Origin of the sequence: Nonomuraea sp. LP-02 (assembly GCF_036289125.1) — a bacterium.
Lineage (GTDB): Bacteria > Actinomycetota > Actinomycetes > Streptosporangiales > Streptosporangiaceae > Nonomuraea > Nonomuraea bangladeshensis.
Genome location: NZ_JAXCLK010000001.1, coordinates 3,662,491 through 3,719,130, shown reverse-complemented (window position 1 = coordinate 3,719,130; position 56,640 = coordinate 3,662,491). Strand labels below are relative to the sequence as shown.

Annotated in this window: 52 protein-coding genes (2 of these 52 cut by a window edge); 22 read left to right on the top strand and 30 right to left on the bottom strand. The window is 72.8% G+C overall.

The annotated features are described in order from the left end of the window. From SMD20_RS17310 to SMD20_RS17300, 3 genes are all read left to right on the top strand, one after another. A protein-coding gene (locus SMD20_RS17310; protein ID WP_329581926.1) for a S8 family serine peptidase crosses the window boundary here: on the top strand, positions 1-1,654 show its end. 1,688 nt of this gene lie to the left of the window's left edge; the window shows 1,654 of its 3,342 coding nt (coding positions 1,689-3,342); the start codon falls outside the window, past its left edge; its stop codon occupies positions 1,652-1,654. A gap of 130 nt (positions 1,655-1,784) precedes the next feature. After that, the gene (locus tag SMD20_RS17305) at positions 1,785-2,180 is read left to right on the top strand and encodes a hypothetical protein (protein WP_329581923.1); all 396 of its coding nucleotides are present in this window, start codon (positions 1,785-1,787) and stop codon (positions 2,178-2,180) included. A gap of 42 nt (positions 2,181-2,222) precedes the next feature. Further along, positions 2,223-3,224: a LacI family DNA-binding transcriptional regulator gene (locus SMD20_RS17300; RefSeq protein ID WP_329581920.1), complete on the top strand. Its 1,002-nt coding sequence runs from the start codon at positions 2,223-2,225 to the stop codon at positions 3,222-3,224. Here the strand turns inward: SMD20_RS17300 and SMD20_RS17295 are convergent. From SMD20_RS17295 to SMD20_RS17285, 3 genes are read right to left on the bottom strand one after another with little or no spacing between them, the layout of a single operon-like run. Continuing rightward, positions 3,190-3,948 (bottom strand): cupin domain-containing protein, encoded by a 759-nt coding sequence (locus tag SMD20_RS17295; RefSeq protein ID WP_329581917.1) that lies wholly within the window; start codon positions 3,946-3,948, stop codon positions 3,190-3,192. The genes SMD20_RS17300 and SMD20_RS17295 overlap by 35 nt on opposite strands. Continuing rightward, entirely contained in the window at positions 3,945-4,853 is a 909-nt protein-coding gene (locus SMD20_RS17290; protein ID WP_329581914.1) for a PmoA family protein, read from the bottom strand. The genes SMD20_RS17295 and SMD20_RS17290 overlap by 4 nt, the downstream gene beginning before the upstream one ends. Continuing rightward, positions 4,846-6,006, bottom strand: coding sequence for a Gfo/Idh/MocA family protein (locus SMD20_RS17285; RefSeq protein ID WP_329581912.1), 1,161 nt, complete (start codon positions 6,004-6,006; stop codon positions 4,846-4,848). The genes SMD20_RS17290 and SMD20_RS17285 overlap by 8 nt, the downstream gene beginning before the upstream one ends. Positions 6,007-6,152: 146 nt before the next feature. Between SMD20_RS17285 and SMD20_RS17280 the strand changes: the two genes are divergently transcribed. Genes SMD20_RS17280 through SMD20_RS17270 form a run of 3 tightly spaced genes read left to right on the top strand, consistent with a single transcriptional unit; the run spans position 6,153 to position 10,458 of the window. Further along, on the top strand, positions 6,153-6,773 hold the full coding sequence (locus tag SMD20_RS17280; RefSeq protein ID WP_329581909.1) for a TetR/AcrR family transcriptional regulator: 621 nt from the start codon (positions 6,153-6,155) through the stop codon (positions 6,771-6,773). Then, positions 6,773-8,506, top strand: coding sequence for an ABC transporter ATP-binding protein (locus SMD20_RS17275; protein ID WP_329581906.1), 1,734 nt, complete (start codon positions 6,773-6,775; stop codon positions 8,504-8,506). The genes SMD20_RS17280 and SMD20_RS17275 overlap by 1 nt, the downstream gene beginning before the upstream one ends. Next, positions 8,503-10,458, top strand: coding sequence for an ABC transporter ATP-binding protein (locus SMD20_RS17270; RefSeq protein ID WP_329581903.1), 1,956 nt, complete (start codon positions 8,503-8,505; stop codon positions 10,456-10,458). The genes SMD20_RS17275 and SMD20_RS17270 overlap by 4 nt, the downstream gene beginning before the upstream one ends. A gap of 33 nt (positions 10,459-10,491) precedes the next feature. Here the strand turns inward: SMD20_RS17270 and SMD20_RS17265 are convergent, their stop codons facing one another. Beyond that, a complete protein-coding gene (locus SMD20_RS17265) occupies positions 10,492-11,493 on the bottom strand; it encodes a 3-oxoacyl-ACP synthase III family protein (RefSeq protein ID WP_329581900.1) in 1,002 nt (333 codons plus the stop codon). 199 nt (positions 11,494-11,692) lie between these two features. Here SMD20_RS17265 and SMD20_RS17260 point away from each other — a divergent pair, with 199 nt between their 5' ends. Continuing rightward, positions 11,693-11,944 (top strand): acyl carrier protein, encoded by a 252-nt coding sequence (locus SMD20_RS17260; protein WP_329581896.1) that lies wholly within the window; start codon positions 11,693-11,695, stop codon positions 11,942-11,944. After that, positions 11,941-13,215 carry a beta-ketoacyl-[acyl-carrier-protein] synthase family protein gene (locus SMD20_RS17255; RefSeq protein WP_329581894.1) on the top strand — a complete coding sequence of 425 codons (1,275 nt, stop codon included), beginning with the start codon at positions 11,941-11,943 and terminating at the stop codon, positions 13,213-13,215. Before SMD20_RS17260 ends, SMD20_RS17255 begins: the two co-directional genes overlap by 4 nt. Positions 13,216-13,517: 302 nt before the next feature. Here SMD20_RS17255 and SMD20_RS17250 read toward each other — a convergent pair whose 3' ends face one another. Next, on the bottom strand, positions 13,518-14,309 hold the full coding sequence (locus tag SMD20_RS17250) for a hypothetical protein (protein ID WP_329581892.1): 792 nt from the start codon (positions 14,307-14,309) through the stop codon (positions 13,518-13,520). A 96-nt stretch (positions 14,310-14,405) separates the two neighbouring features. Here SMD20_RS17250 and SMD20_RS17245 point away from each other — a divergent pair, with 96 nt between their 5' ends. From SMD20_RS17245 to SMD20_RS17235, 3 genes are read left to right on the top strand one after another with little or no spacing between them, the layout of a single operon-like run. Further along, positions 14,406-16,028: a fatty acid CoA ligase family protein gene (locus SMD20_RS17245; protein ID WP_329581889.1), complete on the top strand. Its 1,623-nt coding sequence runs from the start codon at positions 14,406-14,408 to the stop codon at positions 16,026-16,028. Beyond that, positions 16,025-17,020, top strand: a complete 996-nt coding sequence (locus SMD20_RS17240) for an NAD-dependent epimerase/dehydratase family protein (protein WP_329581887.1) — start codon at positions 16,025-16,027, stop codon at positions 17,018-17,020. Before SMD20_RS17245 ends, SMD20_RS17240 begins: the two co-directional genes overlap by 4 nt. A 2-nt stretch (positions 17,021-17,022) precedes the next feature. Further along, the gene (locus SMD20_RS17235; protein ID WP_329581885.1) at positions 17,023-17,934 is read left to right on the top strand and encodes an alpha/beta fold hydrolase; all 912 of its coding nucleotides are present in this window, start codon (positions 17,023-17,025) and stop codon (positions 17,932-17,934) included. 6 nt (positions 17,935-17,940) lie between these two features. Here the strand turns inward: SMD20_RS17235 and SMD20_RS17230 are convergent, their stop codons facing one another. Then, positions 17,941-18,105 carry a hypothetical protein gene (locus SMD20_RS17230; protein ID WP_329581883.1) on the bottom strand — a complete coding sequence of 55 codons (165 nt, stop codon included), beginning with the start codon at positions 18,103-18,105 and terminating at the stop codon, positions 17,941-17,943. A 116-nt stretch (positions 18,106-18,221) separates the two neighbouring features. Here SMD20_RS17230 and SMD20_RS17225 point away from each other — a divergent pair, with 116 nt between their 5' ends. Beyond that, positions 18,222-19,028, top strand: a complete 807-nt coding sequence (locus SMD20_RS17225; RefSeq protein ID WP_329581881.1) for a glycerophosphodiester phosphodiesterase — start codon at positions 18,222-18,224, stop codon at positions 19,026-19,028. Between the two features lie 3 nt (positions 19,029-19,031). On the opposite strand, the gene SMD20_RS17220 is transcribed toward SMD20_RS17225, so the two are convergent. From SMD20_RS17220 to SMD20_RS17210, 3 genes are all read right to left on the bottom strand, one after another. After that, complete coding sequence (locus SMD20_RS17220) at positions 19,032-19,418, bottom strand: hypothetical protein (protein ID WP_329581879.1); 387 nt, start codon at positions 19,416-19,418, stop codon at positions 19,032-19,034. A 92-nt stretch (positions 19,419-19,510) separates the two neighbouring features. Then, positions 19,511-20,707, bottom strand: a complete 1,197-nt coding sequence (locus tag SMD20_RS17215) for a CaiB/BaiF CoA transferase family protein (protein ID WP_329581876.1) — start codon at positions 20,705-20,707, stop codon at positions 19,511-19,513. Next, entirely contained in the window at positions 20,704-21,336 is a 633-nt protein-coding gene (locus SMD20_RS17210; protein WP_329581873.1) for a GntR family transcriptional regulator, read from the bottom strand. The genes SMD20_RS17215 and SMD20_RS17210 overlap by 4 nt, the downstream gene beginning before the upstream one ends. A gap of 401 nt (positions 21,337-21,737) precedes the next feature. On the opposite strand from SMD20_RS17210, the gene rraA reads away from it, so the two are divergent. Then, positions 21,738-22,208 (top strand): ribonuclease E activity regulator RraA, encoded by a 471-nt coding sequence (gene rraA, locus SMD20_RS17205; RefSeq protein WP_329581870.1) that lies wholly within the window; start codon positions 21,738-21,740, stop codon positions 22,206-22,208. Between the two features lie 13 nt (positions 22,209-22,221). On the opposite strand, the gene SMD20_RS17200 is transcribed toward rraA, so the two are convergent. After that, the gene (locus SMD20_RS17200) at positions 22,222-23,520 is read right to left on the bottom strand and encodes an alpha/beta fold hydrolase (RefSeq protein WP_329581867.1); all 1,299 of its coding nucleotides are present in this window, start codon (positions 23,518-23,520) and stop codon (positions 22,222-22,224) included. 737 nt (positions 23,521-24,257) lie between these two features. Here SMD20_RS17200 and SMD20_RS17195 point away from each other — a divergent pair. From SMD20_RS17195 to ligA, 3 genes are all read left to right on the top strand, one after another. Further along, positions 24,258-24,404: a hypothetical protein gene (locus tag SMD20_RS17195; protein ID WP_329581864.1), complete on the top strand. Its 147-nt coding sequence runs from the start codon at positions 24,258-24,260 to the stop codon at positions 24,402-24,404. A 626-nt stretch (positions 24,405-25,030) separates the two neighbouring features. Further along, positions 25,031-25,414: a hypothetical protein gene (locus tag SMD20_RS17190; RefSeq protein ID WP_329581861.1), complete on the top strand. Its 384-nt coding sequence runs from the start codon at positions 25,031-25,033 to the stop codon at positions 25,412-25,414. A gap of 202 nt (positions 25,415-25,616) precedes the next feature. Then, a complete protein-coding gene (ligA, locus tag SMD20_RS17185; protein WP_329581858.1) occupies positions 25,617-27,722 on the top strand; it encodes an NAD-dependent DNA ligase LigA in 2,106 nt (701 codons plus the stop codon). Positions 27,723-27,847: 125 nt separating this feature from the next. Here the strand turns inward: ligA and SMD20_RS17180 are convergent, their stop codons facing one another. The 17 genes from SMD20_RS17180 to SMD20_RS17100 form a co-directional block, all read right to left on the bottom strand. After that, positions 27,848-28,597 (bottom strand): enoyl-CoA hydratase, encoded by a 750-nt coding sequence (locus SMD20_RS17180; protein ID WP_329581855.1) that lies wholly within the window; start codon positions 28,595-28,597, stop codon positions 27,848-27,850. 10 nt (positions 28,598-28,607) lie between these two features. Continuing rightward, positions 28,608-30,905, bottom strand: a complete 2,298-nt coding sequence (locus tag SMD20_RS17175) for an acyl-CoA dehydrogenase family protein (RefSeq protein WP_329581852.1) — start codon at positions 30,903-30,905, stop codon at positions 28,608-28,610. A gap of 10 nt (positions 30,906-30,915) precedes the next feature. Further along, positions 30,916-31,668, bottom strand: a complete 753-nt coding sequence (locus tag SMD20_RS17170; protein WP_329581850.1) for a hypothetical protein — start codon at positions 31,666-31,668, stop codon at positions 30,916-30,918. Next, positions 31,661-32,482, bottom strand: a complete 822-nt coding sequence (locus tag SMD20_RS17165; RefSeq protein ID WP_329581847.1) for a CoA transferase — start codon at positions 32,480-32,482, stop codon at positions 31,661-31,663. The genes SMD20_RS17170 and SMD20_RS17165 overlap by 8 nt, the downstream gene beginning before the upstream one ends. Next, the gene (locus tag SMD20_RS17160; RefSeq protein WP_329581844.1) at positions 32,479-33,360 is read right to left on the bottom strand and encodes an SDR family oxidoreductase; all 882 of its coding nucleotides are present in this window, start codon (positions 33,358-33,360) and stop codon (positions 32,479-32,481) included. Before SMD20_RS17160 ends, SMD20_RS17165 begins: the two co-directional genes overlap by 4 nt. Continuing rightward, positions 33,357-34,874: a 3-hydroxyacyl-CoA dehydrogenase NAD-binding domain-containing protein gene (locus SMD20_RS17155; RefSeq protein WP_329581841.1), complete on the bottom strand. Its 1,518-nt coding sequence runs from the start codon at positions 34,872-34,874 to the stop codon at positions 33,357-33,359. The genes SMD20_RS17160 and SMD20_RS17155 overlap by 4 nt, the downstream gene beginning before the upstream one ends. Beyond that, positions 34,871-36,049 carry a thiolase family protein gene (locus SMD20_RS17150; protein WP_329581840.1) on the bottom strand — a complete coding sequence of 393 codons (1,179 nt, stop codon included), beginning with the start codon at positions 36,047-36,049 and terminating at the stop codon, positions 34,871-34,873. Before SMD20_RS17150 ends, SMD20_RS17155 begins: the two co-directional genes overlap by 4 nt. A gap of 2 nt (positions 36,050-36,051) precedes the next feature. After that, positions 36,052-37,389, bottom strand: a complete 1,338-nt coding sequence (locus SMD20_RS17145; RefSeq protein WP_329581838.1) for a phenylacetate--CoA ligase family protein — start codon at positions 37,387-37,389, stop codon at positions 36,052-36,054. A 2-nt stretch (positions 37,390-37,391) separates the two neighbouring features. Next, positions 37,392-38,036 carry a TetR/AcrR family transcriptional regulator gene (locus tag SMD20_RS17140; protein ID WP_329581835.1) on the bottom strand — a complete coding sequence of 215 codons (645 nt, stop codon included), beginning with the start codon at positions 38,034-38,036 and terminating at the stop codon, positions 37,392-37,394. Between the two features lie 13 nt (positions 38,037-38,049). Continuing rightward, on the bottom strand, positions 38,050-38,868 hold the full coding sequence (locus tag SMD20_RS17135) for a cyclase family protein (protein WP_329581831.1): 819 nt from the start codon (positions 38,866-38,868) through the stop codon (positions 38,050-38,052). Further along, entirely contained in the window at positions 38,865-40,028 is a 1,164-nt protein-coding gene (locus tag SMD20_RS17130; protein WP_329581828.1) for an acyl-CoA dehydrogenase family protein, read from the bottom strand. The genes SMD20_RS17135 and SMD20_RS17130 overlap by 4 nt, the downstream gene beginning before the upstream one ends. An 88-nt stretch (positions 40,029-40,116) precedes the next feature. Further along, on the bottom strand, positions 40,117-40,536 hold the full coding sequence (locus SMD20_RS17125; protein ID WP_329581825.1) for a GlcG/HbpS family heme-binding protein: 420 nt from the start codon (positions 40,534-40,536) through the stop codon (positions 40,117-40,119). A gap of 27 nt (positions 40,537-40,563) precedes the next feature. Next, on the bottom strand, positions 40,564-41,769 hold the full coding sequence (locus SMD20_RS17120) for a CaiB/BaiF CoA transferase family protein (protein ID WP_329581822.1): 1,206 nt from the start codon (positions 41,767-41,769) through the stop codon (positions 40,564-40,566). 26 nt (positions 41,770-41,795) lie between these two features. After that, positions 41,796-42,773, bottom strand: a complete 978-nt coding sequence (locus tag SMD20_RS17115) for an ABC transporter permease (protein ID WP_329581819.1) — start codon at positions 42,771-42,773, stop codon at positions 41,796-41,798. Positions 42,774-42,775: 2 nt separating this feature from the next. Further along, positions 42,776-43,762 carry an ABC transporter permease gene (locus SMD20_RS17110; RefSeq protein ID WP_329581816.1) on the bottom strand — a complete coding sequence of 329 codons (987 nt, stop codon included), beginning with the start codon at positions 43,760-43,762 and terminating at the stop codon, positions 42,776-42,778. A 10-nt stretch (positions 43,763-43,772) separates the two neighbouring features. Next, positions 43,773-44,897, bottom strand: coding sequence for a sugar ABC transporter substrate-binding protein (locus SMD20_RS17105; RefSeq protein WP_329581814.1), 1,125 nt, complete (start codon positions 44,895-44,897; stop codon positions 43,773-43,775). Positions 44,898-44,959: 62 nt separating this feature from the next. After that, the gene (locus SMD20_RS17100; protein WP_329581812.1) at positions 44,960-45,775 is read right to left on the bottom strand and encodes an ATP-binding cassette domain-containing protein; all 816 of its coding nucleotides are present in this window, start codon (positions 45,773-45,775) and stop codon (positions 44,960-44,962) included. A 271-nt stretch (positions 45,776-46,046) separates the two neighbouring features. Between SMD20_RS17100 and SMD20_RS17095 the strand changes: the two genes are divergently transcribed. The 4 genes from SMD20_RS17095 (at position 46,047) to SMD20_RS17080 (ending at position 49,264) form a co-directional block, all read left to right on the top strand. Continuing rightward, positions 46,047-47,156, top strand: coding sequence for an amidohydrolase family protein (locus tag SMD20_RS17095; RefSeq protein ID WP_329581809.1), 1,110 nt, complete (start codon positions 46,047-46,049; stop codon positions 47,154-47,156). Positions 47,157-47,182: 26 nt separating this feature from the next. Beyond that, positions 47,183-47,596 (top strand): iron-sulfur cluster assembly protein, encoded by a 414-nt coding sequence (locus SMD20_RS17090; protein WP_329581806.1) that lies wholly within the window; start codon positions 47,183-47,185, stop codon positions 47,594-47,596. Between the two features lie 78 nt (positions 47,597-47,674). Then, complete coding sequence (locus SMD20_RS17085) at positions 47,675-48,340, top strand: GntR family transcriptional regulator (protein ID WP_329581802.1); 666 nt, start codon at positions 47,675-47,677, stop codon at positions 48,338-48,340. A gap of 12 nt (positions 48,341-48,352) precedes the next feature. Beyond that, on the top strand, positions 48,353-49,264 hold the full coding sequence (locus SMD20_RS17080) for a hydroxymethylglutaryl-CoA lyase (protein WP_329581799.1): 912 nt from the start codon (positions 48,353-48,355) through the stop codon (positions 49,262-49,264). Positions 49,265-49,318: 54 nt separating this feature from the next. Here the strand turns inward: SMD20_RS17080 and SMD20_RS17075 are convergent, their stop codons facing one another. Both SMD20_RS17075 and SMD20_RS17070 read right to left on the bottom strand, forming a co-directional pair. Then, positions 49,319-50,107 (bottom strand): enoyl-CoA hydratase-related protein, encoded by a 789-nt coding sequence (locus tag SMD20_RS17075; RefSeq protein WP_329581796.1) that lies wholly within the window; start codon positions 50,105-50,107, stop codon positions 49,319-49,321. A 98-nt stretch (positions 50,108-50,205) separates the two neighbouring features. Next, positions 50,206-51,741, bottom strand: coding sequence for an ATP-binding protein (locus SMD20_RS17070; RefSeq protein WP_329581794.1), 1,536 nt, complete (start codon positions 51,739-51,741; stop codon positions 50,206-50,208). A 147-nt stretch (positions 51,742-51,888) separates the two neighbouring features. Here SMD20_RS17070 and SMD20_RS17065 point away from each other — a divergent pair, with 147 nt between their 5' ends. Further along, entirely contained in the window at positions 51,889-52,575 is a 687-nt protein-coding gene (locus SMD20_RS17065; RefSeq protein ID WP_329581791.1) for a hypothetical protein, read from the top strand. A gap of 4 nt (positions 52,576-52,579) precedes the next feature. After that, complete coding sequence (locus tag SMD20_RS17060) at positions 52,580-55,705, top strand: TIR domain-containing protein (RefSeq protein WP_329581789.1); 3,126 nt, start codon at positions 52,580-52,582, stop codon at positions 55,703-55,705. On the opposite strand, the gene SMD20_RS17055 is transcribed toward SMD20_RS17060, so the two are convergent. After that, positions 55,706-56,640: the 3' portion of a TIR domain-containing protein gene (locus SMD20_RS17055; RefSeq protein WP_329581786.1), read on the bottom strand. The gene runs 2,017 nt beyond the window's last position; the window shows 935 of its 2,952 coding nt (coding positions 2,018-2,952); its start codon lies off the right edge, out of view — the gene reads right to left on this strand; its stop codon occupies positions 55,706-55,708.

Here is a 56,640-nt window from a genome sequence, read left to right as displayed (position 1 = left end):
CGACCGGATGACGTACTTCTCCTCGCGCGGTCCCGGCGGCGACTTCCTCAAGCCGGACGTGACCGCGCCGGGCCTGCACATCCTGGCCGGCATGACCCCGACCCCCGAGTCACCGCTCGAAGGGCCGCCCGGCAACTCCTTCCAGGTCATCTCGGGCACCTCGATGTCGGCCCCGCACGTGGCCGGCGCGGCGGCGCTCGTCTTCGCCCTGCATCCGGACTGGACGCCGGGCCAGGTCAAGTCGGCGCTGGAGACCACCGGCAAGACGTCGGTCACCAAGCCGGACGGGACCACCCCGGCCGACCCGTTCGACATGGGCGGCGGGCGCATCGACCTGACCAAGGCCGGCGACCCCGGCCTGACCCTGGACGAGAGCGCCGCGAACTTCGCCGCCTCCGCGACCGACCCCGCCGGCCGCATCGACCTCAACCTGCCGTCGGTGAACGCCCCCGTCATGCCGGGCGTCATCACCGTCAAGCGCACCGTCAAGAACGTCACCGACCGCGCGCTCGTCTTCACCGCCACCGGCCGGACGGTCAACGGCGCGGCCATCGCCGTCGTGCCGCCGCTCGTCACCGTCGCGCCCGGCAAGAGCGCCAAGATCAGCGTGGTGATCACCGCGCCCGACCTGCCCGACGGGCAGTACTTCGGGCAGGTGGACCTCAAGCAGGTCGGCGGCTCGCGCGCGCTGCACCTGCCGGTGGCGTTCTACCGCCAGGAGGGCATCGTCCCGGTCGAGCAGACCTGCGCGCCGGCGACCATCGCCAGGAACACCGGCGAGTCCACCTGCACCGTCACCGTCCAGAACAACAGCCTTGAGGCGGCCGAGGTCACCGCGCTGAGCACGCTCGACGCGCGGCTGCGGCTGAACAGCGTGACCGGGGCCACGAAGGTCGGCACCCAGATCGCCACCGCCAAGGCGACGCTGGCCGCCCGGCAGCCCGACCGGCCGGCGATCGCGCCCGGCTCGGGCCCGGCCGGGTACATCCCGCTCGACATCTTCGGCGTCGCCCCGATCCCGATCGGTGACGAGCAGGCGGTGAACCTGAACGTGCCCGCGTTCGCGTTCGCCGGCCGGACCTACAACAGGATCGGCGTGGTCTCCAACGGCTACACCGTCGCGGGCGGCACGAACGGCTCGGACGACATCGCCTTCCAGCCGCAGACGCTGCCCGACCCGGCGCGGCCGAACGGCGTCCTCGCCCCCTACTGGACCGACCTCGACGGCACCGGCGCGCCCGGCGTCTACGCCACCATCCTCACGGACGGCGTCAACCGGTGGGTGGTCGTCGAGTGGCGGGTCAACCTGTACGGCACCGGCGACCTCAAGGTCTTCCAGCAGTGGATCGGCGTGAACGGCGCCGAGGACATCAGCTACGCCTACGACCCCGGCAACCTGCCCGGGGCGCCGCCCGCAGGGGCGGGGCTGACCGTGGGCGCCGAGAACGCCGACGGCACCGCCGGCAGCCAGATCTCCGGGCCGCCGACCGAGGACCTCGTCGTGACGAGCACGCCGGGCGCGCCCGGCGGGACGCTGACCTACTCGATGAAGATCAAGGGCGTCAGCGCGGGGGCCGGCAAGGTGACCACCGCCACCTCGACGCCGCAGGTCAAGGGCATCACCGTGGAGGTGGACACGATCAACGTCCAGTAGACAGGTCCGGGCCGCGGGCGTCGCCCCGCCCGCGGCCCGTTCCGCACGCATTCCCGCGAGGAGGTTGCGAGGCCTCCCCGCCTGTGTCTGAATGACGACGGAGAGCTTTTCCTGGCGTACGGGAGGAGCGATGGGGCGTGAGCCGCTGAGTCACGGCGAGCGGGCCAGGACGGCCGCCGCCGACGCCCGGCGGGCCGCGGAGGCCCGCGCGCTGATCCAGGACCGTCTGGTCCGGATCCGGGCGGGCGCGTACGAGCCCGGCGAGCAGCCGCTTCCGCTGCCCGGCCACGATCCGGGCGAGGCCGCCCGGCGCGTGTGGTCGGCGGCCCTGCGCAGGTCGGAGGCCATGCTGAAGCTCGCCGCCGCGCACGAGCGCTGCGCGCTGCTGCGGGAGCGGCTGGCGGGCTGCGCCGGCCTGGACGACGGGCCCGACCTCCGGCTCGCCCAGTGGCACCGCCATCTGGCCCGCCGCCTGCGCGTGCTCGCGGGGCTGCGCTCGGCGGCCTACCCGAGGACTCGGCGCTAGGCTGGGCGGGACGGAGCGCGAGGGCGCGGAAGGGGGGTCCCCATGGGCCGGTCCGACACGCCGCGCGTCACGATCCACGAGGTGGCCCGGCGCGCCGGCGTCTCCCACCAGACCGTCTCCCGCTACTTCCGGCACAACGAAGGGCTGAAGCCGGAGACCCGCAGGAAGATCGACGAGGTCGTCCAGGAGCTCAACTACCGGCCCAACCTCGTCGCCCGGTCCATGCGCACCCGCCGCACCAACCGGCTGGCGATCACCCTGCCCGCCTCCGCCTACCTGTGGCCGGTGCGCCTGCTCGGCGCCGCCTCGGCCGCCGCGCACGCCGAGGGCTTCCAGCTGGAGGTGGTGAGCGTCGAGGGCGACGCCAGGGCGAGGGCCGAGCGGGTGCTGGAGCTGGCGGCGTCGGGGCAGGTCGAGGGCATCCTGTCGCTGTCGCCGCTGGACCTCGACCCGGCGCGGGCCCCGGTCCCGGTGGTCGTCACCGGCGACTACGACGACAACCTGCGCGGCGTCAACGAGCTGGCCGACGCCTCCCCGGTCGCCGAGATCATCGACCACCTCGCCGGGCTCGGCCACCGGGTCTTCCTGCACATCGCGGGCGCGCAGAGCTTCGCCTCCGCCCGCAACCGCAAGCGCGTCTACGAGCAGACCATCGAGAGCCGCGGGCTGACCTCGTACGGCGTCGCCGCCGGCGACTGGAGCGCGCGGTCCGGCTACGACGCCGTCCACGCCCTGCCCGACGACTGCGGCGTGACCGCGATCGTGGCCGCCAACGACCACGTCGCCATGGGGGCGGTGCGGGCCGCGCTCGCCCGCGGCTGGCGGGTCCCCGGCGACGTCAGCGTCTTCGGCTGGGACGACGAGGAGCTGGGCCGCTTCGCCACCCCGTCGCTGTCGACGGTGGCGGTGGACCGCGAGGTCCAGGGGCGCGAGGCGGTGGCCAGGCTGGTCGCGGAAGTGCGCGGCGAGCCGGCCCCCGAGCCCGCCGCGCGCTCACTCAACCAGGTCATCATCCGCGAGTCCGCGGGCCCGCCACCGCGCTAGGCCCGTCCGGGACGGGGGTCCACGTCTTGAGCCGGCCGCACATGCCGAAGGCGCGTGGGCCAGGGCGGGGTGCGGTGCGGACCACGGTCGCCTGGCCGAGGTGGGCGGGGTCGCCGTCGGCGAGGGCCGCGAGCTGGGCGCGGGTGCGCTCGGTCTCGGCCGCCACCGTCTCGCTCCACAGCGCCGCCCACGTCTCCACCCGGGGCCGGACGAGGTCGGCGGCGAGCCGGTGCAGGTCCGCCAGCGCCGCGCCGCCCCGCCGCCCGACGTCGTCGAGCAGCCGCCCGAAGCCGGTGATCGCGAGGTCGCGCCGGGCGCGGGCGGCGGCGGCCAGCTCGGCCTCCGTCCCTCCGGCCGGGAGCGTGGCGGCGGCCAGGTACGCCTCGCGGTCGCGCAGCACCTCCTCGGGAAAGGTCAGGACGGCGTCCCCGGCTTCGGGCAGCCCCGCGTTCTGCATGACCACCACCAGCCGCAGCCCCTCCTCGTTGACCAGCCGGTGGACGGTGCCGGGGGAGAACCACAGCACCGAGCCCGGCTCCAGCCGGTCCCTGGCGAAGCCGGCGGCGCTCAGCGTGTGGACCTCGCCGCGGCCCTCGGTCACGACGTACGCCTCGGTGGAGACGGTGTGCAGGTGCGGGGTGCCGCCGTGGCCGCCGTCCGGGCACGCCCAGTCGTAGACGCACAGGTCGCTGATCGCCGTGCCGCCGGGGAAGAGCGGCGTCACAGCGCGAACTCCTCGCCCAGCTCGTCCAGCTCGGCCCGCTCGCACACGTGGTCGACGAAGACGTGCCGGTGCGCGAGTTCGAGCGTGCCGCCGGGGGCCAGCGCGATCTCCTCGTCGAAGGAGGGGGAGGGGCTGATCACGGCGAACGGCTCCCGCCGCACGAACCACTTGATCGGTACGGCCGCGCTGGAGCGCCCGGCGAGGACGAGCACGGTGGCGCCGCCGTCGATCTCGTCGTGCTGCCCGGCGAGCGCCAGCCAGTCGGCCTGCTCGCCCATCATCTCGGGGCCGCCGCGCCCACCGGCGGCGAGGATCGTGCCGCCGGTGAAGGAGCGGGGGCCGCGCCAGCAGAAGCCCGCGTACCCGGCGAGGGGACGGCCGTGCGTGGTGGGGCTGCCGAAGTCCAGGACGGCGCCGCGTACGTTGCGCAGCTCGGTGGCGAAGTCCAGCGCCCAGAGCCCGCGCCCGGGGTCCACCCCGTGGAAGGCCAGCCGCCGCCGCTCGGTGATCCAGTGCTCCCCGGCCGCGGTCACCCAGTGCAGGGTCTCCTCGACCGTGACCCGGTCGCCGTCGGCGGAGACGGCGGTGAAGTCCACGTGGCGCATCTGCCCCAGGTTGTCCTCCCAGTGGTAGTCGCGTTCCGCCGAGTACGTGGGGCCGCCCCAGAAGTTCTGCCCCGACAGGTGGGCCCAGGTCATCTGCAGGCCCTTGTGCCAGCGGTGGTCCCAGGGCCGGTAGGACGACAGGGGAGCGCCGCTCAGGCTGCGCAGGGGATGCAGGTAGGGCTTGGGCGCCTCGGCGTCGGGGGCGTCGGGCCGGTGGACGTAACGGGCGATCTCCACCTCGCCGGCGGTGACGGCGAGGGCCTTGCCCTCGTCGCGGACGCCGAGCTCGCGATCAGTCACGGCTGCTGCTCTCCTCGTGCTCACGGCTCTCCTCATGCTCACGGCGCAGGACGGCGGCGGCGCGGGCCGGGTCGCCGCCGTTGAGCGCGTGGTAGAAGGGGTTCGGCGGGCCGAGCTCGGCCCGGGTCACGGGGCGGCCGGTGAAGGCCGACTGGTACATCCCGGTGATCAGCTCCATCACCCTGCGCCCGTCGGCCCCGGACGCGGGCGGGCGCTCGCCCGCGCGCATGGCGGCGAGCACCTCGCCGAGCTGCGCCCGGTGCGAGCTGGGCACGTCATCCTCCGGCTGCCAGCCGGCGATCCGGTCCTGGTCGGTGACGTGCGGCGCGGGCGTCCAGCGCCAGTGGGAGTTGTCGTAGCCGTACAGGTGCTCGACCTCGACGGTGGCGTCGGTGAAGTCGAAGCGCAGGTAGCTCGTCTCGCGCGGGGACAGGACGCTGTTGACGATCGAGCCGATCGCGCCGTTCGCGAACCTGACGATGGCGAAGGAGACGTCCTCGGTCTCGGTGCGGCGGCCGAGCGTGGCCGCCACGGCGTGCACCTCGTCCCAGTCGCCGAGCAGGTCGAGCAGCAGGTCCATCTGGTGGATGCCGTGGCCCATGGTGGGGCCGCCGCCCTCGGTCGCCCACTTGGCGCGCCAGGGCACCTCGAAGTAGTCGTGCCCGCGGTACCACAGCGTGTTGCACACGGCGACGTGCGGCCGGCCGAGCTCGCCCGTGGCGAGGTGCCGGCGCAGCCGCCGCGCGGCGCTGCCGGAGCGGTGCTGGAAGACGTAGGCCGCGTACGGGCCGCCCTCCTTCTCGCAGGCGGCGATCTCGTCGTACTCGGCGAGCGACAGCGTGGGCGGCTTCTCGCACCAGACCCACGCGCCCGCGCGCAGGCCGGCGATGACCGCCTCCCGGTGCGCGACCGGCGGCGTGGCGACGACGAGGAGGTCCGGGCTCTCGGCGGCCAGCAGGGCGTCCAGGTCGGTGTAGCGGCCGGGGATGCCGTGGGCGTCCGCCAGCTCCCCGGCGCGGGCGGGGTCGAGGTCGCAGACGGCGGTGACGCGGACGGCCTCGCCCGCGGCGGCCAGGGCGGGCAGGTGGACGCCGCTCGCGATGCCGCCGGCTCCGGCGACGGCGACCCGGATCGGGGTCGGCGGTAAAGGCACGGGCACTCCTCACGCGATCAGGTTCGCAACATAAAGTGATCGATCACTTTTCCATGCCCAACGTATTTTCCGAGGCAGCGGCCTGTCAACGCTCATCCCGATAAATGGGTGGAACGAGTGAGCACTCGCTCATTACACTCCCTCCCATGACGAAACGGCGAAGAGTGCCGGCCATGGCGCCGGAAGCCCGTCGTGCCGTGCTCATCGCCGCCACGATTCCCCTGCTGCGCGCGCACGGCACCGCGCTCAGCACCCGGCAGATCGCCGAGGCCGCGGGCGTGGCCGAGGGGACGATCTTCGGTGTCTTCCCCGACAAGGCCTCGCTGCTGCGGGCGGCGCTGATGAGCGCGTTCGACCCGGAGCCCGCGGTGGAGGCGCTGAAGGCCATCGACCCGGCGCTGGACCTGCGCGAACGCCTGTGCAGGGCGGTCACGCTGCTGCGCGAGGGCATGAGCGCCAACGCCCGGCTCATGGCCGCCCCGCGCGAGCTCATGACCGAGGACGCCGAGTTCCACCAGCGGATGTTCGACATGCGCAACCGCATCGCGGCCGGCCTCGCCGCCGTCATGGAGCCCGACCGCGACCGCCTGCGCCGCGCCCCCGAGGCCGCCGCGCACCTGCTGCTCATGCTGGTCGCGGTGCGCGTGCACCACGGCCCCGTCATGGGCGACTTCGGTGACATGGACGACGAGGAGACCGTCTCCATCCTGCTCGACGGGCTGCTCGTGCGGCCCTTACCCACCCCACCCACAGAAAGCGCCCCTTGATGCTGCTCCGCCTCCTGCGGGTCCAGCTCAGGCCGTACGGGAAAGAGATCACGCTCGTCGTCCTCTTCCAGTTCGTGCAGACGCTGGCCACGCTCTATCTCCCCACACTGAACGCCGACATCATCGACGACGGCGTCGTCAAGGGCGACACCGCCTACATCATGCGCGTCGGGCTGGTGATGCTCGGCGTGACGCTCGTCCAGGTCGTCTGCTCGGTCGTCGCCGTCTACTACGGCGCCCGCACCTCCATGGCGCTCGGCCGCGACATGCGGGCCGCGATCTTCCACAGGGTCCAGGCCTTCTCCGTCCAGGAGGTCAACAAGTTCGGGGCGCCGTCCCTGATCACCCGGACCACCAACGACGTGCAGCAGATCCAGCTGCTCGTCCTCATGACGTTCACCATGATGGTGGCGGCGCCGATCATGTGCGTCGGCGGCATCGTGCTGGCGCTCAACCAGGACGTCGCGCTGTCGTCGCTGCTGCTGGTCGCGCTGCCGCTGATGATCGTCATCGTGGCGCTGGTCGTCGCGCGCATGCGGCCGCTGTTCCGTACCATGCAGGATCGCATCGACCGCATCAACCAGGTGCTGCGCGAGCAGATCACCGGCATCCGGGTCATCCGCGCGTTCGTGCGCGACACGCACGAGCACGAGCGCTTCGGCGTCGCCAACGACGAGCTGACGGACGTCTCGCTGCGCGTCGGCCGGCTGATGGCGCTGATGTTCCCCACCGTCATGCTGGTCGTCAACCTCTCCAGCGTCGCCGTCGTCTGGTTCGGCGGCCACCGCATCGCCGGCGGGGACATGGAGGTGGGCGCGCTCACCGCGGTGATCTCCTACCTCATGCAGATCCTCATGTCGGTCATGATGGCGATGTTCATGTTCATGATGATCCCGCGCGCCGAGGTGTGCGCCGAGCGCATCGAGGAGGTGCTCGGCACCGAGCCGACCGTGCGCCCGCCGGCCGAGCCCGTCACGCCGGAGCGCCACATCGGCGAGCTGGAGCTGCGCTCGGTCGACTTCCGCTACCCCGGCGCCGAGGAGCCGGTGCTGTCCGGCGTGAGCTTCACCGCCCGGCCCGGCCGCACCACCGCGATCATCGGCAGCACCGGCAGCGGCAAGACCACCCTGCTCAACCTCATCCCGCGGCTGTTCGACGCGAGCGCCGGCGAGGTGCTGGTCGACGGCGTCGACGTACGCGAGCTCGACCCGGCCGCGCTCTCCCGCGCGGTCGGCCTGGTCCCGCAGACGCCCTACCTGTTCTCCGGCACCGTCGCCTCCAACCTGCGCTACGGCCGTCCGGACGCCACCGACGAGGAGCTGTGGCACGCCCTGGAGATCGCCCAGGCCCGCGACTTCGTCGAGGCCATGCCCGGCGGCCTGGAGGAGCCCATCTCCCAGGGCGGCACGAACGTCTCCGGCGGCCAGCGCCAGCGCCTGGCCATCGCCAGGACCCTCGTGCACCGGCCCGAGATCTACCTGTTCGACGACTCCTTCTCCGCCCTCGACTACGCCACCGACGCCCGGCTGCGGGCCGCGCTCACCGAGGAGATCACCGACGCCACGCTCGTCATCGTCGCCCAGCGCGTCAGCACGATCCGCGACGCCGACCGCATCCTCGTGCTCGACGACGGCCGCCTGGTCGGCTCCGGCACCCACGCCGAGCTGATGGACGACTGCCCGACGTACCGGGAGATCGTGCTGTCCCAGCTCACCGAACAGGAGGCAGCATGACCGCCGCGCAGGCGCCCGCGCGCCGCCCGCAACCCGGGTTCGGCCCCGGCCGCATGATGGCCGGACCCGCCGAGAAGCCCTCCGACTTCCGCGGGACGCTCCGCAACCTGATGCTGCTGCTGCGTCCCGAACGCAGGCTGCTCGCCGTCGTCCTCGCCCTCGGCACGGCCAGCGTCGCGCTGACCGTGGCCGGGCCCAAGATCCTCGGCCGGGCCACCGACCTGATCTTCTCCGGCATCATCGGCGCCCAGCTCCCCGCCGGCGTCACCAAGGAGCAGGCCGTGGCCGGGCTGCGCGCCCGGGGCCAGGACACCTTCGCCGACATGGTCGCGGCCATGCACGTGGTGCCCGGCCAGGGCATCGACTTCGACGCGCTCGCGTACGTGCTGGCCTGGGCGCTCGCGGTCTACGTGCTGGCGGGGCTGCTCGGCGTCGCCCAGTTCCGGCTGACCACGACGGTCGTGCAGCGGGCCGCGTACCGGCTGCGCGAGCGGATCGAGACCAAGCTGTCCCGGCTGCCGCTCAGCTACTTCGACGGCCAGCCGCGCGGCGAGGTGCTCAGCCGCGCCACCAACGACACCGACAACATCGCCCAGTCGCTCCAGCAGACGATGAGCCAGCTCGTCTCGTCGGTGCTGACCGTGATCGCGGTGCTCGCGATGATGTTCTGGATCTCGCCGGTGCTGGCGCTCATCGCGCTGGTCACGGTGCCGGTCTCGGTCTACGTCACCGCGGCGATCGGCAAGCGCTCGCAGCCGCAGTTCGTCAAGCAGTGGTCCTCCACCGGCAAGCTCAACGGCCACATCGAGGAGATGTACGGCGGGCACACGCTGGTCAGCGTGTTCGGCCGGCAGAACGAGGCCGCCGAGACCTTCGACCGGCACAACGACGCCCTGTACGACTCCAGCTTCCGCGCCCAGTTCATCTCCGGCGTCATCCAGCCGGCGATGATGTTCATCGGCAACCTCAACTACCTGCTGGTCGCCGTGGTCGGCGGGCTCAAGGTGGCCTCGGGCTCGATCTCGCTGGGCGACGTGCAGGCGTTCATCCAATACTCGCGCCAGTTCAGCCAGCCGCTCATGCAGGTGGCCGGCATGGCGGCCCTGGTGCAGTCGGGCGTCGCCTCGGCCGAGCGCGTCTTCGAGCTGCTGGAGGCCGCCGAGCAGTCGCCGGAGCCCGCCCAGCCGGCCCGCCCCGAGCAGGTCAGGGGCCGGGTGGCGTTCGAGGACGTGTCCTTCCGCTACGACCCCGAGCGGCCACTGATCGAGAACCTGTCGCTCACCGTCGAACCCGGCCAGACGGTCGCCATCGTGGGCCCCACGGGAGCGGGCAAGACCACGCTGGTCAACCTCATCATGCGCTTCTACGAGGTGACCGGCGGACGCATCACGCTCGACGGCGTCGACATCGCCACGATGTCCCGCGAGGAGCTGCGCGGCAACATCGGCATGGTGCTTCAGGACACCTGGCTGTTCGGCGGCACGATCGCGGAGAACATCGGCTACGGCGGCGAGAAGGCCACCCGCGAGCGCATCGAGGCCGCCGCGCAGGCCGCGCACGTCGACCGCGTCGCGCACACCCTGCCCGACGGCTACGACACCGTGCTCGACGAGGAGGGCGGCACGGTCAGCGCGGGCGAGAAGCAGCTCATCACCATCGCCCGCGCGTTCCTGTCCGACCCGGCGATCCTCATCCTGGACGAGGCCACCAGCTCGGTGGACACCCGGACCGAGGTGCTCATCCAGCGGGCGATGAGCACTCTGCGCGAGGGCCGTACGAGCTTCGTCATCGCCCACCGGCTCTCCACGATCCGCGACGCCAGCCTCATCCTGGTCATGGAGAACGGGCGGATCGTCGAGCAGGGCACGCACGAGTCGCTGCTCGCGGCCGGCGGCGCCTACGCCCGGCTCTACTCCGCCCAGTTCGCCGCGGCCGTGGTGGAGATGGACTGACCGTTGTGTCCGGCCCGCCCCCGGGCGGGCCGGTCACCAGCGCAGGAGCACGGTGCCCGCGCTCACCCCGCCGGCCAGGCCCACCAGGGCGACCAGGTCGCCGCGCCGTACGCGGCCGGCCCTGATCGCCTGGTGGAGCTGCACGGGAAGGCTGGAGGCCACCAGGTTGCCGTGCTCCTCGATCGTCACCTCGACCCGGCCCACCGGAATCCCGGCCAGCTCGCAGAAGGCGTGCAGGGACGGCAGCGACGCCTGGTGGACGCAGATCGCGGCCAGGTCGTCCCAGTCCAGGCCCCGGTCGGTCAGCGGGCGCCGCAGCACGTCCAGGTCGAGCTTGCACATGCCGATGGCGAGCTCCTGGAAGTCGACGGCGAAGACGCCGATCTCCAGCCCGCCCTCCGGCAGCGGCGTGACCGGGACCAGCGCCGAGCGCCAGGCGGGCGAGTACGCGCAGAACCGGTGCCCCAGCACGCCCGGCGTGGTCGCCGCCTGCAGCAGCAGCGCCGTGCCCGAGTCCGAGACGGTGTAGGAGGGGATCGCCGCGGCGAACTCGTCGTCCGGGCCGAGCCGCCAGCGGATGGCCGAAGTGGCCCGCTCGCCGCAGGCGATGAGGACCGTGCGGTACCGGCCCGCCGTGATCAGCGTCTCGGCCAGCTCGATCGCGTTCAGCACGCCGTTGCAGGCGTTGCGCACGTCGAACACCGGGCAGTCCGCGCCCAGCTCGGCGGCCACGATGTGCGCGTTGGCGGGTTCGACGACGTCCGTGCTCACCCCGGCGAAGATGATCAGGTCGAGGGCCGGCGGCGTGTGGCCGGTCTCCTCCAGCAACTTGCGGGCGGCCCGCGCGGCCAGCCCCGCGACCGTCTGGCCGGGCTCCGCCACATGCCGTCGCCGCACGCCCGTGGCGTGCTCGATCAGGCCGCGCGGCACGTGCGCCCCAGGATTGCGGGCCGCGAGCTCCTCCTCCAGCTCGGCACTGGTGAGCGTCCGCTCCGGCAGGTGAACGGCCACCCCGGCCACGTGGGCGTAGCGCATGCCCATTCCCCCCTTGTGTCCCCGTGGACGCCCACCCTAGGGAGCGCGCCTAAGGCCGCCGGGACCGCGCACCGCCGAACGGGCAAACTTGATCAATTCCTTAACGGCGGACCTCGCGTCACAAGTGATCATCTTTCCTGCCATCGGCCAGGCTAGGCGGCACGGCCATCACGCTGACCTGCGCGAAAGGGAGCCCGACGTGAGCGACGAAGAGATCCTGGCGGTGGTGCGCGAACGCTGCGCGCACATCCTGAAGGTCGATCCCATGAGGATCACCGAGGACGCCCTGCTGCGCGAGGACCTGGAGGCCGACAGCCTCGACCTGGCCGAGCTGCACGTCACGCTGGAGGACGAGTGGGGGCCGCTGCCGCGCGAGGCCTTCGCCGACGTACGGACCGTGGGCGACGTGCTGGCCCGCGCCCGCGAGCTGGCACCGGAGCGCCTGGGATGAGCCCGGCGACCGGCGGCGGAGCAGCGGCGAGGCCGCGCGCCCGGGTGGCCGTCACCGGGCTGGGCGTGCGCACCCCGGCCGGCGCGCACCCCAAGGAGCTGTGGGACGCGCTGCTCGCCGGCCGCTCCACCGCGCGCCGCATCACTTCGTTCGACACAGAAGGGCTCGGCGCCACGTTCGCCTGCGAGGTCACCGGCCTGGACGTCGAGGGCTACCTGACGCCCAAGCAGGCCTCCCGCCTGGACCGCGTGGCGCAGCTCGCGGTCTGCGCGGCCGGCGACGCGATGGACGACGCCATGGACGACGCCGGACCGGTGCGCACGCCGCCCGAGCGGCAGGCCGTCGTCACCGGCAGCGGCTTCGGCGGCGCCCTGACCTACGAGGCGGGGCTGCTCTCCGGCCGCCACGCGGGCCGCGGCAACCCCGGCCCGCTGCACGTCCCGATGGTCATGCACAACGCGATGGCGGCCGCGATCAGCATCCGCCACCGGATCCTCGGCCCCAGTCTGTCCGTGGCGACCGCCTGCGCCTCCGGCGCCCACGCCATCGCCGAGGCCGCCCGGCTGGTCCGCGACGGCACCGCCGACCTGGCCGTCGCCGGCGGCTCCGAGGCGTCCATCACGCCGTCCGTGCTGCTGGCCTTCGAACGCTGCCGCGCCCTGTCGCTGCGCAACGACGCGCCGGAACGGGCCAGCCGGCCCTTCGACCGGGACCGCGACGGGTTCGTGCTGGCGGAGGGGGCCGCGTTCGTCGTCCTGGAGAACCTGGAGCACGCCCTCGCCCGCGACGCCCACATCTACGGCGAGCTGTCGGGGCTCGGGTTCTCCTCCGACGCCCACCACATCACCGCGCCGCCCGAGCAGGGCGACGGGGCCGCCCGCTGCATGCGCGCCGCCCTCGCCGACGCCGGGCTGACGCCCGGCGAGATCGCGCACGTCAACGCGCACGGCAGCAGCACCCCGCTCAACGACCTGGCCGAGGCGCGGGCGATCAACCAGGTGTTCGGGACGGTACGGGTGCCGGTGACCTCCACCAAAGGGGTGACCGGGCACGCGATCGGCGCGGCCGGAGCCATCGAGGCCGTGGCCGCCGTCCTCGCGCTGAACGAGTGCGCCGTCCCGCCGACGGCCAACCTGAGCGTCCTCGACCCGCAGTGCGACCTCGACGTCGTCGCCGAGGCCCGGTCCATGCCGGCCGCGCCGGTCATGTCCAACTCCTTCGGCTTCGGCGGCCACAATGCCACGCTGATCTTCTCGCCCGCGCCGTCCTGACCGTACGCCGACAGACCCGGTCGGCCCAGCTCATCAGGTACGTGAGCCAGGACCGGCCGGGTCTGTAAGGCGGCGGGTCCGGACCGGCGGGTGCCGGTCAGATGGCGGTTCCGGGTCCGGGCCGCCGAGGCCGGCGGGTGGAGCGGTGGTCAGCCGAGGCCGCCCACCAGCCGGCCGTGGGAGGTGCCGCCCATGCGGACCAGCAGCGTCGGGCTGCTGGGGCGGGCCGGGCCCCATGTGCGCCGGGCGCGGACCTGTCGGCGCCGGGCACGGGCATCGGCCCCGCCGACGGGGCTTCGGGCCTACACGTCGGCGAGCACGGGCGCGGCAGCCCCGTCCGCGGCCGGCTCAGGCGCGACAGCCTCGTCGGCGGCCGGCGCGGGTGCGGCGGCCTCGTCGGCGGCGGGCTCAGGCGCGGCGGCCTCGTCCACGGCCGGCTCGGGCGCGGCGGCCGGCTCGGGCGCGGCGACCTCTTCAACGGCGGGCTTGGGCGCGGCGGCCTCGTCCACGACGGCCTCGTCGGCGGGCGCGGGTGCGGCGGCCTCGTCGGCGGCCGGCTCAGGCGCGGCGGCCTCGTCCACAGCCGGTGCGGGCGCGGCGGCCTCGTCCACGGCGGGCTCGGGTGCGGCGGCCGGCTCGGGTGCGGCGGCTTCGTCGACGGCCGGTGCGGGCGCGGCGACCTCTTCAACGGCCGGCTCGGGCGCGGCGGCGGGCTCGGGCTCGGGTGCGGGCTCGGGCGCGGCGGCCTCGTCCACGGCGGGCTCGGGCGCGGGGGCGGGCTCGGGCGCGGCGGCCTCGTCCACGGCCGGCTCAGGCGCAGCGGCCGGCTCGGGCGCGGCGGCCTCGTTCACGACCGGCCCGTCCGCGGCGGGCTCGGGTGCGGCGGCGGGCTCGGGTGCGGCGGCCTCGTCGACGGCCGGCTCGGGCGCGGCCGCCGGCTCTGGCGCAGGTGCGGGCTCGGGCATGGGTTCGGCCGCGATCGGAGCCGGCGCAGGTACGTCGGGAGCGGGAGCGGCGTAGGCCGGGATCGACGCGGCGAGCGGCAGCACGGCTGTGGCCGTCCCGGCAGCGATGACGGCGATGAATCGGCGCATGTTCTTACTCCTAGTCACGTTGAGTAACGTATTGCTACGAATAGTTACCGCGCACGGATCGCCCAAAACGCGACACACCGGGAGGGAGTGCTTTTCATGGATGCTGCCCGGCTCTTCGCCGCCGAGGCTGAGCTGACCGGACGCTGGCCGCATGCCCGTCCTGAGGCCGTCGTCTGCCGCATCGACGGACGGCGCGGCAGAGGCTCCGAGACGCTCACGTACCGCGAGCTGGACGACCTGATCGGCCGCACCGCCCTGGCCCTGGGCCGCGCGGGCGTCGGCGCGGGGACGACGACCGCCGTCATGGTGCCGCCGGGCCGGGAGCTGGTCGCGCTGATCCACGCTCTGCTCCGGCTGCGGGCCGTCCCCGTGCTCATCGACCCGGGCCTCGGCGTGCGCGCCATGAGGAGGTGCCTGGCCGAGGCCGCGCCGCAGGCGTTCATCGGCGTGCCCCTCGCCCACCTCGCCCGTGTGCTGCTGGGCTGGGCCCGCGACAGCGTACGGACCACGATCACCGTGGGCCCCCGTACGCTGCGGCTGGCCCGCCCGTCGCCGCCCGGCTCCTGGCCCGCGCCGCGCGGGGAGGACGACGGTCCGGCGTTCGTGGCCTTCACCTCCGGCTCCACCGGCGTGCCCAAGGGCGTGCCGCTCCGGCACCGGCACCTGGCCGGGCAACTGGAGCTGCTGACCCGTCTGGGGGCGCTGCAGCCGGGTGCGACGGTCTGGTCCACGTTCCTGCCGTTCGCGATCGCCGCGCCCGTCATGGGCTGCGCCTCCGTCGTCCCCCGGCTGAACCTGCGCCGTCCCGCCCGCAGCGATCCCGCCGCGATGGCGGAGTCGATCCGCGCGCACCGCGTCACCGGCCTGTTCGCCGCGCCCGCGCTGCTGGACGGGCTGGCCCGCCACTGCCTGGAGCGCGGCCTCACGCTGGACGGCGTCCGTACCGTGCTCACCGCGGGCGCGCCGCTGCCGCACGCGGTCCTGCGCCGCGCCCTGCGCTGCCTGCCGGAGGGGGCCGAACTGCTCTCCGTGTACGGCGCCACCGAATGCCTCCTGGTCAGCGCCGCGAACGCGGCCGAGCTCACCGGGACCGCCGAGGACACGGCGAGGGGAGCGGGCACGTTCCTGGGCGCGCCGCTGCCGGGCAACCGGGTCCGCGTCATCGCCGTCACGGACGAGCCCGTCCCGTACTGGTCGGACGACCTGCTGGTGCCGCCGGGCACCGTCGGGGAGATCACCGTGACCGGGCCGGCGGTGAGCGACCCCTACCTCGGTCGCCCGTACGACTCCGCCCTGGCCCGCATCGACGACGGCGGCACGCCCGTGCACCGCATGGGTGACCTGGGGTGGATGGACGAGCGGGGCCGCCTCTGGTTCGCCGGCCGCAAGGGCGAGCGGGTCCGCACGGCCGCCGGCGACCTCTACACCGACCAGGTCGAACCGATCGTCAACGACCTGCCCGGCGTGCGCCGCACCGCGCTCGTGGGCGTGGGGCCGGAGGGCCGCCGCCGGCCGGTGCTCTGCGTGGAGTGCGAGCCCGGCGTCTCCGGGCGCGAGCGCCGCGCGGTCCTCGCCCTGGTACGCGAGCACGCCCCGCCCGCCGTCGCCGAGGTGCTGCCGCATCCGGGGTTCCCGATGGACGTCCGGCACGCCAGCAAGATCCGCCGCCCGCTGCTGGCCCGCTGGGCCGCCCGCGAGCTGAGGGAGGCCGGGCGATGAACGTGCTGGTGACCGGCGGCGGCGGCTTCCTCGGGCAGGCCGTGTGCCGGCTGCTCGCCGCGCGCGGCGACCGGGTGACCGCGTTCCAGCGCAGCCGGCGTCCTGAGCTGGACGCGTACGGCGTCCTCCAGCGCACCGGGGACGTCCGCGACCTCGACCGGGTCCGCGCCGTCGTCGCCGGGCACGACGCGGTGGTGCACTGCGCCGCGCTGGCCGGGCTGTGGGGCGCGGCGAGCGACTTCCGCACGATCAACGTGCACGGCACGGCCCACGTGGTCGACGCCTGCCTGAGCGCCGGGATCGCCCGCCTCGTGCACGTCTCCTCGCCGAGCGTCGTGCACGACGGCCGCGACCTGGAGGGCGTGGACGAGTCCGTCCCGTACGCCCGCCGCCATCTCGCCCCCTACCCGGCGACGAAGGCGGCGGCCGAGCGCATCGTGCTGGCCGCGAGCGGCGCGCGGCTGGCCACTGTGGCGCTGCGGCCGCACCTCATCTGGGGGCCGGGCGACCCGCACTTCCTGCCGCAGCTGACCGCGCGGGCCCGGCGCGGCCGGCTGCTGCTGCCGCGCGCCCCCGGCAAGCTGATCGACACCGTGTACGTCGACAACGCCGCCGAAGCGTGCCTGCTGGCCCTGGACGCGCTCGCCCCCGGCCGCCCGGTCGCCGGGCGCGCCTACTTCGTCGCCCAGGACGAGCCGGTCCCGATCGCGCAGTGGGTCAACGGCCTGCTGGCGGCGGCCGGGCTCGGCCCCGTACGGCCGCGGGTGCCCGCCCGGCTGGCGCGGCTGGTGGCCGGGGTGGTCGAGCACGGGTGCCGGCTGGCCGGGGCGAGTCCGCCGCTCACCCGGATGATCGCCGTGCAGGCGACCACGTCCCACTGGTTCGACCTGTCGGCCGCCCGCCGCGACCTCGGCTACGCGCCGCGCGTCACGACGGCGGAGGGCCTGTCCCGGCTCGCCGCCCACCTGTCGTCCGCGCCGGCGGGGAGCTGAGCGTGGACGCCTCCCGCCTGCCCGGCTACCCGTTCGCGTCCCGCTGGTTCGTGCGGGACGGCCTGCGCCAGCACTACGTGGACGAGGGCGCGGGCGCGCCGGTGCTCATGCTGCACGGCAACCCGTCCTGGAGCTACCTGTGGCGGCGGCTGATCACGGCGCTGCGCGGCGAGCACCGCTGCCTCGCGCCCGACCACATCGGCATGGGCCTGTCGGACAAGCCGGGCGAGGACCGCTACGCCCACACCCTGGCCACCCGCGTGGCCGACCTGGACGCGCTGACCGCGTACCTCGTCGAGCACGAGGGCGTTCCCGACCGCGGCTGGACGCTGGTGATGCACGACTGGGGCGGCCCGATCGGCATGGCCTGGGCCGCCCGCCATCCCGGCCGGGTGGCCCGGCTCGTCGTGCTCAACACCGCGGCCTTCCCCAGCCCGTACGGCGAGCGCGTACGGCCCGCGCTGCGGCTGCCGTTCTGGCTGCTGCGCGAGACCGCGGCGGGCGAGCGCCTGTTCCTGCGCCATCACGCCTTCGCCCGGCTGGCCACGCTGCCGCCGTTCGGGCTGCGCCGCCGCCTGCCGAGGGATGTGCGCGCCGCCTTCCTCGCCCCGGGCCGCGACCCCGGGCACCGGGTGGCGGTCCGCCGCTTCGTCACCGACATCCCGCTCGGCCCGGCCGACCGGGCCTGGCCGCTGCTGGTGCAGGCCGCGGAGGGCGTGCGTGCGTTCGCCGACCGGCCCGTGCTGATCGGCTGGGGGCTGCGCGACCCGGTCTTCGACCGCGCGATGCTGCGCGAGTGGCGCCGCCGCCTGCCGCACGCGACCGTGCGCGCCTACCCGGACGCCGGCCACTACGTGCTGGAGGACGCCCACGAGCGGCTGGTGCCGGAGATCGCCGCCTTCCTGCGCAGCTGAACGTGCTCACCCGGCGAGCCGGCTGTCCGCCTGCCGCTGGATCAGGTCCTCGCCGGCCACGACCACGCCGTCCGGGATCGCGTCCGGCAGGTCGTCCTCCAGCCGCCGGACCGGCCGGTAGCGGAAGGCCACGAGCCCGATCAGCACGGTCACCGCGCCCGCGACCAGCATGAGCAGGCCGATGCCGCCGACCAGAACGACCCCGTGCCGGAATGGGTGTCGATACGTAAAGAATCGGATTCGGTGGCCCTTGATCATGAGCGTCGCCGCGCATAGCCTGTCGCCCCATGAGAACGAGGACCAGAGCGGTGTCGCTGGCCACGGCGCTGGCCGTGACGATCCCGGCCACCGGGCTTCCCGCCCACGCCGGCACGAGCGCCACCCGCGCGGCGGTCGCCTGCCCCCAGGTCTTCGGCCACGGCGGCTACCCGACCGGCGCCAACCCCTGGGACCGGGACAAGATCCGCCAGCCCAACAACCCACGGGCGCTCAACGACCAGAAGAGCTGGGGCGCCGACGGGGTGGAGGGCGACGTGCAGCTCACCCGGCAGGGCACCAAGGCCGTCATGTGGCACAACACCTCCACCAACGGGCTGACCGGTACCAAGCAGAACATCACCGACCTCTGGTGGGCCGCCGGCACCGGCAACCTGCAGAGCCGCACCATCACGCGCGGCCCCTACACGGGGGAGCGGGTCTACACGCTGCGCGAATGGCTCGACCAGGTGCGCTCACGCGGCCTGGTCGCCCTCCTGGAGATCAAGCCCGAGACGAAGCCCATCCTGTCGAACGCCACGTACGCGGCGGCCGCCTGGAAGGAGATCTCCGACCCGATCAAGGAGCGGCAGGGCGCCCAGCGCATCCTGGTCTACTCGACCGACACCTGGATCCAGGCCGAGCTGGCCAAGCGCCACCCCACGCTGCTCAAGGGCGGCGCGGCCCGCTGGACCGACAGCGTGGGCTGGGAGGAGCCGCCGCCGTCCTGGACCGGCAACACCGCCCGCTGGCAGAGCGTGCTCGACGCGGCCCCGGCGAGCGTGATGACCAACTACACCAAGGAGTACCGGGCCTGGCTCAAGGGCAAGTGCGCCTGACCCTCAGTCGATCCTGCGGCACACGGTCACCGGCAGGCGGGCGGACCACGTCCTGGTGACGGCGTCGTACGCCTCGGCGTAGCCGTTGCGGCTGCCGTTGCACGGGGAGGCGAGCGGCGTGTCCACGTAGACGGCCCCGCCCGGCGTCACCGGATGCGTACGGGCCACCGCCCACTTGCCGAAGGCCGAGACGCCGTTGCTGTGCTTGACGCTCACGAAGACCCGGCCGCCGACGGTGAAGTTGCCGCCGGCCACCTTGAGATGACCGGCGAAGGTGTAGGTGAACAGGAAAGGCCGGCCCCCCGTGGCCGCCTGCGCGGGGCTCGCGAGGGTCGTGGCGATCACGGCGGCGGCGGTGACGCCGAGCAGGGCGCGGAGGTGACGGTTCATCGGCTCTCCCGGGTGGCGGTCCGTGCGATACGTGCACCATTGAGCGCCGGGACGCTTGCGGCCCGCCTGCGGGTCGCTGGACGCCCGGGGGGCTAGATGATCCCGCCGGCCGAGAGCCGGTCCGTCTCCTCCCGGGTGAGGCCGAGCAGGCCGTGGTAGATCTCATGGTTGTGCCGGCCCAGCTCCGGCCCGGGGGAGCGGACCGCGCCTGGCGTGTCCGACAGCTTCGGCGCGACGTTCTGCATGGCCAGCTCCCCGAAGTCGGGGTGCGCGACGCGGACGATGGCCTCGCGGGCGGCGAAGTGCGGGTCGGCGAACATGTCGGCCGCGCGGTAGATCCGCCCGGCCGGCACCCCTGCCGCGTGCAGCAGGCCGAGCAGGTCCTGGGCGGGCAGCGTCGCCGACCAGGCCGCGATGAGGCCGTCCAGCTCGGCCATGTTCGCGCCGCGGGCCGCGTGCGTGGCGTAGCGCTCGTCCTCCGCCAGCTCCGGGCGGCCCATCACGGCGGCCAGGCGGGCGAACACGCTGTCCTGGTTGGCCGCGATGAGGACGCTGTCGCCGTCTGCGGTCGGGTAGACGTTGCTCGGCGAGACGTTCGGCAGCACGGCGCCGGTGCGTTCCCGCTGATAGCCGGCCTGCTGCCACTCCGGCAGCAGCGACTCCATCACGGTCAGCACCGACTCGTAGATCGCCGAGTCGACGACCTGGCCGCGGCCGCTGCGCTCGCGCTCGTGCAGCGCGACCAGGGTGCCGAGGCAGGCGTACGTGGCGGCCAGCGAGTCGCCCAGCGAGATGCCGGCCCGCGACGGGGGCAGCGACGGGTCGCCGGTGACGTACCGGATGCCGCCCATGGCCTCGCCGATCGAGCCGTAGCCGGCGCGGGGGGCGTACGGGCCGGTCTGGCCGTAGCCGGTCACGCGCGTGATGACGAGCCGGGGGTTGAGCTCGTGCAGCCGCTCCGGGCCGAGACCCCAGCGCTCCAGCGTGCCGGGGCGGAAGTTCTCCAGCAGCACGTCGGACTTCGCGACCAGGCGGCGGACGAGCTCCTGGCCCTCGGGGGTGCGCAGGTCACAGGTCACCGACTTCTTGTTGCGGGCCACGACCGGCCACCACAGCGACTTGCCGTGCGGCTTCTCCCTGCCCCATTGGCGCATGGGGTCACCCTTGCGGGGATCCTCGACCTTGATCACCTCGGCGCCGAAGTCGCCGAGCAACTGGCCGCAGAACGGGCCGGCGATCAGTTGCCCGAGCTCCACGACCCGGACGTCGCCGAGCGGGAGTCCTCTCATGCCTTGCTCTCCTGGTGCCGGGGGCCCAGCAACGACGCGCGGGCCGAGAACAGGTGGGCCCTCATGACCGCCTCCGCCCAGTCGGGGTCGCCGGCGCGGACGGCCGCGGCGATCTCCAGGTGGTGGCCGGCGCTGCGGTCCATGGCCTCCTTGTCGAAGGAGCCGTAGGTGCGCAGCAGGACGGGGGAGTGGACGAGCATGCTGATCTGCTGGGCCAGCAGCGTGCTGCCGCCGAGCCGGACCAGGGCCTGGTGGAAGTCGGCGTTGAGCCGGTAGACGGCGTCGAGGTCGTCCCGGTCGGCGTGCTCGCGCAGCTCCACGGCGATGGCGTGCAGCAGGTCGGCGTCCTCCGGGGCGGCGGCGAGCGCCGCCTGGCGGGCGGCCAGCCCTTCGATCCTGGCCCGCAGCTCGAAGATCGACTCCAGGTCGTCGCGGGGGTACTCGACGACCCTGGCGCCCTTGTTCGCGATGAGCTCGACCAGCCCTTCCGCGGCCAGCCGGCGCAACGCCTCGCGCACGGGGGTGCGGCTGACGCCGAGGGTCTCGGCCAGCTCGACCTCGGCGAGCCGGTCTCCTGGGGCGTACTGGCCGCCCAGGATGAGGCTTCTGAGGTCATCCACGGCCGACATGTATACAACTCCTCGCTCGGGTGGCGGCATCCTGGCTTGGTACAGGCTCATGCGCAAGATGTTGCATACATTATGTCGTGAAGACCGCCCTACCCACCAAACGGACATATGCATATAAGGCGGGCGACGTGGGTATATGGCTATTGGGATCGAGTGCCCGTAGAACGCCTCGGCTGTCATGGCGGCCGAGGCGTTCGCCTTGTGCGGCGACCGCTCGGGTGTGGCGGCTGACCGAAAAAACCTGTACAAACCGGACATTGAGCCGATAATCTGGCGTCGCTCCAGCGGGGATGCCTGGAGCACCAACGTCCGACGCCCCCGGCCGCCGTCCTCGCCGCCGGGGGCGTTCGCGTGTGGTCCCGCGCCACCTCGTAGAGTCGTGCCGACGGAAGGGCGCGATCATGACCATCTCCACCGCCGACCTGTACGACGAGCGCGGCGACCAGCTCGACTCCTGCCACCTGCAACTGCGCCAGTACGGCGGCCGCCGCGCCTTCTCCGGCCGGATCGCGACCGTCCGCTGCCACGAGGACAACGCCCTGCTCAAGTCGGTGCTGTCCGAGCCCGGCGAGGGGCGCGTGCTGGTCGTGGACGGCGGCGGCTCCCTGCGCGCCGCGCTCATGGGCGACGTCATCGCGGGCATCGCGGTGGCGAGCGGGTGGGCCGGCGTGGTGATCAACGGCGCGGTCCGCGACGTCGCCGCTCTCCGCGACCTGGACCTCGGCGTCAAGGCGCTCGGCTCGAACCCACGCAAGAGCACCAAGACGGGCGCCGGCGAGCGGGACGTCCCTGTCACCTTCGGCGAGGCGGTCTTCCATCCGGGGGCCGAGCTCTTCTCCGACGAGGACGGCATCCTCGTCACCCGCCCCTGACGCTGAGCGTTGATCATTCGGTGGGGCAGACTGTGCCCGGTTCTGGGAGTGTCAGGTCGGTGAGGTACCTGGTGGCGTGCCGGATCGGGCACTTCTTGCCTGACAGGTACATGACGTGACCGGGTCCGTCGTAGGCGATGGTCACCGATCCCGGGATCATGCTGGTGAAGCTCTTGGTCGAGGTGTGGTCGAACCACGTGGTGCCCACCCCCAGGAAGGGCGGCAGACCCCGCGTGGGCAGCGGGCGGGATGGATTGGCGACCGGCAGTGGCCAGCCTGTGCAGCCGAGCGCGTCGATGGCCGCTCCCGCGTACTCGGGTGCGATCTTCCGGGCTTTCCTGCGGAAGTCCTCAAGCTGGGCATAGCTGGTGTACCCGCGGTCGTCGCCGCAGCTCATCACCTGCGCCCCGGGCGTCGCCGAATACCTCGCGTTGAAGAGCGCCTGATCGGCGAACCCCGACCCGTCCCCGCCCCGCGCCTTGTCCACCGCGGCCGCGAAGGTCAGCCAGCCGGCGTTCTCCGGCCCTGGGTCGAGGGGGAGGGTGGATGTCAACAGCCATCCGGTCAGCTTCCCCTTGCCGTACTGGGATGAGGTGACCGGAATCGGATGGCGATCGGCATCCCGCAGGAGCCCGCGCCACACCGCCTCGGCGTCCTCGCCGTGCAGCGCGCAGGCGGGAGTCTCCGCGCACCAGTCGGCGAACCTGGCGAACATCCGCTGCATGACCGGCAGGCCCAGCAGCCGCTGCGCGGGCCAGCCCTCGGTCTGGTTGTTCACTCCATCGAGGTACATGGCCCGGATGCGCTGTGGAAACAACCGGGCATACGCGGCGGCCGCGGACCCGCCGGTGCCGCTGGTCATGAAGCTCAGCCGCTCTTCGCCCAGCGCCTTGCGGATCGCCTCGGTGTCCCTGGCGATCGACAAAGCGTCCAGGTGCGCGAACAGCCCCGTCGTGTCCGCCTTCTGACACTTCTCGAACGCGTCGGTCATCGCCGCGGCCAGCGCCGCGAACTCCTTCGCGTTGCGCGGATCGTGCAGGGACACCCCCGGCTGCGTGCATGCCTGGGGCATGTGTGTGATCCACGTGGTGGTACGCGTGTCGTAGCCGACCAGATCGAACCTGCGCCGCAGCTCGGTGAGATCCGCCGCGGAACGGGTCAGGTCCTGGATCCCGTAACCGCTGGAGATGCCCAGGACGCTGCCGAGCCGGCGTGGCTGCTCAGTGGCCGGCAGCCGGGCCAGCTCCAGCGTGATCTTCCGTCCCTGCGGCTTCGCCCAATCCGCGGGGACATCGATCTCAGCGCACTGCATGCCCGCGGGTACGCCCTCGCTCTCGCAGTCCCGCCATCTCAGCGGTCCGTCAGTCCCGGCAGCCGACGCCGCCGGGGCCGTCCCGATCAGCATCGCCACGGCTACGGCGATGACCGGCCACCTGCTCCTACGGCGTTCACCGCCGTGGCGCTTCCTGAGGTTCCGTGCGCGTATCGTGATCATGGTTCCAGCCTGCCGTCGCGGGCGGCCGGTTTCTTCCTGCCCTGAGACGGTTCCAGCAGCGGCGATCCAGGACCCTGGTCCTACTCTCCAGGGCGCACCAAGGCCACGTAGGCGGTGATCATGGCTCCGCCACGCAGGGAGTCGCAGCAGGCGGCCTTGTCGTGGCGCTCGCGGTTGGCCCACGCTCCCCTTGAAGCCCCCTAGGGAACCCCTGATCGCCGTCGCGCCTTGATGTAAGCGCTAACACTTCCGCCCAAGAAGAGTGACGCTCGTGTCCCGCATCCGAGTGCTCGCGTCAGCCCTGGTCGTCCCTCTGGTGGCTCTGACCGCCACCCCCGGCCCCCGCGGCCGGCTCCACCCTGACCGTCGACGTCGCCCTCAGCGCGTCCGTGCCGAACATGGCCGCCACCAGCGCCTCGTCGCCGGTCTCCGGCCCAGCAGCGGTACGCGGCCGAGAACGCCCCGGTGTTCCGCGCCCAGCGGCTGACCTCCTCCAGCCTGCGAGGGCCGCATCGACAACTCCGGCATCTCCCGCACCGACGGTCACCTGGACGATGACCATCGGCTACGCGAACGCCACCGGCACCTGGACCACGGTGAGCCTGCGGGCGGGCTACAACATGATCCGCCTGGCCAAGGGATCGCCGCACTTCGCGCGCGGCGCCGGCTACGCCGGGCTGGACTACACCCAGCTCATCTGACGCTACTCACCGGCATCGAAAAGCCCGCCCCGGGAGGCCCGCTCCGGTCACGCAAACGCAACCGGAGCGGGCCGCCTGCTCTACCGCTGCCTTCAGGTCGTAAAGCTCGGCGGCCTCCGGGCCCGCCGTCGTGGGCCCCGGCCCCTTTACCGGCTGCTCCTTCTGTCGCGATGCATCGCGCGAAGGACATCGGCATCCCTCGACGAACGTCGGCCGTCGTTGGCCTGCTCTTTTGTCCTGGTCATGCCGGTTCTTACGGACCTCACCGTACTCCTACGGCGCTCAAAATAAGGGCAGCCCAGCCTTTGCCGCCATGGGATCAGGCGGGCCGGGGCGTCGCCCTAGCGTGGATTCGAGTTCGGGCCGAGACCCGGTGTTCAGTCAGGACCCGGAATGGCCCTCCGTCCCAAGCACCAGCGGAAGGTGAACTGACATGACCAGCGTCAAGAACCTCCTCGCGGCCGCCGCGATGACGGCCTCGGCCCTTGCCGTCCCGGTGGCGGCCTCGGCCCCGGCCGCTGCCGCTGAGCCCACCGCTCAGAGCGCGACGACGACGGAAAGCCTCACCACCCAGACTCCCTGCAGGTTCCACCGGAACCCGGCCCGTTGCCGTGCCATCCGCAGTGGTGGCGGCGGCGGTGGTGGCGGCGGTGGTGGAGGCGGTGGAGGTGGAGGCGGTGGCGGCGGCGCCAACGTCGACATCAACAACCAGAACATCAACCGCGCCGGTGGCGGCGGCGGTGGTGGTGGCGGAGGCGGCGGCGGAGGCGGCGGCGGAGGCGGTGGTGGTGGCGGCGGCGGCGGAGGCGGAGGTGGCGGCGGCGGTGGCCGCTGATCACCCCGATCAGCGCCGACCGACCAAGCCAACCAAGCCGACCGACCAACCACCGATCGACCAACCGACCAAGCCCACCCAACCCGATCGAGCCGACCCAACCCGACCAAACCAACCGAGCCGATCGACCGATCAAGCCGATCGACCGATCGAACGAGCCGACCAACCGAACTGATCGACTGAGCCGAGTCAGGCCACGCCGCGGCCGTCTCGCTCGCTACGTCTGATCATCGCCACCGAGAACGAGAGGATCGCACCGGCCGCCGGTGCGATCCTCTCCTCACGCCCCGTTCGCCCTGCATGCCAGGGCGAACGCGATCCGGCCCATCGCGCGCGGCGAACCCGGAAGTGTCGGTGGCGATCGCCATGATGGAGCCATGACCGAGACGCCCCCCTTCACCGTGCCGGCCGACGCCACGGCATACGCCGAGGCCGTGCAACTCGCCGTCGACTCCGCCGCGGCCTACTACGCCGACGGCACCTCGACGCTCGACGACGACGCCTACGACCGGCTGGTCCGCGGCATCGCCGCCTACGAGGAGGAGCACCCGGGCGAGGTGCTGCCCGCCTCGCCGACCGGCAAGGTGGCGGGCGGGGCCGTCGTGGGCGACGTTCCGCACACGGTGCCCATGCTGAGCCTGGACAACGTGTTCGGCCCCGAGCAGCTCGCCGACTGGGCGGCCTCGCTGGAGCGGCGGCTCGGCCGTCCGGTGGCGGCGTGGAGCGTGGAGCCCAAGCTCGACGGCCTCGCGATCTCGGCCCGCTACCGGCGCGGCCGGCTGGCACAGCTCGTCACGCGCGGCGACGGGGTCGCGGGTGAGGACGTCTCGCACGCCATCGGCACCATCGTCGGCCTGCCCGACCGGCTGGCCGAGCCGGTCACGGTGGAGCTGCGCGGCGAGGTCATGATGACCACCAGCCAGTTCGAGGAGGCGTGCGCCAAGCGGCGGGCGCACGACGGCACCACGTTCGCCAACCCGCGCAGCGCGGCGGCGGGCACGCTGCGGGCGCAGGACCGCCCTTACGTGTGCGAGCTGACCTTCTTCGGCTACGGCGCGCTGCCGCGGCCCGACGACGACTCCGAGCAGGCCGCGCGACTGCGCGAGCTGCCGCACAGCCAGGTCATGGAGTGGGTGGCCGCGCAGGGGGTGCAGACCACGGCGGCCACGCCGGTCGCGGGCATCGTCGCCGGCACGCTGGAGCGCGTCCAGGAGCGGGTGGGCGAGATCGCGGCGGTCCGGGCCGAGCTGCCGTTCGGCATCGACGGCATCGTGATCAAGTGCGATCTGGCCGCCGACCAGGCGCAGGCCGGGTTCAGCTCGCGCGCGCCGCGCTGGGCAGTCGCCTACAAGCTGCCCGCCACAGAAAAGATCACCAAGCTGCTGGCCGTGGAGTGGAACACCGGCCGCACCGGCGTCATCGCCCCGCGCGCCGTGCTGGAGCCGGTCGAGCTCGACGGCAGCCTCGTCACGTACGCGACCCTGCACAACGCCGCCGACATCGCCCGCCGCGGCCTCATGATCGGCGACAGCGTCACCGTCTACAAGGCGGGCGACGTCATCCCACGGGTCGAGGCGCCGGTCGTGCACCTGCGCACCGGCGACGAGCGGCCTATCGACATCCCCCAGGTCTGCCCGTCGTGCGGCGACGCGATCGACACCTCGCAGGAGCGGTGGCGGTGCGTGCGCGGGCGCGGGTGCCGTGCGATCGCCTCCATCGTGTACGCCGCCGGCCGTGACCAGCTCGACATCGAGGGCCTGGCGGAGAACCGCATCAGGCAGATGCTCGACGCCGGTCTCATCGCCGACTTCGCCGACCTGTTCTACCTGACCCGCGAGCAGCTGCTCGGCCTCGAACGCATGGGCGCCACCAGCACCGACAACCTCCTGGCCGCCCTCGACCGGGCCAAGGGCCGGCCGCTCAGCCGGGTGTTCTGCGCGCTGGGCGTACGCGGCACGGGCCGATCCATGAGCCGCCGCATCGCCCGCCACTTCGCCACCATGGACGCGATCCGCGCCGCCGACCCCGACGCGATCCAGCAGGTGGACGGCATCGGCCCGGAGAAGGCGCCGGTGGTGGTGGACGAGCTGACCGAGCTCGCCCCGCTCATCGACAAACTCGTACGCGCGGGCGTCAACATGACCGAGCCCGGCGCCACGCCGCCCGCCGTGGAAGCGACGGCGGACGCGCAGGCAGCGGATTCAGTGATGACGAAGGAGCTGCCACTGGCCTCGATGTCGGTGGTGGTCACCGGCACGATGACCGGGCCGCTCGCGGCGCTGTCCCGCAACGAGGTCAACGAGCTGATCGAGCGCGCCGGCGGCAAGGCCTCCTCCAGCGTGTCCGCCCGGACGTCTTTGCTGGTGGCGGGGGAGAAGGCGGGCTCCAAACACACCAAGGCCCAGCAACTCGGCGTGCCGATCACCACACCGGAGGAGTTCGCCACCCTCGTCGCCCCCCTGCTCCAGCCACCACCGGCCTGATCACCCGCGCCCACACCACCCCCGAAGCAGCCGCCGTGCAGGCCCGCCGGAACGGGCCCGCCGGGGCATGACTGCCGGGGCGAGGACTGCCGGAGCGGCGCCGTCCCACCCGACCCGAGCCCCGCTCACTTGCGGAAGCGGGCCAGGACCTCGTGGATGCGTGGCTGGGTCGCCGAGTACGCCTGCGCCCAGGCTTCGAACTCGAGCGTGGCGTCGAAGCCCTCGGTCGCCGCGATCCGCACCGCGCTCTTGATGTGCCGCACCAGCCGGGGGTCCAGCTCCGCGTACGTACGCCCCAAGGCCGTCGCGGCGGCCACCGGATCGTCCTCGACCGACAGCGCCAGGCCCGCCTCCACCGCCTCCGCGCCCGTGAGCGTGCCCCCGTCCAGGAGCAGTTTCAGCGCGCGCTGCGTGCCGAGCGCCTGCACCAGGAACCAGGTGCAGCCGCCGCCGGGATGCAGGCCGATCTGGGAGAACGTCGCACCGAACCGCGCCCCCTCACCGGCGATACGCAGGTCACAGGCCATCGCGAGGTTCAGCCCGGCCCCGATCGCGGGTCCGTTCACGGCGGCGATGGTGGGAATGGACAGGGAGCGGAGGATCAGGAAGCTCTCGTACACCTTCTGCAGGTCGTCGTGCAGGGTCCCGACGTCCCGCGTGCGGTCGCCGAAGATGGCCGGCAGGTCGGCGCCACCGCAGAACGCCGATCCCGCTCCCGTCACCACCAGGGCGGTGGCCTCCCGGTCGGAGCGGATCGCGGTCACCGCCCGCACCAGCTCCGCCCGCATGGTGTCGTCGATGATGTTGCGCTTGTCCGGGTGGTTGAGCGTCAGGACGCGCAGCCCGCCGTCCGACTCCACGATGACCTTGTCCATCAGGTGCTCCTCACGATTCTTCCTCGGTGATCCAGTGCCACAGCCGGTCCGGTCCGCGTTCGACGAACGTCCGGCCGAGCTGTTCCGACCACCAGCGGGCGGTGCCGAACTCGTCGCGCCAGGCCCAGAGCCGCCGGGTGGCCAGGTGCAGGGAGTGTTCACGGGTGATGCCCATCGCCGCGTGCACCTGGTGGGCGATGCGCGCGCCCTCGGTCGCGGCGCGGCCGGTGATCACGCGGGCCGCGGCGACCCTGGTCCAGGCGTCCGGATCGCCGTGCGCCATCGCCCGGGTGGCGCGCCGCACCGCGACGCGGGCGGACTCGACCTCGGAGGCCAGGGACGCCACCAGGTGCGCCACGGCCTGGAAGGCGATGAGCGGCTTGCCGAACTGCTCGCGTACCGTCGCGTGCTCGACGGTCCGGTCGAGTGCGGCGCCGAGGGCGCCGGTCAGGGCGGCGGCCCGCAGCAGCGCGGCCTCGGCGAGAATGTCCGGCGGCCTGTGGGACGAGCCGGAGTGCGGCTCGTCGAGCAGGGTTGCGGAGGGCTCGTTCAGGTGCAGCACGTCGGCGGGGGTTCCGTCGAGGTGCAGGTCGTCGCGGGGTTCACCGGCGAGGTTCGTGCCAGGGGTCCAGCGCAACCCCGTCGCGCCGGCGCGCACCTCGGTGAGCGCCTGCCCGCCGGACTCGAGCGTGGCGAGCACCACCACCAGCTCCGCGTACCGTCCCCACGGCACCTTGGAGACGCTCCCGTGCAGCAGGCCGTCGGCGGTGAGATGGACGCGGTCGCCGCGCCTGGGCACGGCGACGGTGGCGACCTTCCCAGCGGCGGCGGCCTGCTCGGTGATGGCATCCCCAGCGGTGGCCTGCCCGGTGGTGGCCTGCCCAGTCGTTACCGCGGTGGTGAGTGCGCCGGTGATGTTGTGGCCGGCTTTGGCCAAGGCGCGGTGGGCGAGGATGGTTTCGAGGGCCGGGACGGAGACGCAGTGCCGGCCGAGACCCTCGGCGATCGTCACCACGTCGTCCAGGTCGCCGCCCTCGCCGCCGCGTTCCTCATCCACCCCGACGGCCGCCCAGCCGAGCTCGCGTACCGTGTGCCAGACGGCGGGCAGCGCGTCGCCCGGCTCGCCGCCGTGGCCGGCGAGGACCTGGTCCACCACCTCGCCGAGCTCGCCGCCGCCGCCCGCTGCGGAGCGGCCTCCGGCGGCGCGTACGGCCCCCCGCGAGATGACCGTGCGCAGCACCTCCGTAGTGCCGCCCCGGATGGTGAACCCCGGCGCGGCCAGGATGCCCTGCGCCAGCAGGCCCTCGGCGCCGGCCGCGCCCGGGTCCGCCTCGGTGTCGAGCAGGATCCTGGCCAGCTCGTTGACGTCCCGCTCCAGCGTGGTGCCGAGGTCCTTCAGCATGGCCGCCTCGTGGACGGGCGCGCGCCCCGCGTCCGTCGCGGACGCCACGTCGAACGCCATCGCGCGCAACGTCGCCAGCCTGGCCAGCACCTCGCCGGTCCGCTCCGCCGCGCCGGCGTCGAGGACGTCCGCGGCCTCGATCGCCGCGGCGAGCAGCGGGTACGTGCTCAGCACCCGCTCGACGCCGCCGCGTTCCAGCGCCAGCTGTTCGGTGACCTGCGTCCATCCGTCGCCCACGGTGCCGAGCACGTGCTCGTCGGGGACGAGGACCTCGTCGAAGGTGACCTCGTTGAAGTGGTGCTCGCCCGCCAGGTCGTGGATCGGCCGCACGTCGACGCCGGGCGCGCTCATGTCGACGATGAACTCGGTCAGCCCTTCGTGCTTGCGTTCTCCCTTCCCGGTGCGGGCGAGCACGTAGGCGTGCGTCGACCGGTGCGCCTGGCTGGTCCAGATCTTCCTGCCGGTGATCAGCCAGCCGCCCTCGGCACGGACCGCCGTCGTACGGACCGAGGCCAGGTCGGAGCCCGAGTCCGGCTCGCTCATCCCGAGGCAGAAGGTGACCTCGCCAGCAGCGATCGCGGGCAGGAACCGCGCCTTGGCGGCTTCGCTGCCGTGCCGCACGATGGACGGCCCGATCTGCCGGTCCGCGATCCAGTGGGCGGCGACCGGGGCCCCGGCCCGCAGGAGCTCCTCGGTCACGACCAGCCGGCTGCGCGCCGATCCGCCGCCGCCGCCGTACTCGACCGGCCAGGAGATCCCGATGAGGCCGTGTTCGGCCATGGCCCTGGTGAAGCCGAGGTCGTAGCCGCGCAGCCAGGCGTCGCAGGCGGGGGTGAACCGGCCGGCCCGCAGCCATGCGCCGACGAGCTCGCGGGTGGTCCTTCGTACGTCGCTGAGTTCCTTCATCCTGGTCCCTCTATTCGTCGGCGAGTGCTCGTCGGGCCACCTGGTAGCCGCGTTCGGCCGCGGCGCGCAGCACGCGGCGCGCGGCGGCGAGCTCGGCCGGCGACGCGGGCGTCCGCCGGCGGACGGCTCCGTCCGTGCGCACCCCCAAAGACTCCAGGTGGCGCAGGTAGGTGTCGGTTCCCGGCAGGTCGGCGAGCTCTTCCAGTACGGGCGCGTCACCGAGCCTGGCGATGCCCCACCGGGTGTGCAGGCGGACGAGCGCGCCGGGCCGCGGCGCGGCGGTCACGTGCTCCACCTGCCGCTGGAGGCGCCGCAGGTCGTCCCCTCCGGACAGCCAGACGAGCTCGCGGGCCCGCGCCGCGATGTCGGGCGCTCCGCCGCCGCCCGGCAGCCGGACCCGGGGCGCGTCCGCCGGCCCGATCATGGAGGAGTTGACCCGGCCGCGTACGTCGACGTTCCCGGCGTCGAGGACGACCCGGTCGAAGCGCCGGCCCATCGCCAGCAGGACGTCCGCCGTGCTGCCGGCGAAGCCGAGCACGTCCGCGTACGCGGGATAGTCGGTAGTGCTCGTCGGCACCGCGGCGGCGGGCCCGTGGACGCTGCCGCCCGCCTCGAAGACCTGGGTGAACGGCTCGCCCGCCAGCTCGTACGCGAGCTGCCCGGCGAGCACCGGCCAGTGGAAGCCGGTGAACACCCATCCGCCGCGCCGGAACTCGCGGGCGGCGCGGACCAGGAAGGCCGCCACCTCGTGACCGTCACGCATCGCGGCCTCCGGTCACGTGCCCGGCCAGCCAGTCGGCGAACCCGTCGGGTGTCGCCGCGCGGGCGACGTACCGCTCGTAGGCGGCGACGTCCCGCTCGTAGCGGCCGATCGCGCCGTCGGGGGCGACCGCGCCGGGACGGTGGACGACGGCGCTGGTCAGCAGCCCCGGTACGGCGATGCCCGCCCGGCGGGCCGTCCCGGTGTCGACGACCTCCTCGGCGACCAGGACGACGGCGCGGGCCGCCTGCGCGGCGACCAGCGTCTCGCCCAGCGGGCCGGGGATGACGCCGTTGCCGTCGGCGTCGGCCTGGTCCACGTGGACGAAGGCGACGTCGGGAACGATCGCCGCCACGACGTCGGCGGCGCCGAAGACGCTGTCCACCCGGGACGTCCGGCCGTTGGGCCAGTTCTCGTCGGTGTAACCGGTGCCGGGCAGGCCGGGTACCGGCATGAAGGGCACGTCCCAGGCGCCCGCCGTCAGCGCGGCGGTCAGCAGGCCGAGGCTCAGCTCGTACAGCGTCACCGGCCGCTCGCCGCTCTCGGCGGCCCGCCGGAAGTTCCAGGTGGGACCGGGGCCGACCGGGCTCCAGCAGTGGCCGAACGTGGCCGAGGCCAGGACGCCCGCGCCCAGCAGCTGGTCCAGCAGGATGCCGCCGGACCCGATGACCAGGTGCAGGCCGGTACGGCGCTGCCGGATGATCTCGTGTCCGACGGCGAAGAGCTGGGCGCCGAAGTTGCCCAGGTAGACGGTGGCACCCGGCCGGACGTGCGCGGCGACGGCCTCCCGCAGGCCGATCACCTTGCGGCCGGTCATGCGTACGCCTCCGCGAGCATGTGCAGGCCCGCGCCGAGATGGGCGCCGCCGTCGATCTGGATCAGTTGCCCGGTCATCATCGCGCCCGCCGGCCCGGCCAGGAACGCGACGAGCTCCGCCACCTCCTCGGGCGCGGTGGGCCGCCGCATCGGGGTGCCCCTGGCGACCAGGTTGTCGAGCACGTGGCGGCCCGCCTCGCCGTTCAGCGCGCCGGTCAGCACCGTGCCGGGGCCGACGCAGTTGAGCCGGACGCCGTCCTCCGCCCACTCCAGCGCGAGTGTCCTGGTCAGGCCGAGGACGCCGGCGCGCGCGGCGATCGAATGGGCCATGCCCATGCCGCCGCGCTCCACGCCGGACAGGGAGATGGTGACCACGCTGCCCCCCGCCCTGGCCAGGAAGGGGTACGCGGCCATCGTCACGGTGAAGACCGCCGTGAGGTTGAGGTCGACCACCGCGCGCCAGCCGTTCGCGGAGATCCCGGTGGCCGGAGCGAAGAACTGGCCGCCGGCGTTGTTCACCAGCAGGCCGAGGCCGTGGCGGGCGCCGGTCCGCGCGACGGCGGCGGTCACGGCGTCCGGCTCGCGGACGTCGCACACCTCGTAGTCGTAGCGGCCGGGGGCGGCGGCGAGCGAGCCGGTCTCGGCCAGCGTCTCCGCGCGCCGCCCGAGACCGGTGACCCGGGCGCCCAGCTCGACCAGGCGCAGCGTGATCGCCCGCCCGATCCCGCTGCCCGCCCCGGTGACCAGCGCGGAAAGCCCCGCACACGCGCCCGCGCCGAGCACGGCGGCCCGCACCACGCCCGCAGCGCCCACCGCGCCCGCCGCGCCCGCCGCACCCACCCCGCCCGCCGCGCTCGCGGCGTCCGGCCTCTGGCTCATGGTCGCCTCGACAGGGCGCTGACCTGGCGGGACATGAGCTGGGTCGGCCGGTAGCGGGGGTCGCCGGTCTCGGCGAGCAGCGAGCGCAGCCCGGCCGCCACGCCGGCCACCCCGGCTCGGCGCACGTAAGCGAACGGCCCCACCGGATGGTTCATCGCCAGGCGCAGCGCCACGTCCACGTCGTCGGCCCGCGCGGTGCCCTCCTCCACCACGGCGTACGCCTCGTTCGCCAGGCAGTCGGCGAGCCGGTCGGCGACCAGGCCGGGCAGCGCGAGCACCCGGACGGAGGCGGCTCCCAGCAGGTCCAGCAGCGTCTCCACGCTGTCCGGGACCGCGACATCCGCCTCGGGGTCATCCACCACCTCGGCGAAGACCTCCTCGCGCCAGGCGTGCAGCCGTACCCAGCCGGCGTCCGCGGGCAGCAGGTCACGCCAGGCGGCGTCGGAGCCGTCCACGATCACCCGCGCCCGCGCGGACAGCTCGCGGACCCGCGTCACGTCCTCCGTGGCGGGCCGCCGGTGGCAGCTGTAGACGACGAGCGGGGCGTCCTCGGCCAGGTGCGGGGCGACGGCGGGATGCTCGCGCAGGACGGCGGCGTCGGGGCCGGTCACGTGGACGCGCACGCCTTCCCGCGCGGCCCCGGCGGGCCGGGTGACGCGGGCGCGCCCGTCGCGTGGCGGCTCGGTCCCGTAGTCGTAGAAGCCCCGCCCGGCGGCCCGCCCGGTCATGCCGTTGCGTACCAGCCGCCGGACCAGCGGGATCGGGCGGTAGCGCGGGTCGCCGAACTCGCGCAGCGCCGTCTCCGACGAGGCCAGGTGCGTGTGCAGCCCGGTGAAGTCGAGCAGTTCGAGCGGACCCATGCGGTGGCCGAGCGCGCCGCGCGCCACGGCGTCCACCGCGGCTGCTTCCATCCCCTGCGTGACCAGGAGCTGGGCCTCGTAGTAGAGCGGCCGGCAGATCCGGTTGACCACGAAGTTGGGGGAGTCGGCGCAGGTCACGGGCGTCTTACCGAGCTCGCGGACGATCGCGAGCGCCTGCTCGTGCACCTCGTCCGAGGTGCCCGCCGCCTTGATCACCTCGACCAGCCGCATCTTCGCCGGCGGGTTGAAGAAGTGCAGCCCGACGACCCTCGACGGGTCGCCGAACGCCTTGCCCATCTCGCCGACGCTCAGCGAGGAGGTGTTGGAGGCGACGACCAGGTCGTCCCGCGCGTGTGCGCGCACCTCGGCCAGCAGGGCGTTCTTGACGTCCATGTTCTCGACGACGGCCTCCAGGAACAGGTCCGCCCCGGCCACGGCGGACGCGAGTTCGCCCGCCTCGACGCCGCTCCGCTCGCCGTCGGCCTCGGCCTCCTGCCGGATCCGGGCCAGCCCCGCCTCCGTCGCCTCCGGGGACACGTCGCAGACGACGACCCGCGCGCCCGCCCGGTCGAACACCCGGGCGATGCCCCGGCCCATCGGCCCGAGCCCCGCGACGACCACCGTCATCTCCGCGACCGTCGTGCCCGCGCTCATGCGGCCACCCGCTCGATGACCGCGGCGATGCCCTGCCCGCCGCCGACGCACAGGCTCGCCACCCCGAACCGGAGGTCACGCCGTTCGAGCTCGTGCAGGAGGCTGACGACGACGCGCAGGCCGCTCTGACCGGTCGGATGGCCGAGGGCGATGCCGCCGCCGTTCACGTTGACCCGGTCCTCGTCGAGGTCCAGGGCGCGGACGTTCTGCACGATCTGCGCGGCGAACGCCTCGTTGATCTCGAACAGGTCGACGTCGGCCACGCCGAGCCCCGCCTTCGCGAGCGCCAGGGGGATCGCGGCGACGGGGCCGACGCCCATCATGGTCGGATCGACGCCGACGGCCGCCACGGACACCAGCCGGGCCCGCCGGACGAGCCCGCGTTCGGCGGCGGCCCGGCCGCCGGCCAGCACGACGGCGGCCGCGCCGTCGGCCATCTGGCTGGAGTTGCCCGCCGTGACCGTGCCGCCGTCCTCGAACGCGGGCCGCAGCGTCGCGAGCTTGTCCGCGGTCGATCCCGACCGGAACGTCTCGTCCCTGGCCAGCGCGCCGGCCTCGTGCGCCACCTCGACGACCTGGCCGTCCATGCGCCCCTCGTCCCACGCGGCGGCCAGGCGCCGGTGGCTGCGCGCCGACCAGGCGTCCTGGTCGGCCCGGCTGACGCCGTGCACGCGGGCGACCTTCTCGGCCGTCTGCCCCATGGTCATGCCGCAGATCGGGTCGGTGCCGCCGTCCGTCCAGCCGTCCGCCAGCGTGACGTCCCCGCGCCGCACCCCGCCCCAGCGCAGGGTGTACGGGGCCAGGTACGGCATGGTCGACATGCTCTCGGCCGCCACGGCCAGGGCCAGGCCGCCGTCACCGAGGACGATGGACTGCGCGGCCAGCTGGAGCGCCTTGAGCCCGGAGGCGCAGGCCATGTTGACGGTCTGCGCGGGAACGGGCTCGGGCAGGCCCGCCTTGAGCGCGACCTGGCGGCCCGGGTTGGGGCCGTTGCCCGCCTGCCGGCAGTTGGACAGCACCAGCTCGCCGATGTCGGCGGGCGAGACGCCGGCGCGGTCGAGCGCCGCCCGCCCGGCCAGCCCGCCGAGGTCGACGAGCCGCACGTCCTTGAGGGATCCGCCGTACTTGCCGTGCGGTGTGCGTACCGCGCTCACGATGTAGACGTCGTCGGCCACGTTCACTCCTTGGGTCGGATCTCGCGCACCAGGCGCTTGGCCTTGTGCGTGCTGCGGGCGAGCGAGCCGGACGGCACCGGCTCGATCACCGCTCGGACGGTGAGCTCGGCGCGGATGGCGTGGGCGAGCCGCTCGACCGCGGCCTCGGCGGCGCCGTCCTCCGTCTCGAGGCGCACCTTGACGCCGGTCAGGTAGCCGGTGGCCCGGTCGACGACGTCCTCGTCGATGACGATCACGTACTCGCCGCTGGCGCCCGGCGTGCCGCGCACCAGGCTCTCCACGGAGCTGGGGAAGAAGTTGACGCCGCGTACGACGAGCATGTCGTCGGCCCGGCCGAGCACGCCGCCGCGCAGCCGGCCGTGGGTGCGGCCGCACGCGCACGGCGAGGAGTCCCGCACCACGACGTCGCCCGTCCACCAGCGCACGAACGGCGTCGCCCGCTTGTCGAGATGGGTGAGGACGAGCACGCCCGGCTCGCCGTCCGGGACCGGGACGCCGCTCTCGACGTCCACGACCTCGGCGTGGACGAAGTCCTCGGCGACGTGGCCGCCCGCCTGCTCCTCGCACTCCCAGGCGATCGGCTGGAACTCCAGCGAGCCGTACCCGTCGAAGACCTTCGCCCCCCAGCGCTCCTCGATGAGGGCGCGCGTCTCGGGGATGCACCCGCCGGGCTCGCCGCCGACCTGGACGCGCCGCACCCGGTTGTCGCGCAGGGGGCGGCCGAGGCGTTCGGCGGTCTCGGCGAGATGCAGCATGAACGACGGGGTGCCGCTGACGGCGGTGGCGCCGTACCTGGCCATGACGTCGATCTGCCGCTCGGTGTCGGCCGAGCCGCCGGGGATCACCGTGCAGCCGATCCTGCCGTAGGCGGCGGTGACGCCGAGGCCGCCGACGAACCAGGCGAACCCGAACAGCGCCTGGTACACGTCCGTCCGGCGCACCCCCTGGCTGTAGGCGAAGCGCGCGTACAGGTCGGCCCAGCGGTCGAGGTCCGCCTGCGTCCAGCAGACCGGCGCGGGCGAGGAGGTGGTGCCCGAGGAGAAGTGCACCCGTACGACGTCGTCCAGGGGCACGGCCAGCATCGAGCCCCACGGCCCCCGCTCGGCCAGATCCGCCACGTAGTCCGTCTTGCGTACGAAGGGCAGGGCGCGCAGGTCGTCGAGCGAGCGCAGGTCGCCCGGCTCGAAGCCGAGCCCGGCCCAGGCCGCCTTGTAGTATGCGCTGTTCGTCCCGACGTGGGCGAGCTGCCGCCGCAGTGCGGCGAGCTGGAACTCCGCGATGCGGTCCCTGGGCCAGGTCTCCACCTCGCTCCAGTATCCGGCCGAGCTGGGGCTGTGCATCTTCAGCTTCCTTTCAAACCGTTCACGATGAACCGGGCGAAGGTGTCCGCGACCTTCTCCACGTCGAGCGAGCCGCGGTCGGGGGCGTACCAGATGGGGATCCAGTTCAGGGCGCCGAGCGCCGACTTGACGACCAGGCCGCTGTCGGTGGCGGCGAAGTCGCCGAGCCGTACGCCCTCCTCGACCACGTCGATGAAGATCTGCTCGTACCGGCGGCGCAGCGCGAGCACGTCGGCGAGCACGTCGGCGTGGATCGCGATCTCGGCGACTGACCGCATCTCGATCGCCTGCACGGAGACGCGCTGCGCGTGGTTGCGCAGCATCATCATGGACGCGTGCAGGTGCGCCATCTCGTACATGCGCTCGGCCGGCCCGGCGCCGGTCCGGGCGCTGATGGGCTCCACGGCGGCGATGAGATCGCGGATCCCCGTCACGACCACGTCGAGGAAGATCTCCGCCTTGCCCCGGTAGTAGTGGTAGACGCGCCCCTTGGTGGCGCCGAGCTCGTCGGCGATGGCGTCGATGCTGGTCGCGAAGTAGCCCTTGCGGGCGAAGGCCCGCGCCGCCGCGTCCAGGATCGCCTTGCGGCCGTCCTCACCGGGACCCGGCCGGCCCAGGGCGGGCCGGCCGATCTCACTGCTGCTCAACGGGTGTACCGCCTTACGTCCGTGGTACCAGGGCCAGTGGACGTATCGGGGAGCCGGTGCCGCCGAGGATGGGAAGCGGCGCGGCGACGAAGAAGAACTCCCAGATCCCGCGCTCGCTGAGCGGCGCGAGATGCATCGCCTCCATGATCGGCACACCGTGGTCCACCAGCAGATGACAGTGGACCGGCAACGTCGCCGCCGGCAGCTGCTCGTAGGCGACGGTGTCGGCTCCGGTGGCGATGATCTCATGGCGGGTCAGCCACTCCGCGCCGGACGGCGTGACCCCCGGAGCGCCGGTCGAGGTGCCGAGGAAGGTCGCGTTGTCCGTCCAGTGCCGGTCCCAGCCGGTCCTGATCAGCACGACCGAGCCGGGCGCAGGGCGCGGACGCGTACGGAACCACTCCTCGAACAGGTCCGCGCCGATCCCGTCGGCCGGGGTGAGGTCGCGCCCCAGCGCCACCGTGGCGTCCACGAGATGGCCCGGCGCGAGGACCGGCGGCATCTCGTGGACGGAGTGCACGGCGACGCCCTCGGCGTACGACTGGTTCTCCGTCACGTCGAGGCCGCCGTAGATCCGGCCGAACCTGGAGACGTGCGCGAAGCCGTCCATGTGCGTGCCCACGTGCCCGCCCGTGGTGATCATCTCGGCGGCGGCGGAGACGCCGTCGGGGTACATCACCTCGCCGTGCCGCTTGGTGAGGGTGAAGGAGTAGGGCGGATGGTTGGGGTGGTGCGGGATCCCGGTGTGGAGCCGGTGCGCCAGGTCGTACACGGTCGAAGGCCCTGGCTCCGGCCACCGGATGTCGAGCGTCCAGTGGTCGGTGAAGCTCACCGGATCGCCTCCTCGGCCTCGGCCTTGACGAAGCGCCCGAGCACGAGCCGCTGGATCTCCGAGGTGCCCTCGTAGATCTCCAGGATGCGCTGGTCCCGGTACAGCCGCTCGGCCGGGCACGGCTTGCAGTAGCCCTCGCCGCCGTGGATCTGCACCGCCAGGTCGACGCTGTCGTGCGCCGCCTCGCTCGCGTAGAGCTTGGCCATCGCGCCGAGCACGCTGACGTTCTCGCCCCGGTCGTAGGCGCGGGCCGCCTCGACGGTGAGCATGCGCGCCGCGCTGAGCCTGGTCGCGACGTCGGCGAGCGGGAAGGAGATCCCCTGGTTGTCGATGATCGGCCGGCCGAACGTGCGCCTGCGGGCAGCCTCCCTGCTGCCGGCGTCGTACCCGGCCAGGCCGACGCCGACGGACTGGGCGGCCACGGAGATCCGGCCCGCGTCAAGGGTCCGCATCGCCAGCCGCATCCCGCGGTTGAGCTCGCCGAGGACGTCGTCGTCGCCGACCAGCGTGTCCAGCTTGAGGTTGCTGGTCAGGGTGCCGCGGATGCCCATCTTGTCCTCGTAGTGGTCGATGACCACGCCGTCGGCGTCCTTGTCGACCAGGAAGGCGGTGATGCCGCGGGTGCCGGCGTCCGGGTCCGTCAGGGCGAACACGACGTAGCACTGGGACGCGCCGCCGTTGCCGATGAAGATCTTCTCGCCGCGCAGCCGCCAGCGGTCGCCCTCACGGACCGCCGTGGTCCTGATGCCGGCGGCGTCGCTCCCCGCCCCCTCCTCGGTGAGCGCGAAGCTGACCGCCTTGCCCGCGGCCAGGCCGCCCAGGTGCTCGGCCTTCTGCCGGTCGGTGCCGGCCAGCAGCAGCGGCGTGCCTCCCAGCGCGTACGCCGCCAGAATCGACCCGGTGGAGGCGCAGCCGCGCGAGACGGTCTCGATGACCGCGCACGTCGTCTCCAGGTCGGCGCCCTGCCCGCCGTGTTCCTTGGGCACGAACAGCCCGGCCAGGCCGGACTCGACCAGCCGCTCCACGCTTTCCCAGGGATAGCGCTGGTCGCGGTCGAGCTCTTCGGCGAGCGGGGCGAAGTGGTCCGCCGTGAGCCGGGCCGCGACGCTGACCCATCTCTCCCGTTCGGCGTCGAGTCTCGGTTGCCAGATGACCGCCACGGGCCCTCCTTTGCATACTACTGAGTAGGTTGACAGCTGGGATGCGGATGCCCGCCGGGCGGGCGGGGCCGCCGGCGGGCCGGAGGGCTCAGCTCAGCGCGTCGGCCCCGGCCTGGGCGACGGTCATGTCCTGGCTGTAGTGGCCGCCGCTGACGCCGATCGCGCCCACGGTCACGCCGTCCGCCGTGATGGGGAAGCCGCCGCCGAAGACCACGAGCCGGTCGATGCCGGTGGGGGCGCCGAGGGCCAGCGGGCCGTCGTCCTTGATGAAGTCGTACCAGCCGTCGGTGGGCATCCCGAAGCCGGCGGCGGTGTACGCCTTGTCCTTCGCCACCTGCACCGACAGCAGGGGAGCGCCGTCCATCCTGGCGAACGCCTTGAGCACGCCGCTCTCGTCCACCACCGCGACGACCATGGCGAGGCCCTGCTCGCGGGCCTTGTCGACGGCGGCGGCGACCGCTCGCTGCGCGTCCTGGTAGCTGATCGACGGCTTGTTGACAGGGTTCATGGTCCGATCTCGCTTTCTCGCTCGTGGTCAGATGACGCCGTCCGCGCGCAGGCCGGCCAGTTCTCCGGGGTCCAGTCCCGCGTGGCGGGACAGCACCTCCTCGTTGTGCTCGCCCATCTCGGGGCCGAGCGACCGGATGCCGCCGGGGGTGGCGGACAGCCGGGGGAAGACGTTCTGCATGGGGAACTCGCCGAACTCGGCGTGCGGAAGCCGGACGATCGCCTCGCGCGCGGCGAAGTGCTCGTCCGTGAACATCTCCCGCGCCGTGTAGATCCGGCCGGCGGGCACGCCGTGCTCGTGCAGGTGGTCGAGCAGCGCGCCGGCCGGCATGGTCGCGCACCAGCCCGCGATCAGCTCGTCGAGCCGCCGCTGGTTCAGGCCACGGGCGCCGTGCGTGGCGAAGTCCGGGTGCTCGGCGAGCTCCGGACGGCCCATGGCCCCCGCCAGCCGGCCGAAGACGGTGTCCTGGTTGGCGGCGATCAGCACCATGTCCTCGTCCTCGGTGCGGTAGGCGTTGCTCGGCGCGACGTTCGGCAGGATCGAGCCCGTCCGCTCGCGGATGTGGCCGCCGATCGCGTACTCGGGGACCGTCGACTCCATCAGCGCCAGCACCGCCTCGTAGATGGCGCTGTCCACGATCTGGCCCCGGCCGGTGGTCTCGGCCACGCGCAGCGCGCCGAGGCAGCCGAGCGCCGCGAAGGTGCCGGCGAGCGCGTCGCCGAGGCTGATCCCGACCCGGCTCGGCAGGGTCTCGGGGTCGCCCGTCACGTAGCGGATGCCGCCCATGGCCTCGCCGATGGAGCCGTAGCCGGCGCGGCCCGCGTACGGGCCGTCCTGGCCGTACGCCGACACCCGGACGATCACCAGGCGGGGGTTGAGCTCCCAGAGCGTCTCGGGGGAGAGCCCCCACTTCTCCAGGGTGCCCGGCCGGAAGTTCTCGATCAGGACGTCCGCCTCGGCGACCAGCCTGCGGAAGACCTCCTGTCCGCGTTCCACCCGCAGGTTGCAGGTCACGGACCGCTTGTTCCTGCCCAGGATGGGGAACCAGAGCGACTTCCCGTGGGGACGCTCGCGCCCCCACTGCCGCATCGGATCGCCCTTGGCGGGGTCCTCCACCTTGATGACGTCCGCCCCGAGGTCGCCCAGGAGCTGGCCGCAGAACGGGCCGGCGACCAGCACCCCGGTCTCGATGACTCGCACCCCGGTCAACGGGCCCTGCGAGAACGCTTCCATCGTGAAGTCACCTTTCTGTATGCGGGTCATCCGGTCGCGGGCTGTGCGGTCAGCGGACGTCGTACGCGCCCGCGGACCAGGTCCAGGCCGACCGCGCCGATGAGGGTGAGGCCGAGCAGCACGTCGGTCAGCGGCAGGGGCAGCCCGCGCAGCCGGAAGATGTTCCTGATCAGCTCCAGCGCGAACAGGCACACCAGTCCGGACAGGGCGCTGCCCCGCCCGCCGCCGGCGAGCCGGTAGCCCGAGATCAGCAGCGCGCCGTACACGAGCAGCTCCGTGCCCTCGCCGAGGTTCACCGCCGCCGCGCCCGTCCGCATGACCTGGAGGGTGCCGGCGAGCGCGGCGACCAGGGAGACGACCACGAACAGCAGCAGCCGCACGCGGTCGGCCGGGATGCCCGCGCGCCGGGCCGCGACGTCGTCGCCGCCGACAGCGCGCAGGTGGTTGCCCCAGCGGGTGCGCTTGATGACCCAGCCGACGAGCAGGGCCAGGACGACGACGCCGACGAGGGCGATCGGGATCGGGCCGACGGCGGTCTTCAACGCCGCGCTCAGCTGCGGGGTGTAGGCGGACACCGAGCCGCCGCCGCTGATCACGCTGACCAGGCCGCGGGCGGCCACCAGCATGCCGAGCGTGGCGATCAGCGGCCAGACGCGGAAACGTACCGAGAGCACGCCGTTGAACAGGCCGGCCGCGACCCCCGCCGCCGCGGCGGCGCCCACCCCGGCCGTGGGGGACTCGGAGAGCTGGTACACGGTCGCGTAGACGACGCCGCCCAGCCCGAGCACGGAGCCGAGGCTCAGGTCCGTGACCCCGCCCGTCATCGCCAGGCAGGCCGCGAGCAGGATGACGGCGGGCGCCACGAGCCCGCTCGACACGCCGGCCAGGTTGGCCGCGGTCAGGAACCGGGGAGCCAGCGCGATCCCGCACCCGATCACGATCGCGAGGAAGGCGAGGCTCGTGGCCATGGGGCTCAGCAACGCCCCAGTACGGCTGGTGGACATCCTCACCTCTTCTTCTCCCGCAGCGCGTTGACGGCCAGGGCGACGGCCAGGACGAGACCTTCGACGACGGGCTGCCAGCTCGACGACACGCCCCAGGTGACGATCGCCGTCGGCAGCGTGCTCAGCAGGAGCAGCGAGGCGAACGCCCCGCTGAAGCGCCCGCGCCCGCCGGTCAGGGCCATGCCGCCGAGCAGCAGGATCGAGATGACCCTGAACTCGGTGCCGGCCGTGAGGCTGGACTGCACGATGTCGCCCTGGGAGGCGAGCACCATGCCCGCGACGCCCGCGCCGAGCCCGCACAGGACGAACGCGCCGCCCCGCACGCGCCGCGGGCTGATGCCCCGGGCGCTCGCCGCCTGGGCGTTGCCGCCCACCGCGACGAGGTGCCGCCCGGGCCGCGTGTACGTGGTCACCAGCCCGGCGATCACGAAGATCACCAGCATCAGCCAGAAGACCTTGGGAGCCCCGAGGAACGCCCCGGCCGCCTGCTGGCGCAGGAAGGAGTCCCGCGGGATGGCGACGAAGTCCACGAAGATCCGCGTGACCCCGCTGACCAGGAACATCATGCCGAGGGTGGCCACGATGGGATGGATGCCGAGCCCGAGCACGAGCGCGGCGTTGACGACGCCGACCAGCACGCCGAACAGCACCGCGACCAGCATCGCGGGCGGGAAGGCCCAGCCCTCGACGAGGAGCTGCGCCACGATCAGCGCGGAGGTGACGGCGGTGACCCCGACGGAGAGGTCGAACTCGGCACCGGACAGCATGACGATGCCGACCCCGGTCACCATGATCCCGACGAAGGCCATGTTGAACGCCACGGCCACGACCGTCTGGCCGGATATGAAGCCGGGGGCCCGCAGCCCGGTCGCCACGACGAGCGCCAGCCAGGTGAGCAGCAGCACCAGCGTGGTGGCGCCGTGCCCCCGGGGGGCGAGGGAGGAGACCCGCGCCCACCGGTTCGTCAGTGTGATGCCTGAAGAGGACACGATGACCCGGCTAGCTCTTCAGCCCGTAGGTCTCCACGCCCTCGGGGCAGTACTTCTCGGCCGCCGAGGCCGAGCCGGAGTCGCCCGCGTAGAGCTCCTCGATCCGCTGCTCCAGGGTGGGGATGCTCTTCACGTGCTCGATCGGGAACTGGCACGCCGGGTTGAAGTGCGCGTTCGGATCGGTGGGGGAGTCCACGACCGCGGGGGCCTTGCCGCCGACGATCTGGTCGAGGAGCTTGAAGATCTCCTTGGCGTATCCCTCGTACCAGAAGGCGGTCGAGCCGCCCAGGCCGGGCGTGTCGACCCCGAACAGCATCAGGTCCGCGCCGAGACCGTAGCCGAACACGGCGCCGGCCCGGCCGAGCTGCTCGGCGGCGTTGATGGTGCCGATCACCATGTTGTCGTTGCCGCCCAGGGCGAGGATGTTCTTGGCGTCCGGCTTGGCGACCAGGATGTCGCGGGCGACGCCCTGCGCGCCGTCCGGCGTGGTCGGCGAGTTGCGGCGCTGGATCACCTCGTCGGAGATGCCGGGGCAGGCCTCCTTCAGGCCCTTGAGAATGCCCTCGGTACGCAGCAGCGCCACGTCACCCGAGGCCTCGTTCTCCAGCAGCGTCACCAGGTCGGGCTTGCAGTCCCACTTCTCCTTGGCGTGGTTGCCGGCCGCGAGGCCGCTCAGCCGCCCCGCCTCGGTGTTGTTGATGCCGAAGAAGTGCGCCCCGGGGTGCGCGATGTCGATCGCGATGACCGGGATGCCGGCGGCGTTGAAGGTGTCCATGAGCTGAGGGGCGACCTTGCCGTCGCCCTGGAACTCGATCGCGTGCGTCACGCCCTGGGCGACCATCGTCTCCGCGTTGGAGACGGCGGTGGGCCCGTCCCGGTCGTTGTTGAGCACCACCAGGTCCCAGCTGCGCTTCTCGGCCTCCTTGCGGATGCCGGTGTCGAGCGCCTTCAGCACGGGGCTCTCCGGCTCGGCGAAGTTGGCGAAGCCGATGAACACCTTCTTGGCCGCGGCCGACTCGCCCGCGGCCGGCGCCGCGGCGGTCTCCGCGGACCCGCCGCAGGCCGCCACCGCGATGAGGAGCGACGTGACGGCCGCGAGCTGCAGCGGCCACCGTCGTGGTCCGGACGTTGACATTCGTACTCCGATCTCGCCCACACCAGGTGGGATCTTGACGCGATTTCCCCGATCGGTGCCGCTCAGGACACCTCTGATCCCCCGGTGATGAGCCCGACGATGTCGTTGGCCACGACGTCGCGGACGTGCCGTTCGCCCACCGTGCGGCCCTGGCGCATCACGGTCACCCGGTCCGCGACCTGGAACACGTGCTCCAGGTTGTGGGAGATCATGAGCACGGACACGTCCTGCGACTTGAGCGCCGTGATGATCTCCAGGACGTGCTCCGACTCCTGCACCCCCAGAGCGGCGGTGGGCTCGTCGAGCATGACGATGTTCTTGCCCCACAACATCGCGCGGGCCACGGCGAGCGCCTGGCGCTGCCCGCCTGACATCGCGGAGACGGTGTCGGCGAGCGACGGGATCTTCGCCCCGATGCCGGCGAGGGCCCGCGCGGCCTCGTCCGCCATGCGCCGGCGGTCCACGAGCTTGAAGAGCCGGCTGAACGGTCCCGCCTTGACGGGCTCGCGTCCCAGGAACACGTTCTCGCTGGCCGACATGGAGTCGACGAGCGCGAGGTCCTGGTAGACGGTCTCGATCCCGGCCTTGAGCGCGTCTCCGGGGCCGGCGAACCGGGTGGGCTCGCCGTTGATCCGGATCTCCCCGGAGTCGGGGACGACCACGCCGGCGATGGACTTCACCAGGGTCGACTTGCCGGCCCCGTTGTCGCCCATCAGGGCCATGACCTCGCCACGGCGCAGGTGCAGGGACGCCCCCGCCAGCGCCGCCACGGCCCCGAAGTTCTTCCTGAGATCCGTGGCGACGAGCACGGAGGTGCTGTCGGACCCGGCATCGTCCTGCAGCGCTGGTGCGGGGGAAGCCGCTGTGTCGCCGTTCATGAGGCCTGAGTATTGGTCGAATGGTATGCAATCTGTCAAGGGTCGGCCAGCACATTACTCCGTGGAGAAAGGTGCGGAAAGGTTCGCCGATCCGTCTCCGCATGATCACTTGCTGCACTGGAACGCCTTGTGGCATGCGGTTATGCGGGTCGGCCCGAAGTGTCTTCGATCTCTGTCAGGGGGTGGCGGCGTGGTCGCCGAGTATTGACGCCTCCGGGCGGGCGTGCCTAGATTGCACACACTTCGCTCGTAGCAATGCCCTGGAGGATCCATGATCGGCGACATGCCGGTGATCGACGCCGTAGTCCACGGATACGACTTCCGGCCGGAGAACCGGAGGGAGGACTGCCCGCAGGCGTCGTACGACGGGATGGTCGACTTCCTCTACCGCGTGGGGCACACGTCCGTGGAGTCGAGCAAGCCCGGCTATCTGATGACCAAGGACGAGTTCACCGCCGGCTGGACCGCCGAGGAGCTCGCGGAGATCGTCTTCGTCGAGAGCGACGTGGACGTGATGTTCTACCACGGCGTCGAGATCGACGGGTTCTTCTCCGGGGGCGCCTCGCCGTACGAGCTGGGCAAGGCGCTCAAGCGCGCCTACCCCGGCCGGGTCCTGCTCTACGCCCCGGTCGACCCGCTGCGCGGGCCGGCCGAGCTGGAGCTGATGGAGCAGCGGATCCGTGAGGACGACATCGACGGCCTGAAGTTCTACCCCACGAACGGCGTCGTCGACCCCGTGATCAACTCCTCCAAGCTCACCCTGCTCAACGACCGGGAGCTGGTGTTCCCGTACCTGGAGAAGGCGCGCGAGCTCGGCATGCGGCACATCGCGATCCACAAGGCGGTGCCGGCGGGGGCGGGTCCCCGGGTGCTCAACCACGTCGACGACGTGACCACGGCGGCCATCGCGTTCCCCGACATGACCTTCGAGGTCGTGCACAGCGGCTGGGCGTTCCTGGAGGACTGCGCGCTGCAACTGCGCTCGCACAGCAACATCTACGCGACCATCGAGTCGGTCTCCAACATGATCGTCCGCAAGCCCCGGAAGTTCGCCGAGATCATCGGCACGCTCATGTCGCACGGGGGGACCGACCGCATCCTCTTCGCGACGGGCGTCCCGTCGGCGCACCCGCAGCCCATCGTCGAGACGCTGCGCGACTTCACCATGCCGGAGGACCTCGTCGAGGGGTGGGGCTTCCCCGAGCTGACCGACGAGATCAAGGCCAAGCTGTTCGCGGGCAACGCCGCCCGGCTGCACGGCCTGGACCTGGACGAGGTCAAGCAGAAGATCAGCACGGACGGGATCGCCGAGCGCCGGGCCGCGTACCTGGCCGAGGGCGAGCGTCCGTGGCAGCTGCACCGGGAACGGCTGGCCGGCTGACGTCCGGTTCTCACGAGGAGGTGCTGATGGCGACCGAACAGCAGGATCTGGTGGCTCAGGTCCTCGAGGCGTGCAACGAGGTCCAGGACCCGTGCAGTCTCGGGGTGGGCCAGCCGATGGGCATCGTGGACATGGGGCTGGTCGAGTCCGTGGACGTCCGGAGCGCGGCCGACGGCCGTGTCACGGTCGATCTCACGCTCACCACGACCGCTCCCGGGTGCATGTACAGTCCTTATTTCGAGCAGAGTGTCCGCCGCGAGCTGGCCGGTAAGGTGTCCGATCTGGGGGATGTTGCCATTACGTGGGGCGACAGCACGGAATGGGACGAGAGCCGTATGACGCCGGCCGGTCGCGCGCGGCTGGTGGCAAATCGGAAATATGTCGCTATTCCGGTTGAAATCGCAGATGTGCGCTCCGGCCGGCCCGCCGCCGCCCGATGAGCCGTCCGGTCTTGGCCCGCCATGGCGGTCACCTGTCCCGCATCCTTTCGAGCCGAACGTGAAGGTTGAGGTGCCGGCGTGGCCAAGGCTGAACGTACCTACGAACTCATCCGCGATCTCCTCCTGAGCTCCGCCTACGAGCCGGGCGCCAAGCTCACCGAGGCCAGCCTGGCCAAAGCGGTCGGCGCGAGCCGCACCCCCGTCAGGGAGGCCCTGCGCCGGCTGCACTCCGAGGGCTTCATCGAGTGGGAGACCAACATCGGGGCCCGCCTCCCGGAGTGGCGGCCCGAGGACCTGTGGGACCTGTTCACGATCCGCGCGCAGCTCGAAGGGGCCGTCGCCCGCCGGGCCGCGCACCGCATCTCCGACGAGGAGCGTGAGCACCTGGCCGACCTCGCCGGGCGCATGGAGGCACTGGCCGAGGAGGCCGAGCCCGGACACCTCGACCGCATCGCCGAGCTGAACGGCCAGTTCCACAACGCCATCATGAACGCCGCCCGCAACCAGCGGCTCAGCAGCCTGCTGACGGCCGTGGTGCAGGTCCCCCTCGTCTACCGCACCTTCCGCCAGTACGACAAGGACTCGCTGTCGCGCAGCATGGCCCACCACCGCGAACTGCTGGTGGCCTTCGCCGGCCGCGACGGCGAATGGGCGCAGTCCATCATGCAGTCGCACATTTTCAGCGCCCGTTCGACGTTGATGAGCATCGGCGCCGCCAGAAATCCCGATCCTGACGACGAATGACCAGGGGAACCGTTGGAGACGCATTCTGTTGAACTGGTGGAGGTCGGCCCGCGGGACGGCCTGCAGAACGAGCGGGAACTGCTCGGCACGGACACGAAAGTGGAATACATCGAACGCCTCGTCAGGGCGGGCGCACGCCGCATCGAGGCGGTGAGCTTCGTCCACCCCGGGCGGGTGCCGCAGATGGCCGACGCCGAGGCGGTCATGGCGGCCGTTCCCCGGCAGGCCGGCGTCTCCTACATCGGCCTTGTGCTCAACCGGCGCGGGCTCGACCGGGCCCTCGCCGCCGGCGTCGACGAGGTCAACTACGTCGTCATCACCACGGAGACGTTCAGCCGGCGCAACCAGGGCATGGGCGTCGAGGCCGCGCTCGCGGCCTGGCACGACATCGCCGCCGCCGCCCGGGCGGCCGGACTGCGGGTCAGCCTCACCGTGTCGGCCGCCTTCGGCTGCCCCTTCGAGGGCGAGGTGCCCCCCGGCCGGGTGCTGCGGATCGTCGAGTCGGCCCTGGCCACGCCCGCCGACGAGCTCGCGCTCGCGGACACGATCGGCGTGGGCGTGCCCCGCCAGGTCAGGGACCTGACGGCCCTGGTCACGCGGGCCGCCCCCGGCGTGCCGCTGCGCATGCACTTCCACAACACCCGCAACACCGGGTACGCCAACGCGCTGGCGGCGGTGGAGAGCGGGGTGCGCGTTCTCGACGCGAGCGCCGGCGGGATCGGCGGCTGCCCGTTCGCCCCGGCGGCCACCGGCAACATCGCCACCGAGGACCTCCTCTACACGCTGCAGCGCAGCGGGGTGCGTACCGGCCTCGACCTCGCGGCGACGGCCGCGGCGGGCACCTGGATCTGCGAGCGGCTGGGGAAGTCCGAGGCGCCCGCCCTGCTGGGACGGGCCGGCGACTTCCCGGCCGAGGCGCGTTGACGATGGCCGGGCCCGCCCCGGGGAGGGAGCGGGCCGGCTCAGGTTTCCTGGACCTCAGTGTCCCTGGAACCGCGGGGGCCGCTTCTCCAGGAACGCGTCGATCCCTTCCATCCGGTCGGCCGACGACAGGGCCACCGCGAGCTGGGACCGTTCGAAGTCCAGCCCGGCCGAGACGCCGACCTCCTCGGAGGCGCGCAGCGCCGACTTGGCCAGCGAGGCCGCGACGGTGCTGTGCCTGGCCGCCTCCTCCGCCAGCGCCACCCCCGCCTCGACCACGCACTCCGCCGGCACGACCCGGTTCACCAGGCCCATGCGCCGGGCGGTCCAGGCGTCGACGTTCCTGCCGAGAAGCACCGGCTCGGCCGCCATGAACCGGCCCGCCACCCGCGCCCACCGCTGCGTTCCCCCGGCGCCCGGGATGAGACCGAGCCTGATCTCCGGCTGGCCGAACACGGCCGAGTCGGCGGCCACGATGAAGTCGCAGCTCATCGCCATCTCACAGCCGCCGCCGAGCACGTATCCGGCGACCGCCGCCACGAGCGGCTTCTTGAAGGCGGCGATCCGGGGCCAGGCCTTCTGCCGCTCCGACCGCAGGTAGTCGACGGACGAGGCGGCGCGCAGCTCGCGAAGATCCGCCCCGGAGGCGAACAGTTTGGTGCCGCCGGTCAGGACGACGGCGTGGACGGAGGATTCGCGCTCCGCCCAGTGAAAGGCGTCGACAATGGCGTTCAGCATGTCCGACGACAGGGCGTTGCGTTGTTTCGGGCGGTTCAGTGTGACAATTGCCACGGTTTTCCGCTGTTCGATGAGAATGGGGGAGTCTGGTCCGTTCACAACCGCCATGAATTCCTCCGAGACTGTGCCGCGAATATCCGCATACTACTCGGTAGGTTCATTAATAGGGCAAGAGTGGACGGAATATTCAGATGCTGTCTTTTCTGTCACACGCGCAGGATGGTGACCTGGTGGCCGGCGGGTGTGGTGGCGTGTTCGAAGTTGCCGCGTTCTTGCCAGGGTGGGGCTTCGGGGCGGCGGTTGAAGATGACGAGGGAGCCGGTGGTGAGGGTGAGGCGGTCGAGGTAGTGGTCGAGTTGGGTGAGGCCGGCGTGGGTGGGGTCGGGTTCGCCTGGTCGCCAGACTTTCAGCTCCATGACCTCGCGTTGGGTCAGGCGTTCGCCGTCGGGGGTGGTGTAGGGCCAGCGGATGAGGACGTCGAGGCGTTTGGTGCCGGCGGCGTATTCGCGGTCGAGGTGGCCGCCGCCGTTGATGAGGCGGTGCAGGAAGGCCATGAGGATGATCTGGCAGGCGGCTTCGTGGTAGCCCTCCTGCTGGATGAGGACTTCGCCGTGTTCGCGCCAGAAGGTGACGAACTCCTGGAGCAGGCGTGGCAGGTCGAACCGGCCGTCGGGGAGCACGAAGCTGCGGGGCTCGGCCATCACGTAGTGTTCGAACGGGTCGCCGAGCACCCGCAGGATGACCTCGCGGTAGATCGGGTTCGCCACTTCGAGCGGGGGTTTCTGTTTGATCAGGCCGAGGTCGCGGACGTAGGACAGGTCGCCGGAGAAGGTGGGGTCGGCCTGGGGCAGGGCGCCGGCCACCACGGGTTCCAGCACCCGTTTGACCCGCGGCTCGTGGAGCCTGGCCACCAGGGAGTCCAGGTGGGTGGCGCGGGCTCGGATGAGCCGCTCCTTGGCCTCCTCGACCCGCTCGCAGGTGATGGCGCCGGTCACTCTCATCTTGGAGATGATTTCGTAGGCGAGGGCGTTGACCAGCCAGGGCTGGCCCTGCGTCAATTCGAAGGTCCGGTCCACCGCGTCTTTGGTGAACTCCTGGCCGGTGGCCTGGGTGTGCTGGCCGTAGAGTTCGGTGATGTCGTCGGCGGTGAAGTCGCCCAGGCGCAGTGAATCGGCGACGATGTTGAACGGGCTGGCCGGGTTCGACCTGTCGGATGGGCCGCCCGAGGCGACCTTGTAGTCACGCACGTCGCGCAGCCCGCACAGCACCACCGAAGCAGGAAACGGAAGCCCCTTGTGCCGGGCGTTGTGGCCGTGGCGGAGCTGGCTGAGGATGCTGACCATGCTGGTGCCCTGCAGGGCGTCGATCTCGTCGAGGAGTAGCACCACCCGGTGCGGGCTGCGGCGGCACCACTCACGCAGTGCCGCACGGAGCCGGCTGCCCGGGGAGGAGTGCGGCCAGGGATTCGGTGGCAGCAGCTCGTCGGGCCATCCCGACTCTTCGGCGGCCTCGCGCAGGGAGTCCAGCAGTAGCGACTCCGCCGCAGCGTAGTCGTCGCCGGCGGCCTTGGCGCTCTCGCAGGAGAACATCAGGGCGGCGATGTCGCCCTGGGTGTTCAGCTCGGAGGCCAGGGTGTCCAGGGTGGTCGTCTTGCCGGTCTGCCGGGGCGCGTGCAGCACGAAGTAGCGGTCCATCTCGATGAGCTCGCGCGCCTGGGGGAGCCGCTGCGTGGGGGGCAGCATGTAGTGGCGCTGGGGATCGCACGGACCGGTGGTGTTGAAATATCTTGCTCGCGGTAGCCGCATGACTGCATTCTGCCACCAAAAACGAGCCGGACCGCGGGCGCCGATCGTCTGGCTGTCCGGAGACGCCGAATGTAGAGTCGCCTCGTGGCGGTGAAGACCCCCCGAACCCCGCTGCCGCGCGGGCGAATCGTGCGCGTGGCCGCGGCGGCCGTCGTCGGCGCGCTGGCCGGTCTGGTGATCTTCGAGTTGACACGCATCGGCGGCCGCGGCCTCTACGTCACCGCCGGAGCGGTGGCGGGGATGGCGGGCGTCGTGGTGATCCAGATCTACAACCGGTCGGCCCGGCTGACCGAGGTGAAGCTGTCGCTCCCGCAGGTGAGCGAGCTGACGTTCGTGGTCAACAACGAGAGCCGCGACGTCGCATGGAAGCTGTTCGTGGAGACCACGACCCGCGTGTCCACGCAGCCGCTGGACGACGACGAGGGCCTGACGCGGGAGGCGCTCTCCTCGCTCTACGGCCTGTTCGCCACCGTACGCGACACGCTGAAAGCGAGCCGGCCGTCGGTGCCCGCCCCCGGCGGCCGTACGGTCGAGCAGCTCGCGATCACCATGCTCAACCAGGAGCTGCGGCCCTTCCTGTCGAAGTGGCACCCCCGGCTGCGCGAGTACGAGCAGGCGCATCCGGACGCGCCCGAGTCGGCGTGGCCGGACAACGGCGCCTGCCGCGCCGAGCTGCGGCAGGTGCAGAGACGCATCCAGGACTACGCGATGGGCTTCGGCGAGCTGGCCGGGGTGAGCGATCCGGAGGCGATGGCCGGTGCCGGACGATGAACGGGTGGATGAGCGCACGGGCCCGCCGTCCGCGCACCGGTACGACGCCTTCCTGTCCTATGCCTGGGAGCCGGACTCCCACCTGGTGAGGGCCGTACGCGACGGCCTGCACCGCCTGGCCCGGCCCTGGTACCGGCTGCGGGCCTTACGGATCTTCCGCGACCAGTCCAGCCTGCCGGCGAGCCCCGGGCTGGGCCCGGCGATCGAGGACGCGCTCGCCGCCTCCCGCTTCCTCATCGTGTTCCTCTCGCCGCAGGCCGCCGGGTCGGCCTGGGTGGACGACGAGATCCGCTACTGGCTGACGCACAAGAGCGTGGACACGCTGCGGCTGGTCCTGTGTGGCGGCTCGCTCGTCTGGGACAAGGACGCCGGTGACTTCGACGTGGAACGTTCCTCCGCGCTGCCGCCCGCGCTCCGCGACGTCCACCTTCACCAGCCGCTCTGGGTCGATCTGCGCTGGGCGGCCGAGGAGGACCAGCGCGACCTGCGCAACGAGCGGTTCCGCGGTTGCCTGGTGCAGCTCGCCGCGCCCCTGCACGGCAGGGATCCGGACGAGCTCGACGGCGAGGACGTACGCCAGCACCGCAAGACCCGCCGGGTGACCGCCGCGGCCGTGACCGCGCTCGCCGTGCTGGCCGCGTCCACGGCGGCGGCGGCGGTGATCGCCGCGCTGCGCGCCGAGGAGGCACTGGCCAATCTGCGCCAGGCGACGTCCCGGTACCTCGCCGGCCAGGCGCTCGCCGACCGGGACGGCAACCTGGACCGGGCGCTGCTGCTGGCCGTGCACGCCTGGCGTACGGAGGGGACCGCCGCCGCCCGCGGCAGCCTCGTCACGACGGTGCACGAGGCGATGCGCGGGGTGCTCACGTTCCCGCGCATCCGGCCGGGTGACCCGATCCCCTTCCATCTGCAGACGCTCGCGATCAGCCCCGACGGGCGCAGGATGGCGGCCTCCAGGTACTCCGAGGCGGGCGACGCAGGCGCGCCCGCCGACGGGCGGATCTACGTGTGGGACCTCACCGGCGGCATGGCCCGCGTCCTGCGCAGCCCCTTCGAACAGCTCGCGAACGTACGGCGGTTGGCCTTCGGCCCGGACGGCCGCCACCTCGCCGCGGAGGAGGACGGGGGCCGCGTCCTGCTGTGGGACCTCGCCGCCGAGCCGGCCCGCCTGGTGTGGACCGGCGACGCGCCGATGGACGTCAGCGTCGACCACAGGGTCGCCGCCGCGGCCTCAGCGCCCGGCACGGTCGCGTTCGTGGACCTGCTGAGCGGCCGGGTGCTGGGCCGGCGCGCGGGCACGCTGTTCGAGGTGGACCGGCGGAGCGGGCGGGTGTTCGGCAAGGACCTGTCCGGCACGCCGGTCGTGTGGGACCCGCGCTCGCCGCGCACGGTGACGGCCAGGATGTCCGGCCGGTACGCCTATGTCCACCTGCGGGGCCGCCGCATCGTCCTCGCGGAGGGCACGAAGCTGGACGGCCTGGCCGGCTACGACGCGGCCGGCGGCGGACGCCGGTGGCGGCTCGGCCTGCCCGGCCGCCCGGTCGCCGTGGCCGTGTCCCCGTCCGGCGACCGGGCCGCCGCCTGGACGGCGGACGGCACGCTGGTCGTGGTCGCCACCGGCGACGGCAAGGTGCTCAGCCGTGCCCGGCGGGTCCCCGGATCCGACCCCGCGCTCACCTTCAGCCCCACCGGCGCCTTTCTCGTCGCGGCCGACTCCAAGGACAACGCCCACCTCCAGACGTTGCTGGACGCGCGCACCGGCCGTACGCGCTGGACGAAGCGCGGGGACGACGTGGTCTTCGGGGGCCGCGACCGGCGCGCGTTGATCCGCGACACGCCCATCGTCGTCGTGGACCTCCTCACCGACGAGTTCATCACCTCGGCCGAGACCGACGCCTGGGGCGCGGAAGTCTCCCCGGACGGCGGCCTCGTCGCCCTGTCCGGTGACGACGTCCGCCTGATCGACCTGAACGCGCCGGAACCGCGGCTGATCTCGCTGCCCGGCGAGCCGGACGTGATCTACAACGCGATGTTCGACCCCTCGGGACGCCGCCTCGTGGGGGTCGGCGGCGAGGGCGCGGCCGTCGTCTGGGACGTGGCGTCCGCGCTGCGGCCCGCCGACGTGCCGACCGCGCCGCGCACGGACGACACACCCACGTTGAGCGCTGACGGCGTCACCTTGTACCACACCGACGCGAGCGAGGGCGTGTGGCGGCGCGACCTGCGGACCGGCACGGACGTGCCCGTCCCCGACCTGCGCGGCGCGTCCGGCCTGCGGATCTCCCCCGGCGGTCGGCACCTGCTGGCGTACCTGGACAACCAGTACGTGCTCTGGTCCATCGCCGAGGCCAGGGTCGTGCTGGGGTTCCCGTACGACGTCGGCACCCGGGTGGCCTTCAGCGGCGACGGCCGCCGACTGGCGAGGACGCTGGCCGATCCGAGGACCGGCCGTTACACGGCGACGGTTCACGAGACCGGCACCGGCGCCACCGTGGCGCGGATCCTCCTGCCGGACTTCGCCCAGCCGGCCGACCTCACCAGCTCCGCCGTCTACCCGGAGATCGCGCTCGACCGGGAGGGGAACCGGCTGGCGGCCAGCCTCAGCACGACGCAGCTCCGCACCTGGGACGTCGCCTCCGGCGCGCCCGGCGGCGGCTGCGACCGGCAGGCCGGCGACTACACCCTGGCCACCGGCGCGGTGTCCTTCACCCCTGACGAGCACACGCTCGTGCTCAATTCCGGCGACCGGACCGTACGTTTCGTGGACCCCGAGTCCTGCGCGGTGCGCCGCAGTCTCCGCACCGGCAACGGCAACGGCACCGTCAGCCCGGACGGCACCCTCATGACGACCGAGGAGCCCCTGCGGCTGTGGGACACCCGCACCTTGGAACCCGTCGGCGAGCCCTTGCCCTTCGACGACTTCGCCGACCAGCCGCAGCCCGTCTTCACCGCGGACGGCAGGAGCCTCATGGTGCTCACCGACGACGGATCGGTGAGCCGCTGGCCCGTCGACCCCGGCGAGCTGATCCGCGTCGCCTGCGCCATCGCCGGACGGGAGCTGACCCCCGCGGAATGGGCCAGGTTCCTGCCGGACGGCGACCGGCGGCCCGCCTGCGGGCGAGGGACGTGATCACTCCCGGCCGAGCAGGCCCTTCAGCGCGCGGCGCAGCCTGGCCGGGGCGGCCGTGGCGAGGTTCGTCGCCTGCATCATCCCGTCGAACAGCGGCCGGGGCAGCGCGCCGAAGACCTCCGCGATGTAGCCCCGCACCACCTCGTCGTGCCACAGGCCGTGGACCTCGCTCAGGCCGCGCCGGGCCTCGCTGATCAGCTCGCGTGCCTCGGCGTCGTCCCGACCGGCACCGTCCCCATTCCGTACGTTGTAGCGGGCTATGCCGAGCTGCAGCAGCGACTTCAGGGTGTCGGGGTGCCGCTCGCCGAGCACCAGCCGCTGGCCGTCGTACGCCCGGCCCGCGAGGTCGGCGGCGAGCGGGAAGTCGAACGCCCGCATGGCGGCGCAGCTGAGGCCGTAGCGGATGCGCAGCCTGATGGGGTGGAGCTCGCCCAGGACGGTGCGGGCCTGCTCGTCCGCCGCCTCCAGCACGGCCCGGCCCGCCGCGGCGTCCTGCCAGCCCGCCAGGTTGATGCCGTAGCTCACCTGGGCGCTCAGGGTGAGCGGGTTCGAGGGGCCCAGGGTGCGCTCGTACTCCTCACAGAGCGTCCTCATCCGGGCGAGCTGCTCCCGGTCCACCTTGCCGAACGGGGCCGGCCGGTGCGCGAACGCCGCGAGCTCGGCGTCCACCAGCGCCACGGCCGCCTCGAAGGCGAGCGGGTGCTGCGCCAGGCCGGCGCGCTCGAAACTGGCGAGGGCCTTCTCCGCCGCCGCCCTGGCCACGCCGGGGCGGCTGGTCAGCCCGTGCAGCAGCGCCTCCTCCAAGTGCCGTTGCGGCAGGTCGGGGGCGGTGACCTGGGCCAGCACGGCGGCTGCGGCCGCCAACCGGCCCCGCTGCCGCAGCGCCCGCGCCCGGTCGACCCGCATCCGGTCGGCCCGGCTTGCGGGCATCCCGG

Coding starts and splice junctions, on each gene's coding strand:
- SMD20_RS17305 (WP_329581923.1), top strand. CDS start 1,785: ATGGGGCGTGAGCCGCTGAGTCACGGCGAGCGGGCCAGGACGGCCGCC.
- SMD20_RS17300 (WP_329581920.1), top strand. CDS start 2,223: ATGGGCCGGTCCGACACGCCGCGCGTCACGATCCACGAGGTGGCCCGG.
- SMD20_RS17280 (WP_329581909.1), top strand. CDS start 6,153: ATGACGAAACGGCGAAGAGTGCCGGCCATGGCGCCGGAAGCCCGTCGT.
- SMD20_RS17275 (WP_329581906.1), top strand. CDS start 6,773: ATGCTGCTCCGCCTCCTGCGGGTCCAGCTCAGGCCGTACGGGAAAGAG.
- SMD20_RS17270 (WP_329581903.1), top strand. CDS start 8,503: ATGACCGCCGCGCAGGCGCCCGCGCGCCGCCCGCAACCCGGGTTCGGC.
- SMD20_RS17265 (WP_329581900.1), bottom strand. CDS start 11,493: ATGCGCTACGCCCACGTGGCCGGGGTGGCCGTTCACCTGCCGGAGCGG.
- SMD20_RS17255 (WP_329581894.1), top strand. CDS start 11,941: ATGAGCCCGGCGACCGGCGGCGGAGCAGCGGCGAGGCCGCGCGCCCGG.
- SMD20_RS17250 (WP_329581892.1), bottom strand. CDS start 14,309: ATGCGCCGATTCATCGCCGTCATCGCTGCCGGGACGGCCACAGCCGTG.
- SMD20_RS17245 (WP_329581889.1), top strand. CDS start 14,406: ATGGATGCTGCCCGGCTCTTCGCCGCCGAGGCTGAGCTGACCGGACGC.
- SMD20_RS17240 (WP_329581887.1), top strand. CDS start 16,025: ATGAACGTGCTGGTGACCGGCGGCGGCGGCTTCCTCGGGCAGGCCGTG.
- SMD20_RS17230 (WP_329581883.1), bottom strand. CDS start 18,105: ATGCTGGTCGCGGGCGCGGTGACCGTGCTGATCGGGCTCGTGGCCTTC.
- SMD20_RS17225 (WP_329581881.1), top strand. CDS start 18,222: ATGAGAACGAGGACCAGAGCGGTGTCGCTGGCCACGGCGCTGGCCGTG.
- SMD20_RS17220 (WP_329581879.1), bottom strand. CDS start 19,418: ATGAACCGTCACCTCCGCGCCCTGCTCGGCGTCACCGCCGCCGCCGTG.
- SMD20_RS17215 (WP_329581876.1), bottom strand. CDS start 20,707: ATGAGAGGACTCCCGCTCGGCGACGTCCGGGTCGTGGAGCTCGGGCAA.
- SMD20_RS17210 (WP_329581873.1), bottom strand. CDS start 21,336: ATGTCGGCCGTGGATGACCTCAGAAGCCTCATCCTGGGCGGCCAGTAC.
- rraA (WP_329581870.1), top strand. CDS start 21,738: ATGACCATCTCCACCGCCGACCTGTACGACGAGCGCGGCGACCAGCTC.
- SMD20_RS17200 (WP_329581867.1), bottom strand. CDS start 23,520: ATGCAGTGCGCTGAGATCGATGTCCCCGCGGATTGGGCGAAGCCGCAG.
- SMD20_RS17195 (WP_329581864.1), top strand. CDS start 24,258: ATGACCATCGGCTACGCGAACGCCACCGGCACCTGGACCACGGTGAGC.
- ligA (WP_329581858.1), top strand. CDS start 25,617: ATGACCGAGACGCCCCCCTTCACCGTGCCGGCCGACGCCACGGCATAC.
- SMD20_RS17180 (WP_329581855.1), bottom strand. CDS start 28,597: ATGGACAAGGTCATCGTGGAGTCGGACGGCGGGCTGCGCGTCCTGACG.
- SMD20_RS17175 (WP_329581852.1), bottom strand. CDS start 30,905: ATGAAGGAACTCAGCGACGTACGAAGGACCACCCGCGAGCTCGTCGGC.
- SMD20_RS17170 (WP_329581850.1), bottom strand. CDS start 31,668: ATGCGTGACGGTCACGAGGTGGCGGCCTTCCTGGTCCGCGCCGCCCGC.
- SMD20_RS17165 (WP_329581847.1), bottom strand. CDS start 32,482: ATGACCGGCCGCAAGGTGATCGGCCTGCGGGAGGCCGTCGCCGCGCAC.
- SMD20_RS17160 (WP_329581844.1), bottom strand. CDS start 33,360: ATGAGCCAGAGGCCGGACGCCGCGAGCGCGGCGGGCGGGGTGGGTGCG.
- SMD20_RS17155 (WP_329581841.1), bottom strand. CDS start 34,874: ATGAGCGCGGGCACGACGGTCGCGGAGATGACGGTGGTCGTCGCGGGG.
- SMD20_RS17145 (WP_329581838.1), bottom strand. CDS start 37,389: ATGCACAGCCCCAGCTCGGCCGGATACTGGAGCGAGGTGGAGACCTGG.
- SMD20_RS17125 (WP_329581825.1), bottom strand. CDS start 40,536: ATGAACCCTGTCAACAAGCCGTCGATCAGCTACCAGGACGCGCAGCGA.
- SMD20_RS17120 (WP_329581822.1), bottom strand. CDS start 41,769: ATGGAAGCGTTCTCGCAGGGCCCGTTGACCGGGGTGCGAGTCATCGAG.
- SMD20_RS17115 (WP_329581819.1), bottom strand. CDS start 42,773: ATGTCCACCAGCCGTACTGGGGCGTTGCTGAGCCCCATGGCCACGAGC.
- SMD20_RS17105 (WP_329581814.1), bottom strand. CDS start 44,897: ATGTCAACGTCCGGACCACGACGGTGGCCGCTGCAGCTCGCGGCCGTC.
- SMD20_RS17100 (WP_329581812.1), bottom strand. CDS start 45,775: ATGAACGGCGACACAGCGGCTTCCCCCGCACCAGCGCTGCAGGACGAT.
- SMD20_RS17095 (WP_329581809.1), top strand. CDS start 46,047: ATGATCGGCGACATGCCGGTGATCGACGCCGTAGTCCACGGATACGAC.
- SMD20_RS17090 (WP_329581806.1), top strand. CDS start 47,183: ATGGCGACCGAACAGCAGGATCTGGTGGCTCAGGTCCTCGAGGCGTGC.
- SMD20_RS17075 (WP_329581796.1), bottom strand. CDS start 50,107: ATGGCGGTTGTGAACGGACCAGACTCCCCCATTCTCATCGAACAGCGG.
- SMD20_RS17070 (WP_329581794.1), bottom strand. CDS start 51,741: ATGCTGCCCCCCACGCAGCGGCTCCCCCAGGCGCGCGAGCTCATCGAG.